General features: G+C 59.6%; 55 protein-coding genes and 1 pseudogene (2 of these 56 running past the window's edge). 27 read left to right on the top strand and 29 right to left on the bottom strand.

Annotation, left to right across the window (positions count from 1 at the left end; genetic code table 11):
• Both AB4Z13_RS00865 and AB4Z13_RS00860 read right to left on the bottom strand, forming a co-directional pair.
• Positions 1-2,240 carry the start of a DUF4082 domain-containing protein gene (locus tag AB4Z13_RS00865; protein WP_442205502.1) on the bottom strand. The gene continues 3,100 nt to the left of window position 1, outside the view, so the window shows 2,240 of its 5,340 coding nt (coding positions 1-2,240); its start codon is at positions 2,238-2,240; its stop codon lies beyond the left edge, outside the window.
• 443 nt (positions 2,241-2,683) lie between these two features.
• On the bottom strand, positions 2,684-3,214 hold the full coding sequence (locus AB4Z13_RS00860; RefSeq protein ID WP_442205501.1) for a dihydrofolate reductase family protein: 531 nt from the start codon (positions 3,212-3,214) through the stop codon (positions 2,684-2,686).
• 107 nt (positions 3,215-3,321) lie between these two features.
• On the opposite strand from AB4Z13_RS00860, the gene AB4Z13_RS00855 reads away from it, so the two are divergent.
• Positions 3,322-3,468: a hypothetical protein gene (locus AB4Z13_RS00855; protein ID WP_442205500.1), complete on the top strand. Its 147-nt coding sequence runs from the start codon at positions 3,322-3,324 to the stop codon at positions 3,466-3,468.
• A gap of 34 nt (positions 3,469-3,502) precedes the next feature.
• On the opposite strand, the gene AB4Z13_RS00850 is transcribed toward AB4Z13_RS00855, so the two are convergent.
• From AB4Z13_RS00850 to AB4Z13_RS00830, 5 genes are all read right to left on the bottom strand, one after another.
• A complete protein-coding gene (locus tag AB4Z13_RS00850; protein ID WP_113325709.1) occupies positions 3,503-3,733 on the bottom strand; it encodes a hypothetical protein in 231 nt (76 codons plus the stop codon).
• A 668-nt stretch (positions 3,734-4,401) separates the two neighbouring features.
• Positions 4,402-4,923, bottom strand: a complete 522-nt coding sequence (locus tag AB4Z13_RS00845) for a hypothetical protein (protein ID WP_442205895.1) — start codon at positions 4,921-4,923, stop codon at positions 4,402-4,404.
• A 100-nt stretch (positions 4,924-5,023) separates the two neighbouring features.
• On the bottom strand, positions 5,024-6,127 hold the full coding sequence (locus AB4Z13_RS00840; RefSeq protein ID WP_442205499.1) for an FRG domain-containing protein: 1,104 nt from the start codon (positions 6,125-6,127) through the stop codon (positions 5,024-5,026).
• A gap of 361 nt (positions 6,128-6,488) precedes the next feature.
• Positions 6,489-7,070, bottom strand: coding sequence for a dienelactone hydrolase family protein (locus AB4Z13_RS00835; RefSeq protein WP_442205498.1), 582 nt, complete (start codon positions 7,068-7,070; stop codon positions 6,489-6,491).
• Positions 7,071-7,194: 124 nt separating this feature from the next.
• Positions 7,195-8,328 carry an FAD-dependent oxidoreductase gene (locus tag AB4Z13_RS00830; protein ID WP_442205497.1) on the bottom strand — a complete coding sequence of 378 codons (1,134 nt, stop codon included), beginning with the start codon at positions 8,326-8,328 and terminating at the stop codon, positions 7,195-7,197.
• A gap of 82 nt (positions 8,329-8,410) precedes the next feature.
• Between AB4Z13_RS00830 and AB4Z13_RS00825 the strand changes: the two genes are divergently transcribed.
• Both AB4Z13_RS00825 and AB4Z13_RS00820 read left to right on the top strand, forming a co-directional pair.
• A complete protein-coding gene (locus AB4Z13_RS00825; protein WP_442205496.1) occupies positions 8,411-9,145 on the top strand; it encodes a TetR/AcrR family transcriptional regulator in 735 nt (244 codons plus the stop codon).
• Positions 9,146-9,271: 126 nt separating this feature from the next.
• Positions 9,272-9,865, top strand: a complete 594-nt coding sequence (locus AB4Z13_RS00820; RefSeq protein ID WP_442205495.1) for a hypothetical protein — start codon at positions 9,272-9,274, stop codon at positions 9,863-9,865.
• A 27-nt stretch (positions 9,866-9,892) separates the two neighbouring features.
• Here AB4Z13_RS00820 and AB4Z13_RS00815 read toward each other — a convergent pair whose 3' ends face one another.
• The 6 genes from AB4Z13_RS00815 to AB4Z13_RS00790 all read right to left on the bottom strand — a co-directional run bounded on the left by AB4Z13_RS00815 (position 9,893) and on the right by AB4Z13_RS00790 (position 19,727).
• Positions 9,893-13,372 carry a hypothetical protein gene (locus tag AB4Z13_RS00815; protein WP_442205494.1) on the bottom strand — a complete coding sequence of 1,160 codons (3,480 nt, stop codon included), beginning with the start codon at positions 13,370-13,372 and terminating at the stop codon, positions 9,893-9,895.
• Between the two features lie 901 nt (positions 13,373-14,273).
• The gene (locus AB4Z13_RS00810; protein WP_442205493.1) at positions 14,274-15,836 is read right to left on the bottom strand and encodes a M12 family metallopeptidase; all 1,563 of its coding nucleotides are present in this window, start codon (positions 15,834-15,836) and stop codon (positions 14,274-14,276) included.
• Positions 15,833-18,256 (bottom strand): S8 family peptidase, encoded by a 2,424-nt coding sequence (locus AB4Z13_RS00805; protein WP_442205492.1) that lies wholly within the window; start codon positions 18,254-18,256, stop codon positions 15,833-15,835. Before AB4Z13_RS00805 ends, AB4Z13_RS00810 begins: the two co-directional genes overlap by 4 nt.
• The gene (locus tag AB4Z13_RS00800; protein WP_310386277.1) at positions 18,253-18,735 is read right to left on the bottom strand and encodes a hypothetical protein; all 483 of its coding nucleotides are present in this window, start codon (positions 18,733-18,735) and stop codon (positions 18,253-18,255) included. The genes AB4Z13_RS00805 and AB4Z13_RS00800 overlap by 4 nt, the downstream gene beginning before the upstream one ends.
• A gap of 339 nt (positions 18,736-19,074) precedes the next feature.
• Positions 19,075-19,473 (bottom strand): KTSC domain-containing protein, encoded by a 399-nt coding sequence (locus AB4Z13_RS00795; protein WP_442205491.1) that lies wholly within the window; start codon positions 19,471-19,473, stop codon positions 19,075-19,077.
• Entirely contained in the window at positions 19,470-19,727 is a 258-nt protein-coding gene (locus AB4Z13_RS00790; RefSeq protein ID WP_113324987.1) for a KTSC domain-containing protein, read from the bottom strand. The genes AB4Z13_RS00795 and AB4Z13_RS00790 overlap by 4 nt, the downstream gene beginning before the upstream one ends.
• A 315-nt stretch (positions 19,728-20,042) precedes the next feature.
• Here AB4Z13_RS00790 and AB4Z13_RS00785 point away from each other — a divergent pair, with 315 nt between their 5' ends.
• Both AB4Z13_RS00785 and AB4Z13_RS00780 read left to right on the top strand, forming a co-directional pair.
• Entirely contained in the window at positions 20,043-20,597 is a 555-nt protein-coding gene (locus tag AB4Z13_RS00785; RefSeq protein ID WP_442205490.1) for a terminase small subunit, read from the top strand.
• A 4-nt stretch (positions 20,598-20,601) separates the two neighbouring features.
• Complete coding sequence (locus AB4Z13_RS00780) at positions 20,602-22,098, top strand: terminase (RefSeq protein ID WP_442205489.1); 1,497 nt, start codon at positions 20,602-20,604, stop codon at positions 22,096-22,098.
• A gap of 47 nt (positions 22,099-22,145) precedes the next feature.
• Here the strand turns inward: AB4Z13_RS00780 and AB4Z13_RS00775 are convergent, their stop codons facing one another.
• On the bottom strand, positions 22,146-22,559 hold the full coding sequence (locus AB4Z13_RS00775) for a winged helix-turn-helix transcriptional regulator (protein ID WP_007827481.1): 414 nt from the start codon (positions 22,557-22,559) through the stop codon (positions 22,146-22,148).
• Between the two features lie 89 nt (positions 22,560-22,648).
• Here AB4Z13_RS00775 and AB4Z13_RS00770 point away from each other — a divergent pair, with 89 nt between their 5' ends.
• Entirely contained in the window at positions 22,649-23,524 is an 876-nt protein-coding gene (locus AB4Z13_RS00770) for an NmrA/HSCARG family protein (RefSeq protein WP_442205488.1), read from the top strand.
• A gap of 536 nt (positions 23,525-24,060) precedes the next feature.
• Complete coding sequence (locus AB4Z13_RS00765; RefSeq protein ID WP_113324981.1) at positions 24,061-24,348, top strand: hypothetical protein; 288 nt, start codon at positions 24,061-24,063, stop codon at positions 24,346-24,348.
• Between the two features lie 236 nt (positions 24,349-24,584).
• On the opposite strand, the gene AB4Z13_RS00760 is transcribed toward AB4Z13_RS00765, so the two are convergent.
• On the bottom strand, positions 24,585-24,854 hold the full coding sequence (locus AB4Z13_RS00760) for a 4-oxalocrotonate tautomerase (protein WP_442205894.1): 270 nt from the start codon (positions 24,852-24,854) through the stop codon (positions 24,585-24,587).
• A gap of 60 nt (positions 24,855-24,914) precedes the next feature.
• Between AB4Z13_RS00760 and AB4Z13_RS00755 the strand changes: the two genes are divergently transcribed.
• The gene (locus tag AB4Z13_RS00755; protein WP_442205487.1) at positions 24,915-25,781 is read left to right on the top strand and encodes a LysR family transcriptional regulator; all 867 of its coding nucleotides are present in this window, start codon (positions 24,915-24,917) and stop codon (positions 25,779-25,781) included.
• A 182-nt stretch (positions 25,782-25,963) separates the two neighbouring features.
• Here AB4Z13_RS00755 and AB4Z13_RS00750 read toward each other — a convergent pair whose 3' ends face one another.
• Entirely contained in the window at positions 25,964-26,668 is a 705-nt protein-coding gene (locus AB4Z13_RS00750) for a response regulator transcription factor (RefSeq protein ID WP_439017240.1), read from the bottom strand.
• A 228-nt stretch (positions 26,669-26,896) separates the two neighbouring features.
• Between AB4Z13_RS00750 and AB4Z13_RS00745 the strand changes: the two genes are divergently transcribed.
• On the top strand, positions 26,897-27,163 hold the full coding sequence (locus AB4Z13_RS00745; protein ID WP_162748136.1) for a hypothetical protein: 267 nt from the start codon (positions 26,897-26,899) through the stop codon (positions 27,161-27,163).
• Positions 27,164-27,774: 611 nt separating this feature from the next.
• Here the strand turns inward: AB4Z13_RS00745 and AB4Z13_RS00740 are convergent.
• Entirely contained in the window at positions 27,775-28,860 is a 1,086-nt protein-coding gene (locus AB4Z13_RS00740; protein ID WP_442205486.1) for a hypothetical protein, read from the bottom strand.
• Between the two features lie 623 nt (positions 28,861-29,483).
• Here AB4Z13_RS00740 and AB4Z13_RS00735 point away from each other — a divergent pair.
• From AB4Z13_RS00735 to AB4Z13_RS00720, 4 genes are all read left to right on the top strand, one after another.
• The gene (locus AB4Z13_RS00735; RefSeq protein ID WP_439015511.1) at positions 29,484-30,056 is read left to right on the top strand and encodes a PE-PGRS family protein; all 573 of its coding nucleotides are present in this window, start codon (positions 29,484-29,486) and stop codon (positions 30,054-30,056) included.
• Positions 30,057-30,160: 104 nt separating this feature from the next.
• The gene (locus AB4Z13_RS00730; protein WP_439015512.1) at positions 30,161-31,876 is read left to right on the top strand and encodes a type I secretion system permease/ATPase; all 1,716 of its coding nucleotides are present in this window, start codon (positions 30,161-30,163) and stop codon (positions 31,874-31,876) included.
• A gap of 14 nt (positions 31,877-31,890) precedes the next feature.
• Positions 31,891-33,333 (top strand): HlyD family type I secretion periplasmic adaptor subunit, encoded by a 1,443-nt coding sequence (locus AB4Z13_RS00725; protein ID WP_113324975.1) that lies wholly within the window; start codon positions 31,891-31,893, stop codon positions 33,331-33,333.
• Positions 33,334-33,340: 7 nt separating this feature from the next.
• Positions 33,341-33,619, top strand: coding sequence for a transposase (locus tag AB4Z13_RS00720; protein WP_007827499.1), 279 nt, complete (start codon positions 33,341-33,343; stop codon positions 33,617-33,619).
• Positions 33,620-33,882: 263 nt separating this feature from the next.
• On the opposite strand, the gene AB4Z13_RS00715 is transcribed toward AB4Z13_RS00720, so the two are convergent.
• Both AB4Z13_RS00715 and AB4Z13_RS00710 read right to left on the bottom strand, forming a co-directional pair.
• The gene (locus AB4Z13_RS00715) at positions 33,883-34,563 is read right to left on the bottom strand and encodes an LssY C-terminal domain-containing protein (protein ID WP_442205485.1); all 681 of its coding nucleotides are present in this window, start codon (positions 34,561-34,563) and stop codon (positions 33,883-33,885) included.
• Between the two features lie 649 nt (positions 34,564-35,212).
• Positions 35,213-36,472 carry a hypothetical protein gene (locus AB4Z13_RS00710; protein ID WP_442205484.1) on the bottom strand — a complete coding sequence of 420 codons (1,260 nt, stop codon included), beginning with the start codon at positions 36,470-36,472 and terminating at the stop codon, positions 35,213-35,215.
• Between the two features lie 190 nt (positions 36,473-36,662).
• Between AB4Z13_RS00710 and AB4Z13_RS00705 the strand changes: the two genes are divergently transcribed.
• A complete protein-coding gene (locus AB4Z13_RS00705) occupies positions 36,663-37,250 on the top strand; it encodes a transglutaminase-like cysteine peptidase (RefSeq protein ID WP_113325673.1) in 588 nt (195 codons plus the stop codon).
• A gap of 404 nt (positions 37,251-37,654) precedes the next feature.
• Positions 37,655-38,164: a DUF2867 domain-containing protein gene (locus AB4Z13_RS00700; RefSeq protein ID WP_113324882.1), complete on the top strand. Its 510-nt coding sequence runs from the start codon at positions 37,655-37,657 to the stop codon at positions 38,162-38,164.
• Between the two features lie 447 nt (positions 38,165-38,611).
• On the opposite strand, the gene AB4Z13_RS00695 is transcribed toward AB4Z13_RS00700, so the two are convergent.
• The gene (locus tag AB4Z13_RS00695) at positions 38,612-39,484 is read right to left on the bottom strand and encodes an LssY C-terminal domain-containing protein (protein ID WP_439015516.1); all 873 of its coding nucleotides are present in this window, start codon (positions 39,482-39,484) and stop codon (positions 38,612-38,614) included.
• A 448-nt stretch (positions 39,485-39,932) separates the two neighbouring features.
• The gene (locus tag AB4Z13_RS00690) at positions 39,933-40,382 is read right to left on the bottom strand and encodes a GNAT family N-acetyltransferase (protein ID WP_442205483.1); all 450 of its coding nucleotides are present in this window, start codon (positions 40,380-40,382) and stop codon (positions 39,933-39,935) included.
• Positions 40,383-40,828: 446 nt separating this feature from the next.
• On the opposite strand from AB4Z13_RS00690, the gene AB4Z13_RS00685 reads away from it, so the two are divergent.
• Complete coding sequence (locus tag AB4Z13_RS00685) at positions 40,829-41,269, top strand: DUF3597 domain-containing protein (RefSeq protein WP_439015518.1); 441 nt, start codon at positions 40,829-40,831, stop codon at positions 41,267-41,269.
• A 115-nt stretch (positions 41,270-41,384) separates the two neighbouring features.
• On the opposite strand, the gene AB4Z13_RS00680 is transcribed toward AB4Z13_RS00685, so the two are convergent.
• The gene (locus AB4Z13_RS00680; protein ID WP_113325194.1) at positions 41,385-41,681 is read right to left on the bottom strand and encodes a YkgJ family cysteine cluster protein; all 297 of its coding nucleotides are present in this window, start codon (positions 41,679-41,681) and stop codon (positions 41,385-41,387) included.
• 518 nt (positions 41,682-42,199) lie between these two features.
• On the opposite strand from AB4Z13_RS00680, the gene AB4Z13_RS00675 reads away from it, so the two are divergent.
• Positions 42,200-43,468 carry a hypothetical protein gene (locus AB4Z13_RS00675; RefSeq protein ID WP_442205482.1) on the top strand — a complete coding sequence of 423 codons (1,269 nt, stop codon included), beginning with the start codon at positions 42,200-42,202 and terminating at the stop codon, positions 43,466-43,468.
• A 162-nt stretch (positions 43,469-43,630) separates the two neighbouring features.
• Here AB4Z13_RS00675 and AB4Z13_RS00670 read toward each other — a convergent pair whose 3' ends face one another.
• The gene (locus AB4Z13_RS00670) at positions 43,631-43,774 is read right to left on the bottom strand and encodes a hypothetical protein (protein WP_442205481.1); all 144 of its coding nucleotides are present in this window, start codon (positions 43,772-43,774) and stop codon (positions 43,631-43,633) included.
• A 112-nt stretch (positions 43,775-43,886) separates the two neighbouring features.
• On the opposite strand from AB4Z13_RS00670, the gene AB4Z13_RS00665 reads away from it, so the two are divergent.
• From AB4Z13_RS00665 to AB4Z13_RS00655, 3 genes are all read left to right on the top strand, one after another.
• The gene (locus AB4Z13_RS00665) at positions 43,887-44,150 is read left to right on the top strand and encodes a hypothetical protein (RefSeq protein ID WP_113325044.1); all 264 of its coding nucleotides are present in this window, start codon (positions 43,887-43,889) and stop codon (positions 44,148-44,150) included.
• Between the two features lie 135 nt (positions 44,151-44,285).
• A complete protein-coding gene (locus tag AB4Z13_RS00660; RefSeq protein WP_442205480.1) occupies positions 44,286-44,792 on the top strand; it encodes a hypothetical protein in 507 nt (168 codons plus the stop codon).
• A gap of 161 nt (positions 44,793-44,953) precedes the next feature.
• Complete coding sequence (locus tag AB4Z13_RS00655; protein ID WP_442205479.1) at positions 44,954-45,835, top strand: alanine--tRNA ligase-related protein; 882 nt, start codon at positions 44,954-44,956, stop codon at positions 45,833-45,835.
• A gap of 169 nt (positions 45,836-46,004) precedes the next feature.
• Here the strand turns inward: AB4Z13_RS00655 and AB4Z13_RS00650 are convergent, their stop codons facing one another.
• The 4 genes from AB4Z13_RS00650 to AB4Z13_RS00635 form a co-directional block, all read right to left on the bottom strand.
• Positions 46,005-46,223, bottom strand: coding sequence for a hypothetical protein (locus tag AB4Z13_RS00650; RefSeq protein WP_442205478.1), 219 nt, complete (start codon positions 46,221-46,223; stop codon positions 46,005-46,007).
• A complete protein-coding gene (locus AB4Z13_RS00645; RefSeq protein ID WP_442205477.1) occupies positions 46,220-46,972 on the bottom strand; it encodes a COG4280 domain-containing protein in 753 nt (250 codons plus the stop codon). The genes AB4Z13_RS00650 and AB4Z13_RS00645 overlap by 4 nt, the downstream gene beginning before the upstream one ends.
• 316 nt (positions 46,973-47,288) lie before the next feature.
• Positions 47,289-48,095, bottom strand: a complete 807-nt coding sequence (locus AB4Z13_RS00640; protein WP_442205476.1) for a COG4705 family protein — start codon at positions 48,093-48,095, stop codon at positions 47,289-47,291.
• A gap of 24 nt (positions 48,096-48,119) precedes the next feature.
• Positions 48,120-48,398: a hypothetical protein gene (locus AB4Z13_RS00635; RefSeq protein WP_442205475.1), complete on the bottom strand. Its 279-nt coding sequence runs from the start codon at positions 48,396-48,398 to the stop codon at positions 48,120-48,122.
• Between the two features lie 283 nt (positions 48,399-48,681).
• On the opposite strand from AB4Z13_RS00635, the gene AB4Z13_RS00630 reads away from it, so the two are divergent.
• The 4 genes and pseudogenes from AB4Z13_RS00630 to AB4Z13_RS00615 form a co-directional block, all read left to right on the top strand.
• The gene (locus tag AB4Z13_RS00630) at positions 48,682-49,359 is read left to right on the top strand and encodes a response regulator transcription factor (protein WP_037109214.1); all 678 of its coding nucleotides are present in this window, start codon (positions 48,682-48,684) and stop codon (positions 49,357-49,359) included.
• A 42-nt stretch (positions 49,360-49,401) separates the two neighbouring features.
• Complete coding sequence (locus tag AB4Z13_RS00625; RefSeq protein ID WP_439015528.1) at positions 49,402-50,850, top strand: ATP-binding protein; 1,449 nt, start codon at positions 49,402-49,404, stop codon at positions 50,848-50,850.
• A 68-nt stretch (positions 50,851-50,918) separates the two neighbouring features.
• Positions 50,919-51,503, top strand: coding sequence for a dual specificity protein phosphatase family protein (locus tag AB4Z13_RS00620; RefSeq protein WP_442205474.1), 585 nt, complete (start codon positions 50,919-50,921; stop codon positions 51,501-51,503).
• A gap of 115 nt (positions 51,504-51,618) precedes the next feature.
• Positions 51,619-51,890: pseudogene (locus AB4Z13_RS00615) on the top strand (dihydrofolate reductase family protein); the annotation flags it as partial.
• A 19-nt stretch (positions 51,891-51,909) separates the two neighbouring features.
• Here AB4Z13_RS00615 and AB4Z13_RS00610 read toward each other — a convergent pair.
• Both AB4Z13_RS00610 and AB4Z13_RS00605 read right to left on the bottom strand, forming a co-directional pair.
• On the bottom strand, positions 51,910-52,977 hold the full coding sequence (locus tag AB4Z13_RS00610; protein WP_439017243.1) for a cyclic nucleotide-gated ion channel: 1,068 nt from the start codon (positions 52,975-52,977) through the stop codon (positions 51,910-51,912).
• Positions 52,978-53,091: 114 nt separating this feature from the next.
• Positions 53,092-53,799 (bottom strand): phosphatase PAP2 family protein, encoded by a 708-nt coding sequence (locus AB4Z13_RS00605; protein ID WP_442205473.1) that lies wholly within the window; start codon positions 53,797-53,799, stop codon positions 53,092-53,094.
• Between the two features lie 484 nt (positions 53,800-54,283).
• Here AB4Z13_RS00605 and AB4Z13_RS00600 point away from each other — a divergent pair, with 484 nt between their 5' ends.
• The 3 genes from AB4Z13_RS00600 to AB4Z13_RS00590 all read left to right on the top strand — a co-directional run.
• Complete coding sequence (locus AB4Z13_RS00600) at positions 54,284-54,808, top strand: hypothetical protein (RefSeq protein WP_310386334.1); 525 nt, start codon at positions 54,284-54,286, stop codon at positions 54,806-54,808.
• 100 nt (positions 54,809-54,908) lie between these two features.
• Positions 54,909-55,301 carry a COG4315 family predicted lipoprotein gene (locus AB4Z13_RS00595; RefSeq protein ID WP_442205472.1) on the top strand — a complete coding sequence of 131 codons (393 nt, stop codon included), beginning with the start codon at positions 54,909-54,911 and terminating at the stop codon, positions 55,299-55,301.
• A 202-nt stretch (positions 55,302-55,503) separates the two neighbouring features.
• Positions 55,504-55,922: the 5' portion of a M20 family metallopeptidase gene (locus tag AB4Z13_RS00590; RefSeq protein ID WP_442205471.1), read on the top strand. It continues 988 nt past the right edge of the window; the window shows 419 of its 1,407 coding nt (coding positions 1-419); the start codon lies at positions 55,504-55,506; its stop codon lies off the right edge, out of view.

Below are 55,922 nucleotides of genomic sequence, written 5' to 3'. Positions count from 1 at the left end.
GACGAGATCGACGACGTCGGCTTCAGCACATCGGTCGATTGTGTCGCAAGGATCAGGCTCGCATCGAGCGTGGTCGGCTGGATGCCCATGTCCGCGAACATGTTGACCATAGCCTGCTGCACGTTGCGGTCGGTCGAGGTTGTCGGCCCCTGGTGATTGTCGCTGAGGCCCCAGGACCAGAAGACGGTGCCGGCGCCGAAGACGAGCGCGCCGCTTGCGGCCCGGTACATGGTGAGGCTGTGGGTGGCGACGGCGGAACCGACCGTCGCGCCGTAATCGCGCAGATAGGTTTCCACCGAGATGGACGAGAGCGACAGGTTGACGAGACCATCCGGCCGGAAGCCGTTCTCGACATCGGAATCCCACTCGTAGCCGAGCAGGTTCTGCACCAGATTGTAGGTATCGCCTTCATTCAGCTGGGAAACATCGGTATTGCGCCAGAAGCGCAGGTTCGAATAGTCGTAGGGGATGGAGATCGTGTCCTGACGGTAGCTGTCCACCTGGAACATCGTGCCCGTCAGCGAATTTTCCGGCTCCTGCCCGGGATCGGCATAGCGCGGATCGCGCCAGGTGCCGGTGCCGACACCGCTCGGATCCGAGCTCGTGCCCCAAGTTTCCTTGTAGCAGACCATGGTGCGGTAGGCTTGGCCGCTGCCGTCGATGCTGCTCTCCCAGCGAACCTTCCAGTAGCACTCGTTGCCGCTCCAGAAGGCGAGGTTGACGCCGGAGTCGCGCGCTGCCTCGACATTGGCGCGCTGTTCGGCAGACCAGTATTCGTCATGGCCGACGGAGAGATAGGCATCGTGGTTGAGCAGCAGCGCGCCGTTGCGCGTCGCATCGACGCCCGAGATATAGGAAACGTCGTAGCCGTTCTGCTCCAGCCACGAGATGGCGGAGGATTCGACGCCGAAAATGTAATCGTGCGAACCGCCGATCGGGCTCGTATTGGTGATGATCGGCCTGTTATAGCTGACCGCCGAGGCGCGGCCGATCGCCTGCAGGCCGCAGCTGCAGTTTGGCGGCAGGTAGCCGATCATGTCGGCGGGATCGACCGGCACTTCGCCATAATAGAGGCTGGCGCCGCCCCAGGCATTATAGGCCTGCCATGTCGTGTCCGAGGTCTGGAAGACGATATTGCTGGTCGAGGCATCGTCGCGCACGACGAACGGGATGATGCTTGCATCCTCGGTACCGTCCTCGCGCACCAGCTTGGCGAAATAAACGCCCGAGACGGCATCGCCAGGGATCTGCCAGCTGGCCGATACCGACCAGTTGCCGCAATCGATGAGACCGAGCGACATGTCGACGATCGGGTGCGGCTGGATCTGCGCCGTGGTCAGCGATTTCTCGATCGAGTCCACCTTGCGCGCGCCGGCCCCGCCATAATAGCCCATGCGATAGATATCGATGCGGTAATGGGTGGAATCCGTGGCGATCTTGAAATCGACCGTCTGGCCGATATTGGTGCTGATTTCGGTGGCAAAGCCCTGGATGCTGCCGTTGCCATCACCCTCCAGACCCCATTCGCTGATGGGGTTGCCCTGCTTCATGTTCTCGAGCGCGATCTTGTTGAGCGTCGGCGCCGCAGCAGCCGCAGCGGCCGGCGCTGCGAGCGCCACCGAGCCTACGGGGGTTTCGGCGGAAACGCTCTCGCTCGGCTGCACCGAGATGGAGGCTATCGAGGTCTGAAGGAGTAACGACGTAGTGCCGGAACCGGCGGCAGGATCGGTCGGAGACGTGGTAGGGCCTGCCGTGCCGGCATCACTGGTAATGCCCGTCAGCAGGGGCGCCGACGGCAGCGTCGCGGCTTCCTGGTACGGGTCCGGGCCGAGCACGGTCCGCTCTGTTGTCGTGGTCGTCGTCTGCAGCGCCGGGAGGATCGACGCCGTCTTGGTGGACGTATCCTGCGTGCCGCCGTCGCCCGAAGGCGCTGATATCGCCGTCGGCGGTATCGAGGCAGTCTGCACGCTGCCCGATGAGACCAGCGCGGCAGGCTGCATGATATTCCCGATAAAGGAAGACGGACTTGCGAAGGAGGACGGGACGGCGGCGCCGTCGGGAGTGGCGAAGCTGCGCTGACTGGCAAAGCTTAGGGAACCATCGGTACTCGCTGATGACACAACCGTCGCGGTTCCCAGCACTGCGCTCCAGGCTGAGGGTGCACGACAGATACTCAACGCTCCACCAAATGTACTCAGATACTCAAGGTTACTAACGCGAATTCTCCGCATAAGCGGCATCCCCCTTCCCGTCCACCCGCCTCCTGGACCTGCCCCTCAACCGGCCCCATGAAGCAGCATTTCAAGATATGCATTCTGGCAGCTTTCGCATGGGAACGAACGACAGCAATCAGGGGTATGCGGGTGGTGCCCCCTACGCCCATATGATGACCCCTCGGCATGGCGGGTTGGCATGGCAGCAGGTTTGCCTGTGAAGGTTGAGAGGAGGTACAGGTTCGGGAGGGCTGTTGCGCGGAATCGCTCGGGAACCGCATGCCCGTAGGCCCAGCGTGCCCCTGTGGCCGCCGCTACCGGCTCGCCCTTCCAGGGCCGCCGCCGACGCCATCGTCGCCCGGCCTTCCCCGGCGCCGGGCACCCTGCCCGCCAGCGCAAAGCGCCTCAGCGACAGGACGGGCTTTTCGATGACGTGCCAGGAGACTGCGGCGACAGGCGCGCGCCTAGCCTCAGGCCGGAACGTAGGTCAGCCTGATCACGTCCTCGTCGATACGATCGCTGGCCACCAGGCGAAGCCGCGGCCGGGGCGCTGTGAAGAATGGCGTGCCGTGGCCGAGCACGACGGGATGGAAGTAGAGCTGATATTCATCGATGAGACCAAGCTCCGTCAGGCTACGCGCCAGGTCCGATCCGCCAACGCCGATCTCCCCGGTAAGCGTGTCCTTCAGCCCGCGTATGACAGTTTCGAGGTCGCCCTCGACAAGCGTGGCATTGGGGCCGACCGATGTCAGCGAGCGCGATACAACCCACTTCTGCTGGCCCCGCCACGCCGCCGCGAACTCGCCTCCCGCCGGCTCCCAGTCCGCATGATCTTCGTCCCAATAGCGCATGAGTTCGTACATGCGGCGACCGTAGACGATGGCGGCCGCGCCGCGCACGCTCTCGATGAAGTGACGGAAGAGCACGGGACCGGGCATGAATGCGTCATGGTCTATGTAACCGTCCAGTGACACGTTCAATCCGAATACAAGCTTGGCCATTTCCTCTTCCTCCTCCTGAGCACCGCGCGCGTGCTTCTGGTTGCATCATGCATTCAGGGGGAGGATAGCTCGACCGGTTTTAATTCGCAATCAGTTTTGGAATGCGCATGGGCCGGCAACCACTTGTCGACGCCCACCATTGGCAGCAAGAGGTGTTCGAGCAACTGACGAATGACTGGAAGGCCGAGGAGCGCACTGTCTTTCACCATGCAATGCTTCGACTGCTGAAGCGCTCGCATGAACAGGAAGAGTAGAGTATTTCGGTGGCCGCAGAAAAACGGACTTGCCCTAGGTATCGGCAAGCCTGAGTTCGATCAGCTCACGCGCCAGCTCGTAGGTTCCATCCTCGTCGTCGCCGGAGGCTTCGTCGATCATCTCGGCGGCGGTGCGATAGACTTCCCGCTCTTCTTCGGGAGAAAGCAGGCCCTTATTGCCAAGCACGGAGATGAGCGAGTTCAGAACGGCAGCGGCCGATAGTGTCATTGCCTCGGATGTGAGACGCGTGGACTCTGAAGACATTTTTATTCCTCGATCGATAGAACAACGCTAAACAATACGTTGGGCCTTCAACAAGTTCCAAGTCGAGGTTACAGGTCCGGCCCACCCGCAGATCCGGTTGATATTATCGCGACAATAATGCCCGCACCACCCCTGATGATTGCAAGAATTGGGCTAAGCCGTTTTGGTAGATTTTATCTTGAGGATGCCATCATTCGGGCTATCCTGCCGGGGAGTTTCACTGGTATGCAACTTGACCTGCGCGGGAATGGCACAGTAGCTGATAGTGGATTTCAACCACCCTTGAATCAATCTCAACGGAGTTGCGGGATTGAGCCGGAAGCCAGTTCTGTAAGATCGAGTATCCACTTCACGATCCCGAAACCAATCCGCCTAAAAATGCCAGGGACCACGCTGGTAACGTCTGACGATAGATCGTCAACCATACGAGCGCCGCCTCTTCGCAGCCTTTGCTTCGGCGTGGGCGGCCCTCCTCCCCACCCTCATCCCTGTGCTTGTCACAGGGATCCAGCCTGCCCAAGTCATTGGGCAGAAAAGACTTTTTCTCTTATCGCATAAGATGAGTCATTCACCGCGCAGACGCGCGGTGGCTGGATTCCTGTGACAAGCACAGGAATGAGGGAGGTTGGCGTGCCGGTCCCCATCGAGAGGCCGGGCTAATCCACCCCTCATCCTCCACCCTGACCACCCGCCTGCCCGCTATCCAGCCCCCGCGCAAACGCCTCGAACCGCTTGTCATACGCCCCGAACGCCCCCTCCCCATCAAAAATCCCCCAATATTTCCGGAACGACGGCTTCTCGATCTGCCTTCTCAGAAACATCTCCCAGCCGGGCCAGAAATGCTCTGTTATTTCAGGCGTCTTGTGCCGTTCCAGATAGGCGCGCTCGAAGATCGAGATCATCATCTCGTAGAAAATGTCGCGCCTGACGAGGTCGTCGGGTGAGAGGTCGGCGGGTTCTTCCTGCCAGGGGAAGATGCCGAGGTGGGGATGTTCGACGGAGAGTTCGAGCAGCCGGTGATAGGCATCGCTGATCGTCAGATAGGAGCTGTTGAACTCCTGCTCCTTCTCCTTCACATGGGCACGGCGCGCCTTGATGAGCTCGACGACGCCGGCGACGATCGCGACGAAGGTGCCGACGGCCGTCAGTAGCGAAATGAGATCGGCATATTCGATCAGCGCGTCGTGCATGGGCACAGGCTACATCTTCGCCTTGGCAGGTCAATCGCTGCGTCGGGCAGTGACGCAACCGCCATCAATTAAAAGATGCTCAAATCAAGTAATCTAATACTCATGAATCAAACATTCTCATCTTCATATCTTCGCACGCACCATCGAGGCCGGGGAATAATGCACCAGAGGATATTCCCATAAGACGAAGATCGTCCAAGACGACTTTGCGCTCTGAGTATGGCAGGTCAAAAGCTCGCAAATATTTCTTTTTCCGAAGCCGCTCAAGACTCTCCACATAACCCTCAACGTCATCCACAGTCGCGATTCCGGAAAGCGCTTGCTGAGGAAGTGCACGTGGATTCTCAAGTGCCAGTGGCTCCATCAAAGATAGATGAGGCCTTATATTTTCCACCGACTGGAATTGCCTGAAATCCGCTTTCCATGCCCTTGCGTCGAACACGAAAATACGAACTTTTCGCTTTGGTTCGGGATCAGCAACTTTTTGGCGGAAAGCAAAATAGGCAGCAACGTAAGGCGAATGAGACCAATCCAGCAACGGGGTTGGGTATCCATGGTGTTGCGCAATGTGCCAGAACGACCCATTCTCATTCGGGTTAGACAGATTGAAAAAGTGCTTTGTATTCGCCGAAAGGACCCTGTGTAGTCTTGGAATGTCGTCGTTTACGTACCACCACAAAATCTTTCTGTTCGTCCTATGAAACGCGCTTCTCAATCTCTTTTGTACGGGCTGACCTCGGTAAATATATTGGTTGCTTTCGGCTCTTGCCACGTATGCTTTAAATTTCTTCCAGGAATTTACATTCCTGTCTGCAACAATATTACTCTTCTTACCGGAGTTCGACGGAGTAAATACATGGGTGTGAGAAAAAATACCTGCTTGCAGCTGAGTTGAAATTGTGACCTTCAGTCCCTTTCGCGTGATTTGAAGTTTGAGACGGGCCTTTAACGGAAATTCGCCGTCTGGAAATGCTTTCTTCAAATCTTCGATTGGAATTAAAGCGCTTCCCTCTTCCGCCTCATATCGCAGGTCGACACTAAGATCCTGGTTTGGTGATTTATCTAGCGTAACAAAGTTGCACACCGTCAGCCAACTGTAGTGGCCGAAGAGATGCCCGCGCCCCCTATAATATGATCCGCAATCATCAATCTCAATATTTACATAAGTTTCCTCGTCTACTTGGCCATGCCATTGCCCGTGCATATGCGCCTACCCGTTGAAGTCCTAAATGTTGCATAGCTCAAGCAATTGATTCATGCGATGCAACTTTTACAATAACTATATTGGTTAGGTGCAATTCCACAACTTCGGCGTTGTCGATCAGATAGAGAAGCGCAGATCTAAAACGAGAGTTCGAGCAGCCGGTGATAGGCCACGATCGCGACGAAGGTGCCGACAGCCGTCAGCAGCGAAATGAGATCGGCATATTCAATCAGCGCGTTGTGCATGGGCACAGGCTACATCTTCGCCTTGGCAGGTCAATCGCCGCCTGTTACCCGGACTGACACACACTCTCCCTGCCCATGCCCGCCGGTCGTTCCGCTTGCGGGGGCGCAGGAATGGATCAAACGCGATCCAGAAACGCGAGCACTCGCTTGGTGAGCAACGCGGTTGCATCCGCGTCATAGGATGGGAGCGAGCTGTCGGCGAAATAGTGCTGGTCGCCGGGATACAGGAAAAGCTCCGCGTCCTCGACCTTCGCCACGATCTCGCGGGCGGCATCGATATCGCCCTCGCCGACGAAGACCGGGTCCTTGTCCATACCGTGAATCTGCACCGGGACGCCGTCCGGCCAGGGCCCGAAGGCCCATGTGCCACTGATTGGCAGGCAGGAATAGAAAAGCAGGGCTCCGCGGGCTCCTGGCCGTGTCTGCGCGAGCTTCTGCGCCGGCAGCACGCCGAACGAGAACCCGGCATAGACGATCCCGGCAGGCAGTTTGTCGGCAAAGCGGACGCCGCGCTCCCGCATGTCGTCGAATCCGGTCTCACCAATATAGGCGAGACCCTGTTCGATGCTCTGGAACGTGCGTCCGTCGAAGAGGTCAGGCGCGTGCACGATGTGACCGGCGGCCCTGATGTCGTCGGCGAAGGCGCGCACGCCCGGGGTCAACCCCTGTGCGTGGTGGAACAACAAGACCTCGGCCATAGGGAGCCTCCGGGTGAGATGGTCTGACACACGTCCGGCCACTTTACAGAGTCATCGCTTCGCCGGGAAGAGTGCGGACGCGTTACGGAAGGAACGTCGGCCGGCAAGATCGAGGCTTGGCGCCTCATCCCTGCCCGAGCTTGCCGGTGAAGAAATCGACCAGCCCATAGGGCGCCCGGTCGCCGACGCAGAGATCCAGGATAAAGCGGGCGCCTTCCGCCTCCGTTGCACTGCGGGTAAACATTGGCTCTTCATAGGCGGCGAGTGCTGCTTCGATATTGTCGGGCTGCGCGGCGATTGCCTTTGCGAGCTCCGCGCCGTCGAACATGGCAAGGTTTGCGCCCTCGCCCGATGGCGCCATCAGGTGGGCGGCGTCGCCGATGAGCGTCACGCCGGGTAGACGCGGCCACCGGTGCGCATCCGGCAGCGCATGGATCAGGCGCGGGGCGAGCGCCGTATCGCTTTCGGTGATCAGTGCAGTGAGCGCCGGCGCCCAGCCTGCAAATTCCGTGGCGATCCTGGCCTTTGCCGCAGCGGCATCGGAAAAGTCGATGCCGGCGATCCACTCGGGCGAGCGGTTAATCTGGATATAGGCGTGCAGCACGCCGCCCGCCTCGCGATGGGCGACGATGCCCTTGCCCGGCGAAAGCGCAAACATCGCGCCGTTGCCGACCACTTCTGCCGCAGCCGTGTGGCGGACATCGGCATCATGGAGATAGGTTTCGATGAAGGCCGTGCCGACATAGGCGGGCTTGGCATTCGAAAGCAGCGGCCGCACCTTCGACCACGCACCATCTGCCCCGACAAGCAGATCGCTGACGACGCTGGTCCCGTCGGCAAAGCTCAGTTCGTGCCGGCCGGCGCCGAGTGCCGCAACGCCGGTGAGTTTCTTGCCCCACTGGATCGTGCCCGCAGGCAGGGAGCTTATGAGGATGCGGCGCAGATCGCCGCGCAACACCTCCGGGCGCGAGAGCGCGCCGTCATCGGCCTTCTCCAGCAGCACCGCGCCATGCTGGTCAAGCGCGCGTGCGGCCTGGGCGCCGTGATGGATGATGGCGCGGAACGCCTCGGTGAGGCCGGCATCCTCCAGCGCCCGCTGGCCGTTATGCGGGTGAATATCAAGCTGGCCACCCTGTGTGCGGGCCTCGGCCGAAGGCTCCGCCTCGTAGATCGTGGCCCCTATGCCGTTGACGGCGAGGACGCGGGCAAGCGTGAGGCCGCCGAGGCCTGCCCCGACGATCGCGACTGTTGCAGTCATTACATTCCCTTCCGAAGATGATTGGAACGGTGTTCCATAGATAGTAATTGGAACGTCGTTCCATTCATGTCAAGATGCGCCCATGAAAATCAGGAATCAGCAAATCAAGACTCGGCGGACCAGAACCCGCCCAAACAGGACCCAACGCAGCGAGCGGCGCACCGACGCCCTCTCAAAGGAAAGGATCGTCGAAGCGGCGATCGATATCCTCGATGCCGAGGGCGAAAATGCCCTGACCTTCCGCGCCCTCGCAGCACGTCTCTCGACGGGCAGCGGAGCGATCTACTGGCATGTCGCCGACAAGAACGAATTGCTGACCGCCGCCACCGACGCCATCATCGGCCGCGTCCTGACCGATGTCGCGCAAGATGCCGAACCGGGCCAGGCGATCCGCACCTTTGCCCTCGGCCTGTTTGACGCCATCGACGCCCACCCCTGGGTCGGCACCCATCTTTTTCGCGAGCCGTGGCAGGCGGCGATGCTGGAGATCTTCGAAGCCATCGGCGGAAGGCTGCAGGCGCTCGGCGTTCCCGAAGAGGCGCTGTTTAATGCCGGGTCGGCGCTCGTCAATTACATCCTCGGCGTTGCCGGACAGAATGCCGCCAATGCCCGCCTGCTGCCGCAGGGCACGGACAGGACGGCCGCCCTCGGCGCAATCGCCGCAAGCTGGACCGAGCTAGACCCGGCGCGATATCCCTTCGTGCATCATCTGGCGACGAAGCTCAGCGACCATGACGACCGCGAGCAATTCCTCGCCGGCATCGACCTGATCATCGCCGGTATCGGCACGATCGGGCGAACAGATCGAGGGAGCTGAGACCGCGGAACGGGCGGCTCTCGCCCTATCGAGGTCTCAGCCAGGGCCTTATGAATGGATTGTGGGCGGCAAGTTCGGATAAACAAGCGATCACGAATGACTGAATGCCGGCATTAGGGAGCTTTCATGCATAACAGCCGGTGGCGTCTGTTCCTTCTTGCGATCATCATCCTGCTTCCGGGTTCCGGCTTCAGCAAGGAAGCGCTGACATTTGAGCAGGCACTGGATAAATATACGGGGAGCGACGGCAAAGGGCTCTACAGATGCGCCACAACCGCCAGGATCGTCGGAACGAATACGGACGAATGCCGGATGGTCTTCTTCTGGATCCGCACTGCTGCCGGGTACTCAACTCCGCCCTTGGGCAAGATCGATGATGCCGCCGCATGGGCGATCATCGAAGACGTGCTAAGGGGAAAAAAGCCGACCCGCTTTATACCGCTCGGGCGCGAGAAGAGCTTGAGGGACATATCATCCGCGGTCGCAAGCATTCTCGACAACGGCCATCCCGACTTCTATATGATCAATTGCCTGTCGGCACTGGAATACCAAGGTGTCGAAGACAGTCTCAGCTGCAATTATGCCTATGCCAAAGTTCTGTTGCTCTTATCCTACGTTGCCGATCTCGGTGATTATAAGGTCAGCAGGGTAGAGTTCCCCTATGTCCTGCAGCAAAGCCTGGAACAGGCCTATTCGCGATCAAAAACCCCGCAGCCATGAACCGCATCACGCTACAGCGATGCTCATTCACTCCACGATCCCCGAGGCGCGCAGCACCGAAGACAGCATCGACCGTGCCCGGTCGCCCGCAGCCGCCAGCCAGGCTCCCGCCGCGGCAGGACCGGGCTTCTGTTTGGCCGCCTCGCCTGCGCAAGACCTGAGGTCGCCGGCCAGGCGGGACATCGCTGAAGGTGGGCCTGTTCCGTCGCTCTGCGCCTTTTTGGGCGCGCCGCAGGGAACGAGATAGCCCTGCTCCGGATCGACCGCGTTCAGAAGGAAAAGGTAGGCGAGCGCGGGAGACATGCTACGGTCGGGGAAATAGGAGGCAAAGAGCGCCGTTGCCGTCGAGCGGTGGGAAAAGATCTGGTAGACGCGCGTCTGCACGAATTGCACCAACGCCGGATCGCTTATGTTGACCAGCAGGGCATAGGGCTCATAGGTCAGATATTCGGCGCCGGTCGGCTGCTCCACGACGCATGGCGCATTCCTGGCGTTCCAGCTGCCGAGCTTGCCGAGGATAAGCTCCCGATCGCCCATGAAGATCGGCCGCACTCCGGGGTTCGGCGTGCAGAACCACTGGATGAGCTGCCCATAATCCTCCATGGGGCAGAAATGATATTCACGCCAGGACTTCTTGTCCTTGTCCTCCTCCCTGACCGCCTTCTTTTCAGCAGGCTTGGATGACGGACACAGGGGATCGGTAACGGCGGTTTCCAGCTTGGTCGGATCGGCCTTCAGCGCCTGTACCGCATCACACATGGCGGTCGGCAGGTCTGCCTGCTCGCCCTCCTTCTTCGGCACGGGGGGACAGACCTTCTCCATCGTATCCAATAAATTCCGCGCCATCTCCTGGGACGGCAGGGGGAGAAACGTTGCGGCCTCTGCCGTCGACTGGATGCGGAGGCTCGCGAGAAGCCTGGCGCTCTGCAGCGCTTTCTCGAGCGACGCCTCGGCGGAAGCACGCAGCCCAGGATTATCCGGAAGCATCTCGATCTTGCGCTTCACCGCAGCCGCCGCGTCGAGAAAACGGCATCGCTCATAGATCGCCTTTCGCTGGGTCGGCGCAAGCGCCTTGAAAAGGTCGACCTGGCAGCTCTTCAAGGCGACATCGGCGGCGGTCGTCGCCGAGACATAACCGATCGCGACATCGCCGCCGCGCGTCGTCGCATCCCGCGAGGAACGGTCGAGATAGGAGACGCCGGACGCAAAGACGATCGGCGAATAGATGCTGTTCCAGTTGCGCTCGGACCGACCCTCCACGCCGCCCGCATCGCCATTGGCGCTGAGTGACGACCCCGCAAAGCGCATCGTCACCGTATCGCAGAGAACCTCGACGGGTTTCTTGTCCCCGACCGCCTCCCCGTTCACCAGCTTGAAGCGCTCTGCGGCCGTGACCGACACTTCCTCGATCGTATATTCTCCGCCCGAAAATATCTCGTGGCACAGGTCCGCCAGGTAGCCGATATGATGCGGCTTTCCGTGCCCGTCGTCGACGAGATAGGAAAACGGCTCGACATCGTCGCGGAAGCCGACACGGACCTCCCTGGCGAAGACAGGCGTGCTGAGCGCAAAACTGGCCACCATTAGGACGGCGCAGGCGAGCTCCACCCTCCTCCGGTAGATCTGCCGGCGCGTCCGGCTGAAGCCGGGCTGTCCCAGATTCCAGCTCGCCAGGAAGGCCAGAACCGTCAGGATCACACGGCTGAGTGTGTCCGACCGCCGGCTGCATTCGGCGGTCGCAATCGTCGTCATCTTGAAACACGCGTCCGGCCAGCGCGGATCCCAGAACCAGCTGTGGGCGATGGACAGCACCAGCACCGAGGCAGCGCAGAGCAAGGCAAGGCCAAGCACAGGCCTGTCATGAGCCCGCGCATCGGCTGCCGCCAGGCATATCGGCACCATGGGAAGAACGGTGACGGCAAGTGTGGGATAATAGAGAATGAAGGGGCTCGATCCGCCGACCAGCAGGGCATTGAAATAATTCGCATTCTGGGCGACCGCGAAGGCGCGCAGCATCGCAACGCCGGTCAATCCGATTGCCGATGCGGCGAGCGCAAGCGCAAGACAGCCCATTATCTGCGACAGGCGCGAGGAGCTTCTATATTCCCGATCCTGCTGGGCGCCCACCCAATCCTTCGTATCCCACCGGTATTGACGCAGCGAAAATGCCGCCAGAAGCGGTAGCCAGGTGAGCGACGCGATCTTCAGTGTTTCAAGAAGCGCGGTCAGCAGCACGCCGGTCAGATTCGTCGTTTCGACATATTGGCCGACAAGCTCCTGCACGCCCTGCCAGGCGCTGGCGGCAAACAGGATGAAGACCGGAATGAGCGAGAGCAGAAGCCCCGCCTCCGGACCGCTGCCAACGGCATCCGGCCGGTCCGTTTCCAGCAGTAGATCGGCAAGCGCATCGATCGCGTGAGCCTGGCCGGGCTCGGGCGCCTTGTCAGGCCCGCGAAAATCCGGATCGCGCTCGAGGAAGATCGCAAGCAGCGTCACCAGTTCGAAACGAACGTCGGTCGCCTGCTTCATGGTCTGCGACAGGTAATCGTCAAACCGGGTTTCAATGGCATGACGATCAGGATTGGCGGGATCGGCGGCCGTGGGATCCGCGACTTCCTGCAACCTGCTCTGAAAGCCGTTCAGCAACGTATCCGCCCGATCAACGAACTTGTTTTCCGCCTCCCGCACGCGGGCTGAAACTTCCGCGCCCGGCCAACTGCCGCGGGTAGTCTTCGCCCAGGCGATCAACAGTTCCAGTTCTGACAGGAGGCCAAACAGCTCCCTCTTTCGGGAGGTCCGGTTTTCCAGGAGCCGCTTGACGCGCGGATTTGCTTCAATCTGGGCCTTCCAGTTCCTGCGGTGGCGCTGCAGCATCTCGGCAAGCGCGCCCTTGCACTTGTTGCGCCCATGTTCCTCGACCTCGCCGACGGGGTGGGCCGGCGGTTCCTCCAGCGTGGTGATGAGGCTGCGCGTGGTCTGCTCGATCCGCACCGGGATGCCGGCCGCCCGGTAGGCGCGGTTGCGCAGCCACTCCTCGGCAATGCGTACCGGCGGCAGCAGATCCGCCAGCCCCGCGAAGGCGAAGGCAAGGGTCAGCGGCCATTGCGGGCTGTCGAATTTCAGTTCGGCAATATCGACGGAGATGCCGGCAACGGGGATCATCTGCGTTGCCTGGAAGATCAGCTTGCCGAAAAAGGTGAGCGACACATAGAGGATGAGCATCGCGCCGGCATAGATGAAATAGGCCCTGTGCAGCGAATTCTGGCCGCCGAGATCAGTGGGATCGAAATCGCGCAGCGCTTCCGATGTGGCGTTGATGTTCCTCCCCTTGGCCTTGAACCGCGGCCAGGAGAAGAAGACAACGAACAGGCAGCCGAAGGCGAAGGCATACAGGAAAGACGGATCGAACCTGACGCCCATCATGGGAAGCTGCGGCATGTCGCTGAGGCTCAGCCCTTGGTACTTCCACAGCGACCACGGGATATCCGCCGGCCAAGGATTATCCATCCGCCCCTCCAGAAATCGTGGCGTTCGCAGGTTCTCAAGCGGAACCAGTCAGTGCCGGTGGATCCGGATTTCCTTGTTAGCAGCGGCTCACGTCGGGGTCGCACGGGCCCGCCACCGCAGCCGGCGGAACGACTGCCATGATCGATACGCTGAGGCCTATGGCGATGAGCAGAACGAAGATACGCATGTTACCCTCCCTAACTCACTTTATAGTAGCATATTTGAAATAACGGGGAAAGAGCGCCTGCTGTAAGCGACAGTCGAGCGCAAAGAAAGACGCTGTGAAATAAAGATTTACGACCTTGTTAGGTTGCTTTTTCACTTGGGTAGAATGCTATCTATCATTGAATTAGCAAATTCGTAACTATAGATATCTAGCAGTTCCGGCCTGGCCGGAGGGCGGATTCGGCGTCGCACAGAACCCCGGAAAGCGCCGCGACCAGCTCGCATTTCTCTTCTTTCCACCACTAACCAATTGATCCTGAAGAAGAATTTTGAAAAATGCGGCAAAAACGCCCAGAAATGCCGCTAAGTCATTGATCCTGAATAAGTGATCCACTTTCCTCCAAAAATACGCGTAAAGAGATTCAAATCAGGAGAGAGCTTCAAATGACGGAGAAAAATATAAAAGTTTTTTCGCTTTCCTGCGTCACTTATTCAGGATCAATGACTTAGCCAGCTTTGCAGCCATGCCGGCACGACGCGGCCTCATAACGAAGCCTTCCCGACAAGCCTTCGGACGCCAATCTCCCACCCAAACCGACAACTCGATGAGCAAAGCGCAGGCAGGGCTCGTCTACGAACATCCTATTGATCTCGATACGGAGCAGGTGGCCGTATGGCAAAGGCGCCGCACGAATGCCACCGACGGTTATTCAAATGCTCCTTTGAGGATGCGGGCTTATTGGCCGAAAAGAATCACGTCGCTCGGCCCCAAAACTTCATGCTCGCCCCCGGCTCTGTCGAACGAGTCATCGGGACGTATCCGAATTACCATGTCCTCTATTTGAGAAAGAGAAACGGTGGGGTCCGCTTCGAGCCTCGCTTGGATTGTCTCGAGATCTTTCTTGAAGGTAACATCATTGTACCGATCCTTCTCGACGAGCACCAAGTCGCTTCCGACCTTATTTACAGTCGAGAGCCCCTTGACGGCATCGTAAAGGCATAGAGGTCCGCAGCTTTCACCCGGGACCAGCCTTGTCCATCTCGGTCCTCCGAGATAGACGGCCGCATACATCAATTTGGCTTTGGGATCAGGCACGTTCAGTGAAATCATCGCGTTGTAGAACATGCGGTGAGTTTCACGCCAACTCCGAACGTGATTTTCTTTGTAGCAGTAGTGATCGTGTATTACCGCGGCTTTCAAGTATTCGTCGTTGAACGGTTCACCGACAATGAACTGCGCCCAATCCGGTATTGAGGCACCGTCCGTCTTCCCGGTTTCAATGCTTTCCGGCGAGCCCGGAATCCATTTGCCGGCACGCCAGCGAACACCGCGGGCATCGGTAAATGTCAGATCATTTTTCAGGAAGCATTCACCCTGCTCTTTGCATCCATCGGGTATCAGCTCAAGTTCGCCCTCGAATACTGGACTCGCCGGATCATCCGCGGCCAGACCGTATATCTTGCTGATTGTTTCGATATCGCAGGGTGCCAGCTTGACACGCTGGCCTATCGGAAGGTTCGCCGGGACAGTTTCGATGGTCTTCAACACACCCGGATTCTTAGAAAAAGCATACTTGCCATAGTGCGTGATCGAGTCATAGCAATAGGTGCCTATGTCTTTATAAGTCGTTGGATCGGTTTCAAAATTCCCCTCGGCCCCGTCTATGATATTATTTCCGTAGACAATTACATGCTGATTGCGGTCCCCCCTTGCCTGCTCATGATGAAGTCCAAGGACATGGCCGATCTCGTGAATGGTATTGCCGACAGTGCAATCGTTCGCGAGCCTGACGACTTGTCGCCCACCAACCATGCCAACGGCGGAACTGCAGCCGCCTCCGGCAACGAAATCGACAAAATTTCCCTTGGCAGTGGTTATCTGCTTGAACCGGATAGGGGTCGCCGCCTCCCATGCAGCGATGGCACTTTGAACACGCCCCGGAGCCGGTAAATCCTTGTTTATCCGATACAGGACTTCCCCATTTGGCCAGCGGGTGTCCTTATTGCGAATTGCAAGACCGAACAGGATCTCCGATCCCAGGTCCTGGAGTGCCACGTTGTCGGAATCGCGAAGCTTTTCAATAGGCCCCAGGATTATGTCGCCCTGGTAAAGCGCCTCTCCCTCATCCCCCTCATGGAAGCTGATGCGGTACCCGATACCACCGACAGTCAGCGAGATGGTATCGGTATCCTGACTGCCCCCCTCTTCGGGGCGCGCGGCCTGTTCATTGGCTGACTGGGCATGGCATGCGCCCCAGCCGATCAGCGCCATTGCCAAAGCTGCAAGGATTCTATTCATGGTTTTTTCACCTTCAGCACCATGTCGACAACGTCGTCGAGGTTGAGCACGACATCTTCCCCAGTCCCTGTCCTGAACGCCAGAAAGCCCGGCTTATGTTTGCAGGTTCTCGAATTGTCGAGAATTCCGTCCCGCATGATGTAAACGATGGAATCCTTCTCACCTGCCGGCGTCGGATCGCGCGCGAACTTCAGCAGCTGCACATCTCCCGCAGGCGTCCCAAGTTCTTCGCAAAGTTCGTTGATGGTCACGTTGCTCTGAAGGGAGCCTATCAGCAGCTGGCGCGATCCCGCCGTTTCTACCTCGACCACATCCTCATACAGCGAGACCGTCTTGATCGGATTGAGCAGCCGGCCGTCCTCGACACCAGTCACTTCCTTGGTAAGATCCGCGCCAGCCAATATCCGCGCCCGCACATATCGAGGCTCGGAGAATTGCTGCGGCATCAGCGCTTTCACGATCGCCGCGACGTGCGCTACGATCGGCGTCGAGAATGACGTGCCGGTAACCCGCCGTTCCTCGTATTTCGAGTTGTCGTCACTCGGAGCCCAGCTGGCGACCGCACATCCCGGGGCGGCGATCGACACGTAAAGATCCGAGTAATTCGAGAATGTTGCGAGCTTCTTCCCATCATAGGCGGCGACCGCAATCACGTTCGGTCCGCGGTCGTTGCCGCCGAGCCTCTGCGGATAGAGTTCCGTATTGTTGATATCGGCGCCTTTCACGTCGTCGTTCAGATTGTTGTTGCCGGCCGCGACGATGAATAACTTGCTGCTTGTCTTGCCGACATAATCCCGAAATGCGTCGGTCAGAGCCTGTTGTTTTCCGGCAAAACTGATGTTGAAAATATCGCCGCCCGTGCCGATGGCATTCTTGAGCCATTGCACTTGAAAAATGGGCGTCGCGACGTTGTTTTGCATGCGCACATCGAAGATGGTTGCAGGCGTGATCCTCACATCGAGCCCAAGCGCCGGGGCCATGCCCCACAGATCCGGTCCGCCCAATGCCAGGCCTGCAACGATCGTGCCGTGCGCCCGCTTGGGGCCGAGTGCTGTCGTCGGATTCTGCTCGTGCAGAAGTGAGCCCCCCTGCGTTAAGGCGCCGCGGAACGCGCCTTCTTCATTGGCACGCACGAAGCCGGAATCCACCACGACGATGGTCGCCTCAAATTTCTCGACACCCATACGAAAGGCAAGCCATCGGGTGCGCATCGCGGCTGCCGCAAACTCGCGCGCGAAGGCCTGCGTTCCCCAGTATCTGTAAGTGGCGCTATCGCAGGTGCCGGCCTTGATGTCGTCGATCGGCTGGGCATCCAGCAGCGTGACCTCCGCCTTGCTCTCAGAATCATCGTTAGTCGGGCTTGGCGGCGGATTGTTCTTCAGGAATTCCGCGGCCTCCGAAGGATTCGACATTGACAGTGAAGCGTAGTCGACAGGGATCTGCACGCTCTGCATGGTGGTGGTTGGTATCGCCACGATGTCGCCCGTTTTCAGGGCAGCCGGATCCTTCTTGGGCGATGGGCTGGGATCGAACCAGGTGACCTGCTTTGAAAAATCCGCGTTCTGATCGAAGCTGGTGTCCGCCAGAAGCGTCGTCCACTCATCCGACGAAAGCTGGTTTGCACCGCTCCATCGCTTTAAGGCCGCATCGACGCCCTCCTTGAGTTTTGGCGATGCCGTGTCGATAGAAGCGTATACCGTTTTCTTGATCTGATCGTCGTCGAAGCCTGCGCGCTTCAACGCGTTTGCCGCAAGAAACGCATCCCAGGCGACCTCACCCTGTTCTTTGCCGGAACTGCCCGGCTGCTTGAGATACCGCTCCGTGACATAGTAGCCGACATCCGTAGTTTCGCCCGTAAGCCCACCCTTCGCAATCTCATCCGCAATCGCGTCCGCAATCCCGTTCAACGCCGAGGAGAGGCCCTTGTCGGCCGCAACGGCCGTCGGCGACTGGGAATCGATGCCATCGATCTTGAAAGAAGGAGCGGTGCCGCTCTGTCTGTAATAGTCCCAGAACCTTTCGTCGCGCAGTACGACACGCGCGACAGTCGTCGTAGACGGGACCGGCAAACACGGCGGCAAGAGCAGCCTGCCGCCTTCCGCCTGCTGGACGCGATCGTTGCTGTCTACGACCACGCCCTGATCGGCAAGGCTTTGCTTGAACAATTGAATGTTCACGCTGGCGACATCGCTGCAGAGCATTTTCACGTAATCGCTGATCTTCGCATTCGGGTCATACTTGACGGGAGCCCTCGCCCCATACTTTGCAACCCAGCCCAGGAATTCCTGGCTGATAGTCCCACTTCGATAATCGAATGTGATCGCGGCTGCCTCGCCAGGTTCCTGCGCCTGGACCTCCGAACCGAAAAGAGATGGACCTATGAACCAAGCTACGGCAACAAAAATTCTCGTTCTGCTCATCGCTTCCTACCTCCAGAAGGTTCATCCAAGGTGGCTTTTACGCACGGCCCAACAGTCTCGTTGCCCGTGCATACGCGCGTTGGCTTGAAGTTCGATTTGCTCATGTCCGCCGTCGCAATATTCTTGAACTTGATCGTGACGGTGTTCCCGCGATTGCCCAGACTGACATTTTGAGTTTGGCCGTTGACGCCCAACGTTCCGCCGACGCCTGCCAACGCAACATTTGAGATCGTAAGTCCCGCCGTATTGGTGGTGGTTGATGTCGCCGCGACGTTAAAAACAACTGTGACTTCGTCTGCCAACAAGCCAGTCCGTCGCTCTAGCGGAACGCGATCCTGCACTTCGTTCAGAGCATCTGCGACCTCGAACACGGCTTCCTTTAGAGAGATATTCGAAGGCTCGGCAACCTGCCGCGGAGTGTATGTTCCACAGCCGGAAAGCAAAACTGAGAAAGTCGCAAAGATATATAGCAACCGCATTTGCCCCTCCACGAATGCGATTGTATTATTAAATCAGAATTCACGCAAAAGTCGAGTGAATAAGATTTATTCACAGCGAACACACCAGAATAACATTTCGAGAGACGCTCTCGATAGAAATTGCGCAGGAAACCCTATTCAGTCGGAAAGCATATAAAATTTGTATTCTACGAAAATTTCTTGATGCATATCAATGATATGTGAGATACGCACTACAATGTGGAGATTATCTCGGAAAGGATTTATTGAGGGAGTAATATGCGGCCGACCTCAATAACAGTCAAAGTTATGGAGGCTCCCCACACATATTTTGAACTTCAAAACCTAACCCCATCGACCTCAGTGATGATGGCCGCGGGAGCGCAGCCAAGGGAAGGAAAAGTGGCGATGGGGTTCGTCGTCGTCGCGGGGGAAGGCATCGCGGATGTGCTGCGTGTAATACCAGCCGGGCGATGGCGCGGTGATCAGGTTCAGGACAACGGCGGGAGGCACGTTGAAATAGCGGCGGCGCCGTTTCAGGCGGTGCTCAACCTCTAGGATCTGCGTCGCGGGATCATAGGTGATCTCCTTGATCAGTCGCGATGCGAGTTCCAGCGTCGCCACCCTCGGGCGGGTGCCGGCATCTCCGGAGATGTCTTGAGACTGCGCCCCGCGCTGGCCGGGCGCGGCAGCAGCACCTGCCGCGTAGTCATGCCGCCCCCCGTGCTCGCCCCCTTGCCCGTGATGGGTTCGGCTCATCTCCGCCCCGCACCTTCAGCTTCCAGCGGGCGGTTCGACGGCTCGATCTGGGATTCGTAGAAATCCAGCTTGTCCTCGGCAATGCGCAGGCCGACAATGTGCCCTTCGATGACATCGACATGGGTGTGCAAGCTGCCGTCGGAAAATTCGACGACGAGCCTCGAAGGCTCTTCGCTATAGCCAATTCTGCTGATTTCCCTGTCTCGGCGCGCCTTTTCAGATGCACCGATAGCATTCTTAAGTTTTTCAAGCATCAGCAAGCTCCTCTATTCTAATAAATCCCTAATCAATTCAATGCTTCGCGTAACGAATAGCTTTTCGTTCAAAAGATCAGGTCGTTAAGATTTGGATATGTGTGACGAGCGTATTCCACGGGGAATTTCTTGCTTTGAGGTAGGCAGATCGATCCATTTTCCTCCGGAATGGCGTGGCACGAAAAGCGGCTGAGGCACCAAACGCATAGGCTCCCGAAAAGGTTCCCGCCCGTCGTTCACAATTCTCCGTTGCCTTTCCGTTCGCCGCCCCAACCTTTTCCCGGCTATCTCCTTGGCAAACCGGGGTGTGATGGCATGAGCGAACTGACGGCGCGGCAGCAGCGCTTTGTGGAGGAATATCTCGTCGATCCCATCGGCGCGCAGGCGGCGATAAGGGCGGGTTATTCGGCGCGCGCAGCGGCGGTGACTGCCTATCAGCTGCTGAAGAAACCTGCCATCGCCGCAGCCATTGCAAAGGCGAAGGCCGAGCGCTCCGAACGCACGAGGATCGATGCGGACTGGCTGCTGACGCGGCTCGCGGCCGAAGCCGAGGCCGATCTCGGCGATCTCTATGACGAGAATGGCGATCTCAAGCCGATCCGGGAATGGCCTGCCATCTGGCGGCAGGGGCTGGTGACGGACGTCGAAATCTCCGCGCTCTACGAGGGCACGGGCAAGGAGCGCCGCGAAATCGGCCATGTGAAAAAGGTGAAATTCGCCGAGCGGCTGCGCCGGCTGGAGCTGATCGGCAAGCATATCCGCATCAATGCCTTCAAGGAGATCGTCGAGCATAAGGGCCTGAGCGCGCTTGCCGAGCGACTGGAGCGGGCGCAAAGGCGCAGTGAAGGCAATGATGGCGAGGCGGAATAGGCCCATGATGCCTCGAAAGCCCCTGCCCGCACCCAACGAGAACCGCGATCCCAATGACGAGATCATCGAGCTTGCCGCCGCCTGCCGCTTCAGCCCGAAGCGCTGGAGCCGGCTTGCCTGGGACTGGGGTGTGGGCGAACTCGCAGGTTACGATGGCCCGCGCCCCTGGCAGGACGAGATCAACGATCTGATCGGCGCCCATCTGACCGACCCCGAAACCCGCTACCAGCCGCTGCAGATATCAGTCGCCTCCGGCCACGGCATCGGCAAATCGGCGGAAATGGGCATGCTCTCCAACTGGGCCATGTCCTGCTTTGCCGATTGCAAGGTGGTCACGACAGCCAATACCGAGGGCCAGCTGCGCACCAAGACGGCGCCCGAGATCGGCAAGTGGTTTCGCCTCTCCATCACCGCCCACTGGTTCGATGTGCAGGCCATGTCGATCAAGTCGCGCGACCCGGAGCGCAGCGAAAGCTGGCGGCAGGATTTCATCTCCTGGAGCGAGCACAATACGGAAGCCTTTGCCGGCCTGCACAACAAGGGCAGGATCATCCTTCTGCTCTTCGACGAGGCCTCGAAGATCCATGACAAGGTCTGGGAAGTGGCCGAGGGCGCGCTGACGGATGAGGACACCGTCATCATCTGGATCGTCTTCGGCAACCCGACGAGAAACAGCGGCCGTTTTCGCGAATGTTTCCGCCGCTTCCGCCACCGCTGGGTGGGAAGGCAGATCGACAGCCGCTCGGTGCCGGGCACCAACAAGCAGTTCCTTCAACGTCTCGTGGACGATCACGGCGAGGATAGCGATATCGTCAAGGTGCGCGTGCGCGGCCAGTTTCCGAGCCAGTCCGCCATGCAGTTCATCTCCGCCGACGATGCAGACAGGGCGCGCAGCACCCATCTTCGCTCCGAGCAATATGCTTTCGCGCCTGTCATATTGGGCATCGACCCCGCCTGGACGGGCGATGATCCGACCGTGATCATGCTGCGCCAGGGCCTTTATTCGAAGCGGCTAGCGACCATTGCCCGCAACGACAATGATATCGAGGTCGCCAATCTCATCGCCCGGCTGGAGGATGAGTATGAGGCCGATGCGGTCTTCGTGGACGCCGGTTATGGCACCGGCATCGTCAGCGCCGGCACGGTCATGGGCCGCCCCTGGCAGCTGGTCTGGTTCGGCTCCACCAAGGTCCTGGACCCCGGCTATTACAATATGCGCGCCTATATCTGGGGCCAGATGAAACGCTGGCTGAAGGCCGGCGGCGCGATCGATCCCGCCAATGAGGTGCTCTATCAGGACCTGGTAGGCCCGGAGACCGTGGCGCGGCTGGAAGGCAAGATCCAGCTGGAAAGCAAGGAAGACATGAAGGACCGCGGCCTGCCCTCGCCCAACGAAGGCGATGCGCTGGCGCTGACATTCGCGCAACCGGTGGTCAAGAAGATTCGTCACCGGCCGGGGACCGGGGTGAAGGCGGCGGTGGATTATGACGTCTATGGCTAGGTGGCGCGGCGGAGTGGTTGCGCATTTTGCGCGACATACTCAAGAGATTACTTCAGGGCTTCGTCATAGGAGCGACGATGCTCTTCGATGACGGGCAGATTGTCCCGGACCCACAGGTTGAAGCTCTCAAGAGCGTGCAGAACGCCAGCGCCCATATCGGTCAGTTTATATTCGACGCGCGGCGGCACTTCTGGAAAATAATGACGCATCACCATGCCATCGCGCTCCAGGTTGCGCAGTGTCAGCGTCAGCATTCTCTGGGTGATCCCGTCGATCTCTTTCCTGAGCGCTGAAAAGCGCAGCCGTTGCTCATCTGCCAGAGACAGCCGCCATAGAACATGCACAGTCCACTTATCGCCCAGCCGTGTGCAAATCCCGTTTGACGGGATCGGCCTGAATTGTGGTTTGTCCTCTGGTCCCTGAAGGGAACCGGGCCCGATACCATTGTCCAAGCGTATCATCCTTGTGCCTGACGCTGAAAAATGTGCCGTCTTCCGGCGATTTTCTACTCGTATATATGGACGGTCGTTGTTCAACGCGAGGGTTCTCAATGACCAATGACAAACATCCAATTCTCGTTTTCGGCGCCACCGGTCGTCAGGGCGGATCGGTCGCCAAAGCCTTGCTGAAAGCGAAGCGGCCTGTACGCGCACTTGTATTGAATACCGGGGCCCCAGCCTCGATCGCCCTGCAGGACGCCGGCGTCGAAATCGTGCGCGGATCGTTCGAGGACGAGGATGCCATCCGAGCGGTGATGAAAGACGCATATGGCGTTTTCAGCGTGCTGCCGGCCAACCTGTCGGCAGAGGAGGAAGAACGCCGAGGGACTTCGATCGCCGACCTGGCCGTCGAAAGCGGCGTCACGCATCTCGTTTATTCCTCGGGCGCCAGCGTCGGCGACAAGCCGACGGGTGTGGCGCGTTTTGACGCCAAACCTCGCATAGAGGCGCATATCCGCAAATCGCCTATCACGGCCACGATCGTCAGGCCGATGATCTTCATGGAAATGCTGGTGCGGCCCGGATTCGGCCTGGACAAGGGGCAGTTGCTCTCGCTCATCAGGCCAGAGCATTCGATCCAGCTGACCGCTGTGGACGACATCGGGAAATTCGTTGCGGCCATGTTCGCCGATAAGGCCCGGTTCGGCGGCGTCACCTTGAAAATCGCAAGCGACAGGCTTACCGGCTACGAACTCGAAGCCGCCCTGAGCGAAATCGCCGGCCGCACGATCGCCTATGCGCGCTTTCCCGACGATGTTCTCGCAGCCAATGCCGACCTCGCGCACATGGCCAGGAGCCTGGAAGATGGTCCGCTGGCAGAACGTGTGGATCTGGATCTCATGCGCGAGATCAATCCGGAAATCCTCACTTTCCGCGCCTGGCTCGCCGGGATCGGCCGCAAGGCGCTCGACGAAGCCTTGGGGTAGAATGCGGCAGACGACGACTTCTGATGTCTGCAACGGGCCGACGGCGGCGTTGGTGGCATTTACTGGCCGGCCGCATCAATTCGCGCTTCGCGTCCTGCACCGATGGTAAAACACGTACGTCACCGGGCAGAGACTGGGGTGAAGGCAGCGGTGGATTACGATCCGTATGGGTAGTGTGGCGGTACCGGGAGAGGATTAGACCCGTGGTCGCGGCAGGCTAATCACAATGCACGGTTCCAATTTTATCCACAGGTTTATTCGCAAGCTCCAGGCGAAAAAAATCCCGCAGAAACTGGGATTTTCTGGCGCGAACCGCCGAGCTAATCCAACTGGTCGAATTGCTGCGCGTCATGCGCGGGCGTCTAATCGCATTGTCACGGTGAAGGGCGCAGATGAGACAAGCACCGGGGCTGGGGCTCGTCTTGGTGCTGGGTGGCGAGCCCCAATGTCTTCGCCAGTTATCTGACGAAACGACGTCAGAACAGACTGCCTCGGGGGACGCTTAAGGATGAACTCCATCTTCAGAAGGTCCGCCAATGCCGCCCCTGCTCGATGCCGACGACCCAAACAGCCTTGATATTGTATGCGATGTCATCCTGGTAGACTGGTACAACGCAGGTGTAGACACCTTCGATATCAGAGACTTTCGGGAAGAAATGGAGTCGCATTACAAGGAGATGGGCAGACCCGTCCCTGCAGAGATTGCGGATCCCCAAAAGCTCGTTCCAACCCTCCGGCTGCTGCAGGCGCGCATGCACATTGTCAAGCCGACGCGGATTACCGGTATCGAGTGGCAATTCGTGAGAAATGGCAACGGGGATTGAAGGCGCCAGGGCCACGCGCTGGCGGGTGCCCAAAGGACGGTCTGCCTCTTTGACGATCGCATCAGGCTGCCCGAAAATCGCCCGAAAATCGATTGCGATTTCCGGGCCGATGCTCGAGGCACCGCGGGCCGTCTCTAAAGCGCGTCGCGATCTTTCAGATTCGCTTATCGCACTTTAGATTCTTGTTTTCGCGTGTCGTTATCGCAAAACCGCTGCACACTTTTGCGCGACACGCTTTAGGCCTCGGACTTCAGCTTGCCGCCGACCGCCCAGGAATCCTTGCCGATCTCCGTTATCAGGATTTCCAGCGATTCAGGCGGGCACGCCAGGGTTTCGACGGCGGCCCTGGTGGCTTCGCGCACGAAGGCGCGTTTCTGATCGTCGGTGCGGCCGGGATGCATCTGCAGGTGAAGAATGGGCATGTTTTTTCCTTGGTCACGTTGGCAATGTCCCGTCGCCTTGGCTCGGGCATGACGACTATGTTGTAAATGCCGCGGTTGATAAATAAGCTGCAGGTATCGTCATTCGAAACCTACAGGTAGGTAATCACGGACAAGCTGGCTGGCATGGCAACGTTCGTCAGGGTTATCGAAGCCGGCAGTTTTGCGGCAGCGGCAGAGATCGCGCGCGTGTCGCCCGCCATGGTTGCCAAGCAAATCAAGACGATCGAGGCCCGGCTCGGGGCGAAGCTCATCCATCGCACCACGCGGCGCCATCAGCTGACGGAGATTGGTCAGCTCTACTACGAGCGCTGCAAGCGCGCGCTGGCCGAAGTGGCGCTAGCCGAGGCTTCGGCAAGCGAACTCCAATCGGCGCCGCGCGGCCGGCTTCGGCTGGTTGCGCCGGTGAGCTTCGGGACGCAGAACCTCGTGCCGGCGCTGATCGACTATCAGAACGCCTATCCCGACGTCAGCATCGAGCTATCGCTCGACAACAACGTCCATGACCTCGTCGGCGAGGGTTTCGAGCTCGGCATCCACATCGGCCCGCTATCTGACAGCAGCCTGGTCGCCCGCCCACTGACCCCCTATCGGCGGATTCTCGCGGCCTCGCCTGACTATCTCGCCCGCCATGGCCGGCCGGCCTCGCCGGAGGATCTCGCGAACCATCTCTGCCTCGGCCACTCCTATTGGCGCATGCAGGATCGCTGGCACCTGATCGGGCCGGGAGATGAAATGCGCGATGTGCTGATTTCCGGAAAATTCTCGACCAACCAGGGTGCGGCGCTGCGCATGGCAGCGCTCAGCGGCGCGGGAATCGCGCTTCAGCCGGAATTGCTGCTGGCCGCTGACATCGCCGAAGGGCGGCTCGAGCCGGTGCTTCCGGAATGGTCCTACCGGCCTGTCCCGATGTACCTTGTCTACGCGCCAAACCGGCGGCCGACGGCGATGTTGCGGACGGTGATCGATTTCCTGGTGGAACGGTTTGGCTAACGAGGCTCGGTCTTGGAGGCTCGGTCCTGGCCGGCATCGAAGATATCCGAAAAATCAATTCCTGAAGCGCGTCGCCTGGAACAGGTTTGATGCGACGTGCTTCAAGACTGCTTTGAGCCAAAACGCTCATGGGTGGCGCCTGCCTCTCACGTTGCGACAGCGCCCTTCCCTGGCGACCCTGCCTAACTCGGCGCGGCGTCATGCCCGGCGGCTCTTTGAACCAGGCGGGCAACCACTTCAGTACGGTTCTGCGCCTGCAGCTTGCGCATGATGTGCTGCAGATGCATCTTCACCGTATGCCCCGACAGATTGAGTTTTCCCGCAATCACCTTGTTTGAGCAGCCGCTTTGCAGCTCTGCCAGCACATCCGCTTCCCGCGGAGTGAATTCGGCAATCGCCAGGTACTGCATCCTGTCGTCCAGCCTTCTTTCGGCCTCGGTTCTGACGGGGATATGCTCGTTCGAGCCGTTTGTAACAGCTCCCATGAGCTGCGGGAAAAATGTTCCCCCTGCCAGAACAAGACGAAGACCGGCAAGGGCAATGTCAATGGGCAGTGAAGTCGTGAAAAAGCCGCGGATACCCATCGTGAGCGCCTGACGGGCTATGAAGGCGTCGTCAGTCCCTGAGAGCAACGTGATAGGAGCCTCAGGAAAACGTGCAGCAATGGCCGCAAGGTCATCACGCAGGTTAGTGCTCTCGATACTTCTGCCGGCCAAATCCAATGCAATCAAACGCACCTCAGCTCCAAGAGCTCGGTCGAGGCTCTCGGTCGAGATCAAATCGATAAAGTTCCAACCGGCGAGTTCATGCTCAAGAAGCTTCACCACGGTGGTGCGCGCCAGTGTAGAATGCTCGATTATGATCACAGTTGGTGCAGTGCGCCCCATTCGGCGCTTAGTCTTGGCACTGTCGGACACTTGCGTGCTCCCCAGAAGATTTGCAACCCAACAGCTATTCACAATATTCCTGTTCTCGCTTCATGTCATGATAAAAAATGAGTGTATTACGGGCATCAATAGTCTGATCTCTCATGATAATTCTTATAGTCTATAAGAATCCGGTGAGAGACAACTGTATCCGTAGAGCACTTTTGAAAGCTTATCTATGAGGCGCTGTTGAAGCGACTTGTCGCTGCAGACTTACCAGTCTTCGTCGAATTCACGTACGGCAAGCGCGTCAACAAAGCTTTCAAAGGCACTGAAAAGGCAGGCGATCTGCTACAGATCCTTTCTGGAGAGAGCCGTTTGATAGAACGCGCTGCCGATCGGCTCGGCTTTGTTCCCATAACTCAGTTCAAATCAGTCGCCGACCTCTCCAGCGAAACGACCAGCGCGAAAAGCGACAAAAGCCCGAGATCACCGGTAACCCTTTATGATTACTGAATAACTGGGGGCCATTGACGCATTGATACCGGCTATCAGGCGCTTTCACGCAGGCAGCACTGCGGCGGCACCGACAGACGCCGGCCGGAGGCAACGGCCTCCGGGGCCGAAATCGACGACAATGCGGATAGGGATCACGGTGGGATGTTCCGGTATCCCAGTGAGCCGGCTTCCGTGCCATCTCGGTCCAGGAGACGAAGCCGTGCGGAAGAAGCGATTCAACAAATGGCTTGAAAAATCGCACGAGGAACAGCCTGATGCAGTTGACCTCTGCAATGCTGGTGGGGGAGCCTATCCGCCGGAGCTTTTCCAGGAAAAGTGCGAAGCGGTTTTTCCGTCTGGGATGCCCCCTCGTCCGTCATGTCAGGGCTTGTCCCTGATATCTGCTACGGCGACGATAAAGCGCAAGATCGAAGACGGCGTTGTCAGGGGGCAATTCCAGCAAAGCCGGCCCGCCACTTCCCGCAGTACGCCTTGGATGGGTGTCGAACAATCGCAAATCTAGCAGATGTCAGGGCTTGTCCCTGATATCTGCCACGGTTTTGCGTCCGGAATTGCGTGGAAATAAAGAGATAGGGCATTTCCGTAATTCGAAGAAAAATGGAAATGCTCTAGCTATGCATGAAGCCCAGAATGTCGTCGACGAGAGCCGAATGGGCGTCTGTGAGGTTGCCCTCTCCGCTGTGCCCCCCGATACCGGCCATCTGGAGCGCATGCTGGTCATAGAGAACATGATCGACCTGTTGGGCGTCCGCCGTCCCACCGGCGGGAACGGCAATATTGATGGGATGGAAATAGGCGAAATTGACGTCGACCATGCTGCCGGTTGACGATCCCACCCCGCCACCGCCGCCCGCATGGTTGCCGGTGAAAATCGTGTCCGACGACAGGTTGAAGCCACCGCCATTGCCGCCGATGCCGGCGATCTGCACAGCGCCCTGATCGAAAATGACATTGTTTGTCTGATGCGCCTCAGCCGAGCCGCCCGCGGCGCCGATCGCGATGTTGATCGGTGAGAATATGGCAATACTCACGTCGACGATGCTGCCGACGAAATATCCATTGCCGCCGTGGCCCGCATAAAAGTCGCCGTTCAATGTAAGCGACGTCCCCTGGCTCAACGCGTCATGGCCCGCAGCATTATGGTCTCCGCCCGAGCCGCCCATGCCGCCGATCTGGGTTGCGCCCTGCAGGAACAGTGCGTTGTTCGTTTGCAGGGCGTGAGCCTCCGCGCCAGGGCCCACCGCCACGGCCGTATTGACGGGGACAAACACCGCGGTTTCGGTGCTGACGAGCCCACCGTAGAAGAGACCATTGCCGCCGCTGCCGGCATGACTGGCGCCCTCGCCGCTGCCGATGGCAACATTGCCGCTTCCACCATTCCCGCCTATCCCGGCCATTTCGGTGGGATGCTGATTGATGAACGCATCATTGCCCTGGACGGCGTCGGCGGCCGAATGCGGTCCTGCAATAGCGGCATTGGACGGCATGAAGACGGCCAATGCATTGCTGCTGATCACGCCGTCGCTTATTCCATCACCGCCGCTGCCGGCTGAGCTATAGCCTGGACCGGAAGCGACATCCAAGGGAAGCCAGGTCGGCACCAATGCCAGATGCCCCGCGGCCACGTTGGAAGCGAGGTGTTGATCGGAGCCTGACTTGGGCAGGTCTTCCGATGAGGGACGAGTTTCCGTCATTACCGTCTCCATTCCGCGGACAACCGCACGGCAACCGAGCGTGCAGCGGATGTAGGCTGAATTGTTCAGGCCCTGAATTGTTCAGGCATTGTGCATCTGAACGGACGAAAAGCGGAGCCTGCAATTCGTCTACATCCCCTTGGCTAGTTCTGTAGCCATTTGGCTGTCATGGCCGCAGCGCCCGTTATGCGCGTTTGCGAGCACTAAATCCGCCTTCGGGGGTGGAGGCCCTGCATCCTTTACCCCCCGTTCTCGCGGCGTGTCATGAGAGTCTTTCAGCCCTCCTCCGCCAGGCGCAGCCTGATCAGAACCCAGCAATAGAGCCGGTTCGCTTGGGCGGCCGAGCTTCGAAAAGCGGCGGCGCTTCGGTGAGGTCGCAGATATGTTCATGACAATGCCATCCGGCGCCAAATCATCAAAAACAAGCTCAAAACAACGCTCCGCCACTTTCAAGTATACATCCAAAAGAACGTCACCGAATATCTAGATGGTTCAAATATTAAATCGCAGGCAATATTCGGCCGCGGTTGTATTGGCTGGCGGTGGCATCCTGAATAATCACACCGTAGGGGGAAACACCGTAGAATAAACCCGGTAGAAACGAAGTAGAAGGAGCGACATCAATGCCTATTCCTCAAATGTCTGACACGATCTATCTCCACAACCCGGATGCAGGTGACGCGAATGCCGGCAACGGCGGCGATGGCATCAATCATGGCAACATCGACTACAACCCGGTTGCCTATGTAGATCCCGTGCAAACGGTCTACGGGGCAGATACCCATCTGCACAACGGCGATCACGTTTGGCAGGGGGCAGATTGGGACGCCGGCGGCGGTGGACCCGGTGGCTTCAGCCAGGCCCAGAACGGCTTCCTGGCATCGCTCACCAGCGGCGCCGGTGGCGCAGGGGGAGCGGCTACCTCCAACGGCAGTCAAGGAAACACGAGCGGCGGCGACACGGCTACGGTGAATGCGGCTACGACCGCAACACAGTATACGCAACTTGTGGCTGACCAGCATGCCACCATCCTCGCAGGCGTCGGCGGCAACGGCGGCAACGGGAACAACGCCCTGGGCGGCGACATCTCGTCAGCAGTGGTTCACACAAATCCCGAAACGACGACGGTGAACAATGCTCTCGATCATTTCATAAACGCCTTCGGCCATATCGACGTAAGCCATCTTGGCTCCTGAACTCAAGGCTCTGAGGGTCGCCGGCTTCTGCTGGCGACCCTCCTGTATTGCTGAACCAGCAAGCGCTCTCTTCGTGTCAGTATCAAATGCAGCGAGATCTGATAATGGCAACGATTTCCGTAAAACCATCGCACCCGCAGACCCACCTCGTTGTTGCGCTCCGAGCTTGCGCCGGCGCCTTCGGGTTAGTCTTTCTCTATAGCTGCGGCTACAATCTCTTTCTTCTGGCGCCTTCCATCTATCTCCTGCAGATCTATGACAGGGTCCTGTCGAGCCGAAGCGCCGACACGCTCCTGATGCTGACCTTGATCATCGCCATCGCCGTGCTGGTCGGGTCCATGCTGGATATCGTGCGCAGGGCAGCTCTTTCGCGCATCGGCAGCTGGCTGGACCACAGGCTGCGGCCCATGGTGCTCACGGCATCATTCGAATATGCCACTCTTGCCAATGCGGGAGCCGCCACGGAGTGCTACAGGGACCTGGCTGCATTGCGCCAGTTTCTCGATTCACCGGCCAGCTCTCTCTTTTTTGACGTTCCCTGGGCGCCGGTATTCCTGCTCCTGCTCTTTCTCGTTCATCCGCTGCTCGGGGCCATCGGTCTTCTGAGCGCAGTTGCACTTCTGCTGTTTGCGGTCATGACGGAGCTGGCGACGAAAGAGCCGCTTACCCAGGCCAATTTTGCCCTTTCGAGCAGCTATCTGCGATTTGCGATCGCCCTCAAGAACATCGAGGTGATCAGGGCGATGGGCATGCAGGATGGCGCAGCGCAGATCGTCTATCGCGATGCGGAAATGGCAAGAAAGGCGCAGGACGTCGCGATGCATCGCACGGAGATCATTATTGGTTTCTCCAAATCGATCCGCACGCTCGCGCAAATCCTGATGATGGGATCGGCCACATGGTTGGTGCTCGTAAACAGCGGCAGTCCCGGCATCATCTTCGTTGCGAGCCTGCTGCTCGGGCGCGGGCTTGCACCAATCGAGGGCGCAATAGGCGCATGGCGCTCCTTCACGTTTGCGCGCAATGCCTTCAATCGCCTGAATAGAATGCTGATAACAGTTGCATCGGAACAAGACGGCCGAGTAGTGCCGATACCGGAACCCAATGGCCTCATTCTCGATAATGTCAGCTATGTCAGGCCATTCGCCGATCGGCCGATATTGACTGATATCACCTTGCGCCTCGCGCCAGGCGATTGCGTAGCGCTGATCGGTCCGTCGGGATCGGGAAAATCGACACTCGGTCGCGTCATAGCCGGCGTTGTGCAGGCAACGAGCGGATGTGTTCTCCTTGGCGGCGTCGATATCTCGGCGCTCCGCCTTTGCGGGGGAACCCGCCATGTCGGATACCTGCCGCAGGACATCGAACTCTTCGGCGGAGCGATCAAGGATGTGATCGGCCGGCTGGACGGAGGAGATCCCGGCAAGGCGATCGACGCCGCGAAGCTGGTGGGATTGCACGAAGCGATCATGCGGCTGCCCCGGGGCTATGAGACCGATATCGGCGAAGGGGGAAACCTGCTCCTTCGGGCTCAGCGCCAACAGCTGGGACTGGCGCGCGCAGCCTATGGAAATCCATCTCTCATCGTCCTCGACGATCCGAATTCGAGCCTGGATTATGACGGCGAACGCATGTTGTTCACGGCAATCGAGCGCATGAAATCCAGGGGGATGACCGTCGTCATCATAACGCACCGGATGGGGATCCTGCCGGTCACCAACAAGATTGCCATCATGCGTAACGGGACGGTGACTGCCTTCGGCGACAGTGACCGGATTTACGACACCTATCTTCAGCCACCGTCTCGAACAGGAACATAGGGAGGGACGCCGCCGTGACCCTTGTTCAATTGAACGTAGCGCTGGCGAAATTTTCAGATCTCTCAAGGACGGGTCTGCGGTTGGCTCGACGATCGACAGCGCCAGCCGTGCAACAGACAACCTATCTTCCGGTCATCGATCCCCAGCGCGGCCCCGCCCCTCCTTCGCCCATGCCGGGGCTCAGAGGCGTTGTCTGGACGGGCAACCTGTTGATCCTGGTCTTCATCGTCGGATTGGGGACCTGGTCGGCCCTGGCGCCGCTGAAAAGCGCCGCGGTCGCATCGGGCATTATCGAACCGGAAACCAGCCGCAAGACCATTCAGCATCTGGAAGGTGGGATCGTGCGGCGGATCCTCGTCAAAAACGGCGATGCGGTCATGGGCGGGCAGATCGTGATAGAGCTCGACGATACGAAGTCCCGCTCGGAGCGCGACAGCATTCAAGGGCAGCTTTGGGACGCCGAAGGAAGCCGCGCCCGCCTGCTTGCGGAGCAGACGGGCAGCGACCATATCGCCTATCCTGACGACCTGAGGGCAGCCATGGACCGATATCCTTCGGTCAGCGAGATTCTGACCGGGCAACAGAAAATCTTCGAAGCCCGTCGCCGGGTCATGCAGGCGGAAATTGGCATCATCAATGAAAAAATCGCGCAGGTGCGGCAGGAGATCGTCGGACTTGGCGCACAGAAGGCATCACTGGCCGACAGGACCACGATCTCGGGCCAGGAAATGGATCAGGTTACTGCCCTCAACGCCAAAGGACTGGAAAAGAAGAGCAGACTTCTCAACCTCCAGCGGGAAAAAGCAGACCTTGATGGCCGGCAGGGTGAAGTAGAGGCACAGATCTCCCGCGCCTATCAGGTGATCAGCGAGTCACAGGCCGATCTCGCAAAGCTTGAGAGCGACCGGTTGAGCGAAGTCGCCCAGGGCATGCGCGATACGGAAAGCCGGATCATGCAGCTGCGCGAGCGCTTGCGGGCGATCGACGACCAGGTTTCGAGGACCGATATCCGTGCTCCCGAAGATGGAACGATCATGAACCTGCGCATCCACACAATCGGTGGGGTCATCGGCGCGGGTGAACCGCTCGTCGATCTCTTGCCACGCGCCGATCGCCTTATCGTGTCCGCCCATGTCAGGCCTGAGGACATCAATCTCGTCCGTGCAGGGCTCGAGGCACAGGTTCACCTCCTTCCATACAATCAGCGGCGCGTTCCACTCCTGAAAGGTCGTGTCGAATATGTTTCAGCGGACCGTCTCATCGATCAGCAGAGCGGCCAGCCCTACTATGCCGCGACAATCCGTGTCACGGACGAGCGGCTGGCGAAAATGAGAAATGTCGAACTGGTCGCGGGCATGCCCGCGCAGACACTGATCGAAACCGGCCAAAGCAGCGTGGCGCTCTATGCCATCAGACCACTCCTCGACAGTTTCAACAGAGCATTTCGCGAGGACTGAGACTGTGATGGGCAAGAGAAAATTCGACGACGACCAGATTACGGGCATCCTGAAGGAGCACCAGGCCGGGGTGACGGTGGCAGATGTTTGCCACAGGTACGGCATCAGCGAGCCGACCTTCTATCGGTGGCAATCCCTGCAGTTCGGAAGCGGCGGTCTCTCCGCCAAAAGGGTGAGAGCACTGGAGGAAGAAAACCAAAAGCTCAAGAAGCTTTTGGCCGAAGCCATGCTCTCGGCGGCAACGCTGAGCGAGATGCTGGCGAAGACATCGAAAGGGCGAAACTGACCTCCAGACAGAGGGTTGCTGGCCCCTAAATCCGATCCGGAATTATGTAGCAAATGCCACCAACGGCCGCTTTCGGCCCAAAGTGGTCCTTCGAAGACAGACACCGATAGGCGCAAAGCGGTCGATTGCGGATTGCTGCATTGCTACCGAGCTCCCGATTTTCCCAAATCCGTAACCGCCCGCCTCACGATTGAACGAGCCCGGTGAGCGGCCCTCAACGCGAGAGCTCTTCCGGCTGCCGAAGACATTGAATATCCGGCCTGCTACTGGTTTCGAAGCACGCCGACGAGAGCCTTTCCGTCGGTGAAATAGGGATCGCCGCCTCCGTTGCGGCCGTCTTTGGTCGCTCCGATGCCATTGATCTCATAGCTCGACAAAAGTTGCCCGGCCTTGAGAAGATCGCTGATGACAAGGTCTCGCTCTGCGTCGACATCAGGGCCGATATGATGCGTGATTTGACCGGTATCGTGGCTGAAGCCGACGCCCCGATCAAAACTTGCCGAGCCCAGCCAGTGCGGGCGATCATTTGGGCCGGTTTGTTCGGTCAGCCAAAAACGAACATGGTTGCGTTCGTCGGCGCTTTTGCCCACGGGCTTTTCGAAAGCCAGATCCTGTTTTCTGCCCTCAAAAAGCAGTGGGCTGACCGGCGCATCGAGATCAGGCCGATCAAGCACCACGCTCAGTCCGATATCGATCGATGTGCGCAAGGTAATCTTATCGGCAGGATCCCATCCGGCAGCCGCGAACGCCCGGATGACCTCTTCCTTCGAACCGACAAGACCGACATTGATGGGGTCGCCGGGAATACCCTGCTCGGTGGTCGTGACCATGTTGCCAACCTTGGCAACGCGGTCGGCATCGTGAAAAATCCAGATTTCGGGAATGACGAAATAGGCAAGCAGCAAATATGTGAACAGCAGGGCAGCCACGGTGCTCGTCGCCATGCGGATTTTCGTGCGATGAAGCATTGGAAATCCCCCGATTGCCAGGGAGGATCATACGCCGAACATGCGGCGGCGACATTCATAATTTGCAGTTGGCTTCGGCAGCAACTGCCACCGACCGCTTGTGGCGCAAAGCGGTCAACGCCGCATCGTTATCGGTTGGTGGCATTTGCCCCACAATCCCGATCCGATCTGACCGGCTGATCCGGTTGCAGGATCAGATCGGGATGGGTGGAGGATACCCCTTCGAGGACTCCGCGCAACAAAAAGGGGGCACCTCACGGCACCCCCTTTCTGCCCCCCAAAGCCGGCATCCCCTCCGCGGATACCGGCCCCCTCACAAACACCCCTCTCCTCCCTCACCTCTGTGTTCCCGGCCCAGTCCGAGTTATCTCACAGAGATTCGCGCCGCCCCTTTAGGGCGCAATGACATCTACGCGGCACATATGCACCATCACCGCGCAGAGGCGACGCCTGAATTCCTGTGACTTCCTTTGCGCCAGCACGCGGGCACAGGAATGAGGGAGGAAAGGGAATGCGCCTGGCAGATGGTGACGAGAAGACACCGTCGCCGGGGCCGCATTTCCGATACCGCTATTGAAAGAAGGGCTTCGTCCCTGAAGCCCCTCCTCCGGTTCAAGATGCTGGATTAGCCGGGGTTGTGTTCGCCATTGCCCTGGCCGTCATGACCGCCCTCGCCATGACCGCCCTCGTCGGAGCCGCCCTTGTCGGAGCCACCCTTGTCCGAACCACCCTTGTCAGAGCCGCCCCTGTCGGAGCCGCCCTTGTCAGAGCCGCCCTTGTCGGAACCACCCCTGTCGGAGCCGCCCTTGTCGGAACCACCCTTGTCAGAGCCGCCCTTGTCGGAGCCGCCCTTGTCGGAACCACCCTTGTCAGAGCCACCCCTGTCGGAGCCGCCCTTGTCGGAGCCGCCCTTGTCAGAGCCGCCCTTGTCGGAGCCGCCCTTGTCAGAGCCGCCCTTGTCGGAACCACCCTTGTCAGAGCCGCCCTTGTCAGAGCCACCCTTGTCAGAGCCGCCCTTGTCGGAACCACCCTTGTCGGAACCACCCTTGTCGGAACCACCCTTGTCAGAGCCGCCCTTGTCAGAGCCGCCCTTGTCAGAGCCGCCCTTGTCAGAGCCGCCCTTGTCAGAGCCACCCTTGTCGTTGCGGTCGTTGCCGCCCTTGTCATTGCGGTCCTTGCCACCATCGTGGTCGCGGTCCTTGCCACCATCGTGGTCGCGATCCTTGCCGCCGTCATGGTCGCGGTCCTTGCCACCATCGTGGTCGCGGTCCTTGCCACCATCGTGGTCGCGGTCCTTGCCACCATCGTGGTCGCGGTCCTTGCCACCATCGTGGTCGCGGTCCTTGCCACCATCGTGGTCATGATCCTTGCCACCATCGTGGTCGTGGTCCTTGCCGCCGTGGTGGTCACGATCCTTGCCGCCGTGGTGGTCGCGGTCCTTGCCGCCGTGGTGGTCACGATCCTTGCCACCGTGGTGGTCATGATCCTTGCCGCCGTGGTGATCGTGGTCCTTGCCGCCGTGATGACCGCCGTGATCGCCAGGGCCGTCGCCGTCGCCATCACCAGGGTCGGAGCCGCCGGTGTTGCCGTTGCCGTCATCGCCGCCGTTGTTCTGATCGCCGGAAGAGGTCTGGTTCGACGCCTGTTTGCCAGAGTCGGAGCTGCCGCCGGAACGGTTGCCGAAGCGATTGCCGCTGCTGTCGTCATTGACCGTGCGGCTGTCATCGTCGGTGCGGATGGATTTCGTTGGCAGGCACAGCCTGGCCTCAATCGTACCCGGCGCTGCCTTGGCGCAGTTGACAACTGCCGGCGCGGCCATCGTGAGGCTGCTGCTTGCCAGAAGGTAAGCAACGGCGACGCTATACTTCGCTGCTTTGCGGATCATCTTTTCTCTCCCAAAGTTAACAAACCGTTAACTGGGAGAATTCCTATATTAGCGAACCGTTAATTCCAAGAATAAACTGTGGATAATGGCACAGCGCATTAATCTATAGTTAATTACGCAAGTAATAAATTTTATTAAAGTTTTAGTATAAACCATGTTACCTTCCCCGCGCACAATAAAGAGGTGATTCATGCGATGGCTTTTTTGTTTTGTTTCCCTCGTGTTTTTTCCTACGCAATTTCAAGCATTTGCCGGACAGCCTCTGCCGGTTGGCAGGAATATCGGCGCGCCGGTGGGGTTCGCCTCTGCTTGCGCCAGCTATCGCTGGCTTTGCCATCGGACATCCGCTCAGGGCGGCGGCCGGGCACCGGTTGAGCAGGCGGGCATGCCGCTTCTGCGCAAGGTCACCCGCGCCGTGAACCTCGCCGTCCGCTCGACGGAGGATCGCTCCTCTTCCGGAAACGGCGATGTCTGGACCCTGCCCATCGGCGGCCGGGGCGACTGCGAGGATTACGCTCTGCAGAAGATGAAGGACCTGATCGACGCCGGATTTCCGGCAAACCGCCTGGCGCTCTCAGTGGTGATCGGCCCGCATGACGAGAACCACGTCGTGCTAATCGCCCGCATGGACGATGGCGACTACGTGCTCGACAATCTCAACAACGTGGTCAAACCCTGGAGAGCCACGCCCTATACATTTCTTGCGACGCAGGATTTCCGGGCAAAATCAACCTGGCGCGTGACGCTTGCCGGGCCGCGGGCGAATGAGTTTTCGTGATCGGACCCTCCCTCCGACACACCATGACTTGTCGACCACCAATTCGGTTCATTCCGGGGGGATCAACCCGGTCTGTCCTCTGATTAAAACCCCTCCCCAACCCCTCCCCACAAGAGGGAGGGACTAAGACGCGGCACCGCCTCGCTCCCCCGAAACGTCGAGGATCCGTTATTATGTAGCAAATGCCACCAACTCGGTGGTAGGCAATTGAGCCGCTGGTTGATGACTCCAATCGGCCCGCAGTGATGATGACCGCTGTCGGCCCACAGCGGACAGGCCGAGCCCTGAGGCGATTTGTCTTCACGCCCGTAATTGACGGTCCCTTGAGCAGATGACATCATCATGACCATGGGTTTTCACCGCAACACGCCCGCAGTTGGCGGCCATGATTAGGTGACATCATCATGAGTGTGGGTTCGCACCGCAAACCGCAGATACGCCGGGCGACGCCGCCGTCGGAAAGTGTCGTTGCAAGCTGGTACGAGAACGCTAGTTTACTCGATAGCTACAGCATTGACTTGACTGCATCGGAGCAGTCGAGCATGCGCGAGTTGGCGACTCGGACACTCGTCAATCCACCCGCGTGGCAAAAGGCGTTAATCGCGCTGCGCGACGCCATGGTTACGCCCTTTGGCATCAAAACCTCCGATACGGTTAGGACGAGCCCAGACAGCCATGAACGGGTGGACTTCTTCCCGGTCCACTGGGAGGGCAAGGACGAAATCGTGCTCGGTACTGATGACCGACACTTGGACTTCCGGCTATCTCTTCTCCGACGCCGTTCTCCGATAGGCACGTTGCTCATCGCGACAACCGTTGTGCATACCCACAATGTCTTGGGCTTCACTTATCTTAACGCGATCAGACCTTTTCATTACCTGGTGGTCAGGGCCAACCTGGCACGCTCTACATAAACACAGCTACAGTAGAGCAGCAGGGCGCGAAGCTGCCACTCGAAAGCCGAAATCAACCGCGCGGTAGACTACAGTATCAAACGTTCCTTCTATGAAAATTTCGGCCCTCACCTTGAGCGTATCGATATGCAAATCGGGTATTTATCCCGAGCCCGGCACCATGCCGGGCCAATTCCCTAAAGCCCGAGCTTCCGGTAGTCTAGGATCGAAAGTTCGGCATAATTTGAACGCGTTGGAAGACCGAGTTCAGCCCATTGCAGACGTGCACCCGCTGCTGTGGAAAGCGCAAAATGCGGACCATGGAGAATTTGCCACAAACCGTCGCGAGCGATTTAGCTCGGCGCGTTGCACGCCGGCTGTCAGGGCCCCCTAGACTGGCGGGAACTCGGTCTTTCTCTTGATCAAGGGCGCTCGGCACTTTGAACTCATTCGGTCTGGTTTGTCGGATCAGGGTGTATCCGGCCCCACAACGGCACCGGCGTGACCGGCACCCGTGGCACTGACAGTCAAGCTGGCAAACGCGATCTCACCATCGGTAACGTAATGGTTGACCTTTCCGGTGTTCAAACGTGAGCCAGATTGGTGCCGCGCGACCTCCCCGATTACTTGCTTTGCCCTCAGTTCATTGACTATGTAGTCGCGCTCGGCGTTCGTATCGGAATCGGTCTTATGTGTGACTTGGAATGTTAGCCAAGTCAGAGAAAGTCCGGTATCTCTCGTGCCCGCCCCAACCCATAGGACGCGCTCCTCGGGCGATGGCCTGTCGGTATTCAACCAGAAGCTCGCCGCGCTCATGTCGTCCTCGGAATGGGCAAGGCTAAGGGCCCAGAAACGGATGTGATGGCGCTTGCGGGGGCTATCGTCGATGGGCTCCTGGAATCCTATGTCCTGCCGTCGTCCAAAGAGATAGAAGGTGCTGAAAGGTGCGGTGGGATAGGCAGAGTTCATCAGGAAAGCGCGCATCATTCGCAACGAGCTTGCGATCCCCAAATTGTCGGCCGTGGACCAGCCCGCCGTTGCAAAGGCCTCCCGGAGTTGTTGAAGATTGCCGATGAGGGCGAAATTTATAGGATCGCCGGGCAGGCCATCGGCCGTGATCGTGTATCTGGGGATCAGCCCCCGATGAAGAACCTTCAGGGACAGTCGGACCACGCTCGGAAGAATGACGTAAGCAGCCAGGCCATATGTGAGGCACACCGCAGCGAGCCATGGAAACCTGTGGTCCGCAGTATCGAAAACTACGAAGACGATCAGCCAAACGCTGAGTACACCCAGACAGAAAACCAGAAACCTCCGGAAAAGGCGCGTCAGCAATCTCAAGACACAGTCTCCTAGTCTGGCGTCTGATGGGCTGGCAGTCGCCCTCGCTGTTCGTCACCGGGATTTTAGCACCCGAGAGTATGCAAATGATAGCGCCGCCGTCGCTCCTTGTCGGCCATATCGAGCGAGCCCCCACTACACGCTAGCGGAACCATGTGGCACTTGCTCCATAACGCCGCGATTTTGCCGCAAAACTTAGGATTCCTGCGACACGGCATTGCCCAATGTCGGAGACGGCCGGTGAAAAACATGGATCGCGGAGACGGCGTCGGCAATCAGTGCGACGATGCCGAAGGCCTCGGGCAGCGTGGGCCAACGCCCATAGGCCCTGCGGGTGTTGGGATTGCGAATATTGGCGGTGAAGAATTCGAAGAAGCGATACGAGACATGGTCACCAGCGGCGGCAACAATCGCAGGGGCGTGCTGCGCGGCGATGACCGCAGCTGGTTCATGACGCTACGTCTCCGGGCGTCTCAAATCGCTTCCGCAGAAAGATGAAGCTGTGTCCCGGTGGAAAATCATCCATGATCCCGAAGGCCTCATACCCAAGCCGTTCGTAAAACCCGCGCGCCTGGAAGCTATGGGTCGTGAGCCACGCGCCTCGGCAGCCGCGATCTATCGCCTCTTGCTCAGCGAGCGCCATGAGACGACGGCCAATACCGCCATGGCGAAGCGCTTCCGGCACTACCAGTAGATCGACATGCAGGTGGTCATGAATCGTGCTGCCCCAAAGCCCACCAATGATATTTCCCGTTTCGGGCTCAGTGACAGTTAAGGCCAGCAGTTTATCTTCGGTCTGACGCCCGATACGAGACGCGTTGAACTCAATCAGCGACGCGGCAATGGCGGACCGCTCATGTGAACCCGGATCTCTGACGAGCTGGATCGTTACCTGCATGAGCATCCTCGCGAAAATCCCGATAAAAGCGACACTTGTTTTCCTAACTTGTGCCACGGCGCATGGTACGGAGTTCTGCGATAACCGCAATGTCCGCTTGTGGCGCAAAGCTGCCAACGCCGCATCGTTATCGGTTGGTGGCATTTGCTCCATAATCCCGCGAGGATCCGGAAAGCGGGTGCAGCAGGTTAAGCCCCTCCCACCTGTGGGGGTCCGAAGGACGGGTCGAGACCCGTGGCTCGACCCCGGCATCCGACAGGATGGGTTTGGGGCGGGGTCTTCCTTCAGCGCCGCAGCGGATACAGCAAGGCCCACCACGAACCATGATTCCCGTCAGCGGCCTTTGCGGATCGCCTCACCACCCTACTTCTCTCCCGGTGAGCGTTTGGCAACCCCGGCTCCGTCCGGGCATTTCCCTATAGCAACCACAAGAGGAGGGTTTCCCCGTGGGCGTCTTCGACCGCATCAAGAACGCGATTTTTGGCAAAGCGCAGGCAGCACCCGTGCCAGAGCCGGCATCCGCAGCTCCCCCTGCCGCTCAGCCCACGGCAGCCACCAAGTCCCCACCGGTAACCGAACCCGCCACCGGCGCGCCGCCACCGGCTCAACCGAGCCCCGCCCAAGCCAGCAGTGCCGATATCGAGCAGATCCTGAACGCCGCCGTGAAGAAGTCCGGCCAGAAGCTCGATTGGCGCCATTCGATCGTCGACCTCATGAAGGCGCTCGGAATGGATGCGAGCCTTGCCGAACGCAAGGAACTGGCCGGCGAGCTCGGCTACACCGGCGATACGAACGACAGCGCGAAGATGAATATCTTCCTCCACAAGGCACTCATGAAGAAACTGTCGGAAAACGGCGGCAAGGTGCCGGCCGATCTTCTGGATTGAGTGGCAGTTGGTAGAAACGACGAGAGCACAGCAAAACTGCGCAGCGGTCTTGCGTCCGGAATTGCGTGAAGCAAAGAGACGGGGCATTTCCGTGATTTGAAGAAACGGAGATGCTCTAAGTCAGCCCGAAAGCCTTGCGCGCCGTCGAACAGGCGTCGTCTCCGGGAAGGCATGTGCGGCAGACGTCCGGCCTGAGGCCGTAGATCACGCATGATACTTTCGAACCGATTGTGCCCGAGAGCGCAGAGCAACGCTCACCATCGCAGCGCATGCCTGATTGATCCGCCGAGACGAACTGAGCCGGCAGCAAATCGAGGTCGGCGTCGCTCTCGGTGGAGAATCTCGGCCATTCGCTCGAATAGGAACAGCACGCGCCGCAGGCCTGACAGTCTAGCTCTGTTGATAGGGTCATGGGCAGCTCTTAACACTTTACCTGCCAAGGATGCAAAACCACCCGTGCCTCCACGTCGGAGATTTCGTCAGCATCCGTCGGCCGCATGGCCGAGGTGAGCGCTTCTGGCGGATGACGCTGACGTATAAGTGCACCAATGCTAAAGTAAAAAGGCTCTTCAGCATCCAATTGGGCAGTATGCCCCGGCACCCCCCCTCTGTCCTGCCGGACATCTCCCCCACAAGGAGGGAGATTGGCTGGGGCACCGGTTCCCCAAACAATGAACGTTGCAGCGGGCAAAACGGTAGAGGGACGAGAAGGTCAGGCCGCTTGTCGATCTCCACCCTTGTGGGGGAGATGTCCGGCAGGACAGAGGGGGTATCCCACGACACAACCCCTCATGAAAAGAGGTTAGCGCAGGCGAACCTCCTCCCCCAAAAGACCTTCATCAAAATGCACGCCATCAGCCTATATCCTCGCCCTTGCGGGCCATATGCCGCCGTGGTTTCATCCATCACATTCTCAGGGGACGATATTTCATGACGGGATTTTCGAAGGCTCTGATGGTTTCGACCGATGTTGCCCATATCGTGCTCTTCCACCCCGATGATCTTGCCCATGCCGGCGACTGGCCGATCGCCTGGTATTCCGAGCCCTTCGTCTACCCGCTCGAAAGTGCCGCGGGCCGGCTGATTGCCTGGTCGACGCGCAGCGACGGCAGTTTTGCCCTGCGCCTTACCGATGGCGCGATGACCGAGCGGGAACAGTCCTATGCCGGGCCGAGCTGGACCTTTCCCTATAGCGTGCGGCATGGAAGGGTATTTCTCGACAATACCGATACCCTGCCGGGCAAGGAGCAGATGACGCAGACAACAGATGCTGAGGAATATTGGATCGACATCGCGAATGGAGACTATGCCGTCACCGTGACCGCGCTTGAGTGGAGCGCCGAGCCAAGCGCGAGGGAGGATGGCGCGGGAGACATGGACGCGAGCGATAAAGGCGCCAACAAGCTGCCCGATTATGTTGTGCAATTTCAGCCCGCATCCGGCGAGCCGATCAAGCCGGCAAGACGCCCGCCCGATCTCGTCTGCCTGATGGAGGCGGTCGCAACCGACAAGATCTACCCCCATAGCCCGAAACCGCCGGAGCCGATCGATTTCTCCCGTCCCTACCCGGCCTTCGCCTCGGCCAATGTGACCCGACCCGGCGGGAATTTCTCAAGCCAGGGCGAAGCGCCGATCGAGGCGGCTGTGCCTGCCGATGGCGACAAGTTCGCGATCTTCGACACGCCCTTTGTCGTGGCAGCCGAGCTCGTCCCCGGCGCTCCCGCCGTGATTGCCGAATGCCATGGCAGCGGCGGCAGCCCCGGCAAGGCGATACGCTTTTCCTTCCGCGCCAGGCAGGCTGTGCAGATTGCGGAGGTTTCCGGCATGTTCGCCAATGGCCGTTTTGAAAAATCAGGCACGATAGGCTTCTTCCGCCGCCAACTGAGGCCGGTGCCGCCGGAGGCGCTTGCGGCCGTGCGGATCGCCCCGCTGCCGGAAGTCACCGGCAAAGTGGAGGTTTCGGCGCTGCGGGCAAGGATGGTCGGCGATCTCAGGGGCGCCGGCGCGCTTGGGCGGCAGCTCGGCGGCCTCTCGGAATATGAGGCGCGCAAGCTTGAAGCCTCCGACGATGCCGCCATGCTGATGGACTGGCTGATCGATCATCTGCCGCTTCATGCGCGGGAGCGGCTGCGGATTGCCACGCTGGCGCCGGATGCGCAGTGCGAGGCGCTGAGTGCGGCTTATGATGGGCTTGGGTAAGAGAGCTGCCTTTGGGTGTTGTGGGTGTTTGCCCACCAAGATCGAAGCGCTTGGTTCGAGTCCACCGCCGCCACGCATCCTTCACCCGCCCAAGCATCCTCTTCACCATCTCGAGCGTTTCAATCCCGCTAGCATCGGTTTCGGAAAGGACACCCGGCAGCCTCACTTCGCTTTCAGTGGCACCGGAAAGTCGTTCATCAGGTCGAGCATGCAGAGGGAAAAATCGAGCTCCGTTTCCTTCGCGCGCACCCGTTCCCCGTTTGGCTTGATATTCGTCACGTCGAGTTCGATCGGAACGGTGATCATCCTGTCCCCGTAAAACTAGATGCGCCCACCCATGCGGGTGATATCTATGCGATTACCCGAGGCGTAAAGTTTTCTCCGGCTCTGATGTCCAGAGCAGTAAGAGGAGGACGCAATGCCGACCATCCTGGCTCATCATGACGTCAAGGACGTCAAACACTGGCTCGCCTCGCCCCGTCGCAAGGAAATTTTCGAACCGATCGGCTGCACGAACATTCGCACCTTCGTCGATCCGCAATCGTCCAACAAGGTTGGCCTCGTCATGGACGTCGCCGACATGGGCCGCCTGGCGGAATTCATGAAGACCAGGCAAGCGGCCGATGCGATGGAATATGACGGCGTATTGCCCGAGACCTTGGTGATCCTCGTTCAATCCTAGCCAAGCAGCTGAGTTCAATCTGTCAGGGATCAACCCGTTCTGTCGGCATACCGCGCCGGCAATCAATCCCCGCCGCCCATGCATCCTTTTTCCGCCTCGAACGTTTGAACTCCGTCAGCGAATGAGGAGACCGCAATGGCGAGCACGACAGGCAAGGACGCCATCGAAGGCATGGAAGAGCTCAGAGACGCGAGCGAGCCCACGCCAGCCCCCGAACGCGAAAAAAACCCCGAACAGGAAAAGGCCGATCAGCACGCGAAGGCCGAGGGTTTTGCGAGTGAGGCGGCCTATCAAGACTATCTGCATGCGGTCGCCGAGGATGCGCCGATAGAGGAGATCGTCGTCGATATCGAGCGCGAGGAGCTCGAGCGGCAGATCGAGGATGTGCGTGCGCAGATCAATAATCTGCGCGCCCGGCTGCACATCATCCGCCATCAGGCGGGCAGCGTGGTGGAAGAAAATATTCGCTGGGCGGATGCGAGCGCCCATGCGCAGCTTGGCGCTTATCCCTGGCTGAAACTGTCAGGCGCCATGGTGGCGGCCTTCCTCGTGGGCAAGGCCTTGCAGCGGCTGCCCTTCGGCTCGCTGGTGACGGCAGCCGCACCGCTGGTCATCGCGGCGGCGCGCGAAAGAGGCCGGTAGGAGCGCCCTCCCTCCAATACCCTTTTTCCCGATGCTTGCCGTCACCCTGCCTTGACCGCCACAGCTTCGCTCGTTGCCGCGCACGACCGCCGGCGGCGCAAAGCCGGCAAGGCGGTCTTCTTGCAATCACGGCCCGCTTTTTCTATCTTTGATGCAGGCATTTGAACCAAAAGGAGGTTGCCTATGACACCGCGGGACGCCTGATCCAGAACTATCGTGACTACTGCCTTTCCAAAGGCATCGACTACGCATGCATTCAGTCCGTACGGCCGCACGACGATACCACGCTCTTCTGCAGCGCCGGTATGCAGCAGTACAAGCCTCTCTTCTCCGATCAGTCCCACAACGGAACCGTCGCAAACAGCCAGGCTTGCCTGCGCATGGGCGACCTCGATGAGATCGGCGACGGCACGCATTTCCTGCACTTCACCATGCTCGGATTGTTCTCCTTCCGTCAGATGACGGTCGGCGAAGCAATCGATTTCTGGCTGGATTTCCTTGGGCTGCTCGGGCTCACGCCTGACCATGTCACCATCCATCCCGACAGGCTGAAGGAATGGACGCCGCTCTATCGCGGCCGCGTGCCCATCATTCCCGATCCCGAATGCATATGGAGCGACGGCAGCATCAGTGGATACTGCACGGAGTTCTACAAGGACGGGATCGAGATCGGCAATATCGTCAATCCGTTGGGAACTTGCATCGACGTCGGCTTCGGCGCCGAGCGGCTGGATATGATCGTCAACGGCACGCCCCCCGGGACCGCCGTCGAAAGGCTCAAAACCGCGATCATGACGATCATCGATAGCGGCTACCGTCCCGGCAGCAAGGAGCAAGGTTATGTTCTGCGCAAGCTCCTGCGGCACCTGCATGCCGTTGGCGGAATGCTCGACCATCCCTTCTTCCATGAGGAGGTGGAGCGGCAAAGCCGGCTTATCGAAAAGTACGAGCGGCTTCGCCACAAGCACCCCGACAAATCGCCGGAATGGTGGTTCGACACGCATGGCGTGGATGTCGAGACCATTCCGTCTTCGGGGAAGTGATGCCCGGCGCTTGATCGGGGCGGCGCAGGAGAGAGGAAGGTAGCGAACGGGCTGTTCCTACCCTCCCTCAATCAGCCAGTCTGCAACTGACTTGATGAGGGAGGTTGGGGGTGGCGGCTTCATCAAAAAGGGAAGCGTGGTGGCCCAAAGGGGGGCAACCACCCACCCGTTACCGCCGAAACTTCCGCCGCGCCGCCCGCATCACGCTTTCTGCGAGGATCACAAGACAGCCAGCCACGAGCAGCACCGCCCCTGCGATCGGGCCGATGAGCGTGGTTTCCACCGCGAGGCCGACCACGAGCACCAGCAGCAGGCTCAACAGCGCCAGTGCCCCGTCATCGATGAACATGCCGATGAGTTCCTTGAAGGCGATCTTGAGAATGTTCATCGGGCGAGCTCCGCATGCGTATCGTGATATTGCCGCAGCCACCGGACTGCGATGAAGGAGAAGGCGGCGAGCAGGGCGAAGATTGCGATGAGCGAGAGGTCTTCGCCCGGCCACGGCGTGCCGATGCCCTCGCCGATCCAGAAGATGCCGAAAGCCGTCAGCAGCAGCCCGACGATGAATTTCAGCGTATTTTCCGGCACTGATGACAGCGGCTTGTGGACGAGAAGCCCGATGACGAGCACGGCGATGCAGGCAATCAGCGCTCCGAGACTTGCATAGGGCAGCATGCCGGGCCGCGCACCTGTCGCGATCACGATGAACACCACCTCGACGCCCTCGAGCAGCACGGCCTTGAAGGCGGCCGTGCCGGCCAGAAAATCGGCCCGCCGGTCAGCCGACTGGCGGGCAAGCGCATCCGTTTCCGAGGCAAAGGCCTTCTCTTCGTCATGCAGCGCAATGAAGCCCGCGGCCCTGAGGATCGCCTTTCTCAGCCACCGCATGCCGAACAGGATCAGCAGCGTACCGATGGTAAATCGCAGGATGTCGATCGGGACAAGGCCGAGCAAAGGCCCGAAGACCAGCACCAGCACCGCCAGCACGAAAAGCGCCAGCCCCGTGCCGATAAAGGCCGGCCGCCAGCTCTGTGTCACGCCGACGGCAAGGATGATCGTAAAGGCCTCCACGACTTCCACGAAGGAGCCGAGGAAGGAGGCCGTCATTGTCGAGGTTATGCTTGTGATCGTCGTCATCTTCTACTCGGTTTTCTTGGCTTCGATCCGGACAGGCAGGCGAGAAGGACCGGGCATCGCTGCCTCGGCAGGGAGAATGCCAGCAGCGAACCCGGCATGTCCATCACCCTCATGGATCAGCCGGCAGACGCCGGCTCTGTCGGGTGGGAGGATTGCCGTGCGGGATGGATTGGCATGTGGCGGGCGGAGGTCGTGTCACCGGCTGTAGGTCAAAGACCTGTCCTGCCCTTTTCCGCGATCTTACAAATCCGTAAGCGCTCGCCTCGCCCCTCATGGCTGACCCATGACAGAGCGAGGCGAGCACGTCAGGCAGCCCTTAACGCAATGGCTCTTCCGGGCTGCCTTCGATCTCAGGTTCGTAGTTGAAGCTCATGTAGATGACGATGAAGGCGATGATCGCGAGGAACATCAGGCTCGTATAGATCGTGCCGAGCCCGAGGCCGCCATAGTCCGATGGCTGCGAGAGATAGTCGCCAAGCGAGGCGCCGAGCGGCCGGGTGAAGATATAGGCGAGCCAGAAGGACAGGATGCCATCGAGCCTGAGCGCAAAATGCGCAAAGGCGATGACGGCAATGATGGCGCCGAAGATCAGGCCCGTCGTGATGTAGCCGAAGCCGAAGACCTCGGAGATCAGGTCGCCGACGGCAGTTCCGAGCGCGAAGGTGAAGAGCACCACCAGCCAGTAGAAGGCTTCCCGTCGTGTCGTGAAGATCGAGTGGATCGACAGCGTCCCCTCCTTCGCCTTCCAGAGGATGAAGGTGAGGATCAGCGCGATCGAGAATGCGATGGTCGAGGTCAGAAGCGGCACGCCGAAATTATCGGTGAGATTATCCGTCACCAGCGTGCCGACGACGCTGATCAGCACCACCGCCAGCCAGTAGACCCAGGGAACGTAACGCCTCTGGGTAAACTGCAGCACGATTGCGCCGATGAGGATCGCCGTCATGATGATGGAGGTTACCGTCAGGCCGAGGCCCATATTGACCGCCAGATAATCGGCCGCCGTCTCGCCCATCGTCACCGCCATCAGCTTGATCAGCCAGAAATCGACGGTGACGCGCGGCACGCGGTTGATGTCATCAGCCGGCATGTTCGCCGGCCCGTCTGATGATCTTTCTGCCATTGGATCTCTCCTCGCTTGCTGCAATCACTTGCCCATCAGCGCCATGGCTTCGGTCAGGAACTTGTCCGAGCGGGCATCGTCATCGGCATTGCAGCGCTCGACGGCTTTCGCTTCGAGATCGTTGACCTTGGCCATGTCGGCATCGCTGAGCTTGGCCTTCGCCTTGGCGGCGCGCATATCCTTCAGCATGTCTTCGCAGGGCACGGTGGCGGCATGGGCGGGCATGGCAACGGCGATGACGCCGGCCATGACGAGGGCATTGAGCAGGCCTGCGCCAACTAGTGTCGTTGGGAATGTCTTCATGGGATATCTCCTTGAATGCGGCGCCCCGGCGCCGGCGTTTGAACAGCGGTGGCGTTCGTGTTTCCGCCACCCCTGTCTCTGCTTCTAGCCGCCGGTCCATACACAGCCTTTGCCGGGAAGATACGCTTTCGTAAGAAAGGTCCGGTTGCAGGAAGAGCCGGGATCGGACCGGTTCCGCCGACTTACGAATCCGTAAGAATTCGACAAGGCGGAGGACACAATTTTGCGCGAATTGTGCCGCGTGAGAGTAATCTTCCGATCAGGTGAAGGGTTTGGACCGGCCATGCGCATTCTTGTCGTCGAGGACGATAAAAAGACGGCCGATTTTGTCGCTCGCGGCATGATCGAGGCGGGCCACGTCTGCGACGTCATCGACGACGGGCGCGACGCGCTTTTCCAGGCGACACGTGAGCAATATGACGTGCTGGTCGTCGACAGGATGGTGCCCGGCCTGGACGGACTGTCGCTGATCAAGGCGGTGCGCGCCGCAAGGATCGGCACGCCGGCAATTTTCCTCACCTCGGTCAGCGGCGTCGACGACCGCGTCGAAGGGCTGGAGGCCGGCGGCGACGATTACCTCACCAAGCCCTTCGCCTTTTCCGAGCTGCTCGCCCGCGTCAATGCGCTGGCGCGCCGCCCGCCCGTGCAGGACCAGAAGACGGTGCTGCGTGTGGCTGATCTCGAACTCGACCTTGTGCGCCGGCAGGTGACGCGACAGGGCCAGACGATCGAACTGCAGCCGCGCGAATTCACCCTGCTCGAAGTGCTGATGCGTGGCGAAGGCCGGGTGCTGACCCGCACCATGCTGCTCGAACGCGTCTGGGATTTTCACTTCGACCCGAAGACCAGCGTCGTCGAAACCCATGTCAGCCGCCTGCGCGCCAAGATCGACCGGCCTTTCGACATCCCGCTGCTTCATACCGTGCGCAACACCGGATACAGCCTGCATGCGCCGCGCTAGAGCATCGGACCGAAAAGTGTGTAGCGGTTTTCGGATAATCCGATGCTTGAGCAAAAGACCATCGGACCGAAAAGTGCGCAGCGGTTTTCGGGTAATCCGATGCTGATGGAAAAAGCCGCTTCCAGGAAAAGCTCCAGGCTGCTGCGCAGCACGCCCTTCCGGCTGGCGCTGGCCTTCGGCCTGCTTTTCATCCTGGCCTTTCTGGTGGCCGGCATCATCACCTACCAGCTCCTGAAACGCGATCTGGCCGAGGCGCTGGACGATTCCGTGCGCGAGACCTATTCGGTCGTCGCCTCCACCTATTCACCGGCCGACATCGAAGACCTCGTTGCCGCTGTCGCAGCCTATGCCCGCCTCAACAATGCCGAAGACAGCATTTTCCTGCTTTCGGGCGAAAAGGGTAAGCGGCTTGCCGGCAATGTCTCGCCGTTTGCGGCAGAAGACGGCCTTTCGACCATCGAGGCCGGCGACATCGGACAGAAGGGCGACGACCGCATCCGCATTCTGGCAGGCACCGTTGGCGGCAACCGGCTGATCGTCGGCGAGAGCTTTGCCGAAACCGAGGATCTGGAACATATCGCGCTGATGAGCTTCGGCTGGGCCACCGGCGGCATCATCATTCTCGCCTGCGGCGGCGGCGCTTTTCTCGCCGCCCGCGCCCAGCGCCGGCTCGACGGCATCGAGCGGGCGATGAGCGATGTTTCGGGCGGCGATCTGGCGCGGCGCATTCCGCTCGAAGGCAATGGCGATGATATCGATGTCGTCGCAACCCATATGAACCAGGCGCTGGACCGGCTTTCGGCCCTCGTCGAAGGCATGCGGCAGGTGAGCGCCGATATCGCCCATGACCTGAAGACACCGCTCAACCGCCTGAAGATGACCGTCGAGCAGGCAATCGAACAGGGCGGGCGCGGTGAGGATGTCCAGACCCTGCTGATCGACGCCCGCGAGGAAAGCGACCGTATCAACGCCACGTTCGAGGCGCTGTTGCGCATCTCGCAGATCGAGGCCGGCGCCCGCAAGGCGCGCTTCCGGCCGGTCGATATCAGCGACATCATGGGTTCGGTTGCGGAAATCTACAGCAGCGTTGCAGAGGATAGCGGCCAGTCGCTCAATTTCACCACCAGGCCCGCCTCCCCCTGCATGGTCAATGGCGACCGCGAACTGCTGACCCAGCTCTTCGTCAACCTCGTGGAAAATGCCATCAACCATTGCCCGCCGATGACCAGGATCACGCTTGCGCTGCGGGCCGAGGATGACGGCTTTTCGGCCAGTATTTCCGACGACGGCCCCGGCATTCCCGAAGCGGAGCGCGAACTCGTCTTCCGCCGCCTCTACCGCCTCGACAAGAGCCGCACGACATCAGGCAGCGGCCTGGGCCTCAGCCTCGTCAAGGCAATCGCCGATCTGCATGCCGCCCACATCACGCTCACCGACCGGCATCCCGGCCTCGGCATCACCCTCCTCTTTCCCGCCCAATACCAAGGATAAAAATGAAAAGACCTTGGAGAAGTCTGGAGCAATTCCAGCAAAAGTGTGTAGCGGTTTTGCGTCCGGAATTGCGCAAAGAGACAAAGCGAAAGCATGTCCGCATCTACGGACGTGCTTTTGCCGCTTTCGGCGTCGCCGCCCTGTTGTTCGGCGGCTACCTCGGCGGGCTGCAACTGCTTGGCAATTTCCATGAAGTGCTGCCGGGCGAACTCTACCGCTCCGCCCAGCCCTCAGGCGCCGATATCGACACCTACGTCGCCCGCTACGGCATCAAGACCATCCTCAACCTGCGCGGCGAAAACACCGCCAACTGGTACATGCAGGAAACCGAGGCAGCGAAGAAAGACGGCATCACCCATATCGACTACGGGCTTTCCGCCTCCACGGAGGTGACGGCCGAGCAGGCGCACGAACTGCTGACCCTGCTGCGCAACGCCCCAAAGCCGATCCTCATCCACTGCCAGGCCGGCGCCGACCGCACCGGCCTCGTCTCCGTCCTCTACCTGCAACAGATCGCCGGCCTCGACGAGGAAAGCGCCGAGAGGCAGCTTTCGGTCCGCTACGGCCATATCGGCATCCCCTATCTCTCGGCGGCCTTCGCCATGGATGTGAGCTGGGAAAAGCTCGAGAAGGTTTTCGGGATCGATAGCTAGGGCTTGCTCTCTTGGGTGGAGTGCCAACAAGCCCGGGCCTGAAAAGGACGACCATGCGGCGGGACAGCTATTCAAATTTCCGGACACGCGGGAGTTTTCGGGGACGCATTACGTCTTCAACAACACCCGCGTCGTGAGTAAACCTGTCTCGGAACTCAAGAAGCTAAAACCGGCAAGACGATCTTCATTTTCGGCAGCGCGGAACTGGCGGATTCACTTCTGAGGGAAGACCTAGTGGACGAAATCCGAATCTGCCTTGTGGCCGTCATCCTCGGCGGCGGCAACCCGCATTTCAAACCGGCGGGCCGGCAGCTTCCACTGAAGCTACTCGACAGCACGACGACCGCAGCCGGCGCAGTTATCCTGCGCTATGAGCCGGTCAAGGCGTACCCCCCGCCGGCTTGGATTATTCCTTCGGCGGCCCGCCCCGCCGCTCCAGCGCCGTCTTGCGGATGGTCTCCGCGATGTCAGGACTACTGCTCGACAACATCTGGAAATCCACGACGTAGAGCGACAGCAGCGATACCTCGGTTGCTGCGCTGACCGTCGCTGAGCGCGGTTCGCCGCTGATCAGCGCCATCTCGCCAAAGAAGTTTCCGGCACCGAGTTCCACTGGATGGTCGGGTGTCGCCACGGTGACCCGCCCCTCGACAATGAAGAACATCTGATCGCCAACATCGCCCTTGCGGCAGATCACGGCACCTGCGGGGACAATGCGCGGCCGCAACGCCCGAACGATCTCGATCAGTGCAGCGGAACCAAGCTTCTGGAACAGGGGTACGGCAGCGATCAATTGCCAGTTGCGAACGAAGTCTTGGCGGCGAACCTCTTCGTAGAAGCCGGTGGCGAGGATGCCGGCCCAAAGTGCAAAAATACCGATCCCGCTCATCATCACCAATCCGGCCAGAACTCGACCTGCAAGGCTCTGCGGGATCTCGTCACCGTAGCCGGTCGTCGACAGCGTCACGACCGCCCACCACATCGCCTGCGGAATGCTGCCGAACGTATCGGGCTGGACGTCTCGCTCGATGATATAACCGGCCAACGCAGCACCAAAAAGAACGATGCCGAACACCGATGTCACGCCAAGCAGATTGCGCGATTCATTCGCGACCACCTTTGCCAGCAGCCTGAAAAAGGTCGAGTCGCGCAACGGCTTGAGAAGCCAAATGGCGCAATAGAGGTTTCGATCACGGGACCCAACGAACAAGAATGCAGCAGCCGGAACCAGAACCGCGAGCAAATCGATCACGAGGGCCGGCATCCCGCCCGACAAGCGGTGTCGCCGTGAAAGCAATGTGCCGCTCAATTGGAGGACATAAGCAAGCCAAATTGCCGCAAGTAGCAGCTCAAAGACAAGCCTCTCCTGACCAGTAAGGCCCTGCGTCGTCAGTGCGGCAACGACCAAGAGACCGATTGTAGCGAACAGCGCGTTGAGCGGCGTCGAAATCTTTGAGAATGGCACTGCCGACATTAGATACCCCCAACCGCCCGGCATTCGTCGACAATAGATACCTTCGGACCACACGCAAGGGAGGTTGGGTGGCGCCTCGTTCAAAAGCAGCCTACCAGGCCTCCATAAGAACCCTCACGCCCCCCCGCCCTGCCCCTCTCCATCCGCCCGCACAATGAAACGCTTCGACACCAGCCAGCACAGCAGCGCCCAGAGCGAACCCGCCCCCCAGCCGGCCAGCACATCCGTCGGGTAATGCACGCCGAGATAGATGCGGCTGAGGCCGATGATGACGGCGAGGAAGATGCCTGCCCCCATGACGAAGATGCGCGTGGCGCGGAAGCGCTGCGTGCGGGCGAGAAGCGCCCCGAGCGTGAGGTAGGTGACGGCAGAGACCATCGCATGGCCGCTCGGGAAGCTCAGATCGTTGACATCGACGAGATGCGGAACAACGTCAGGCCTTGCGCGCGCAATGATGATCTTGAGACCCGTGCTCGCCAGCCAGCCCGAGAGAACCGAGAGGAACAGGAAGACGGCGATAGCAGTCTTGCGGTCGAGCAACAGATAGGCGGTCGCAAGCAATGTCAGCAGCGTCAGAACGGTGACACCGCCGAGGCTGGTAATGTCGCCCATCGCATGAACGAGCCATTGCGGGCCGATGGGCCGGCCGAGATCGCCGGGCTGGCGCAGCCAGAGCAGGATCGTCTGGTCGAAACCGAGCGTCTCTCCCTCCAGCACCTCGCTCGTCAGCCGCTGCAGCAGAAAGAGGCCGCCGGCAATGCAGGCAAAGGTGATGAGCGTCATCGGCTCATACTGGTTCAGCCAGGTCTTGATACGCTGCATTCTGCTCCCATCAGACGATATCGCGCGCCGGGAAAGTACCGGCGCAGGAACCCATCAACTGTGTTCAGCCGATTGATTTTGCAAGGGGTGGCTGATCCCAGATCGCGCACGCCGCGGCCGAGCCGTCGGTGATAGCAGCGGTCCGTCACGACGGCAGGCCGGCACGGTCACATCAGGCTCACGGAACTTTGTACTCACCCCTTCATCTACCGCTTTCTCTACCTTCGTATAGTTACAAATCCCGGCTAACCCGGTGATCCTGAAGGGGCTGAAAACAGTCACTCTTGGACAACGAAGAGGTGGTCATGGAACGGAGCACGCCCTGCCAGGCGATGAGGCCGCTCGCTTATGCTGACGATCCGCCCGTGCGCGTCACGCGTCCGCCTCGCTCGCCGGACGCGCAGTGAATACCAGTTCAAGCAAGCCCATAAGATCATGTCCGTCCTAACGACCCCGCCGTCAAATCCGCAAAGGCAACAATGACATGCATAAGACATTATGGGCCGCGGCCTTCGCCCTGGCCGTTTCCGCCGCGCCCTCGCTTGCTGCTTCCGCCAACGAGAAACCACTGAACGCTCAGACCACGAACAGGATCAAATCAGAGTTCGCCAGGCTGATGGAACTCGCCAACCGGCACGACTTCGATGGTCTTCACGGGATGTTCTGGCAATCTCCCTCAGCCCTCCTCGTTGCCAAGAGCGCCGTTCCCGCCGAGGGAAACTGGGCAGGTTTCTGGGGCAACGAAGCGATCGACCGGAAGCTGCACGATATCGGCACATCCGGCCCGGTCGTGCTTGAGCCTGATTACACCAAACTCAAGATCGTCGGCTTGACGCCTGACGTGGCGGAATCCTACGCGCCGATGAACATCACCGTCTCCTATGCCGGCCAGGACGGGACGCCCAAACCGTTCCTGATGATCATCGACTGGCTTCATATCGGAAAGGACTGGAAGGTTGCTTCAGAAATCATTCTGCCGGTGCCGCCGGCACCCGCTGCCAAGGGTTAGCTACCCGCAAACTGATCCCACCAACACCTGAACCAAACGCCGCCTGTGGCCGGCAGGAACCCCTCCTGTGGCACAGGGTTGCGGCAGAAAGGACCCCAAAATGTCCGGTACCACGAAAAGCCTGGTAATCTCGCTTGGCCTCGCCCTGATCTCACTCTCGGCTGCAGAGGCAAAGACCGCGTCACCTGCCACGGTCGTTACGAGCGGACAGCAAAAGCTGTTGGCGGACGCTGACGGTCAATCGCTCTACACCTTCGACAAGGACCAGCCCGGCAAGTCATCCTGCACCCTGCTGTGTGCCCTCGCCTGGCCTCCCTTCGTGGCACCAGCCGGCGCCAAGGCATCCGGTCCCTGGAGCGTTGTCACGCGACCGACCGGGGTAACCCAGTGGGCCTACAACGGCTCGCCGCTATACACCTATCACTTCGATTCCATGCGCGGAGATATCCACGGTGACGGGGCCGAAGGCGTTTGGCATCTCGCCAAGCCGTAACGCCATGCTGCCAGATGCGGCACCGGCAAGATCACATCCATCATGACGAACCATTGTCGCACCCCGCGAACAACCGCGGTGTGCGACGAAACCTCGGCATCATGTAGCAAATGTCACCAAACCCGCTCACGGCCCAACGCGATCGTTGCCGCATTCCGCTTTGACCATTCCGGCCAATTCCCTCTCGTGTTAGGTTGCAGGTATGAGCCGAGACGCCGCTATTGCCAGAGCAGAGTCTTACTTCGCTTCCGGCGATTTTCGGAAGGATCTGGCGCGACGTGTCGCGATGCCGACCGAGAGCCAGAACCCTGATCGTGCACCGGTTCTCGATCAGTATCTCGATAGTGAGATGACACCCGCCTTTGAAGCCCTTGGCTTTCAATGTCGCAAGCTTTCCCAAAACGGCTGGCCTTTCCTTTACGTCGAGCGCCACGAGGACGCCCTTCGGCCGACGGTGCTGGGTTATGGCCACGGTGACGTCATACGGGGGCTCGATAATGAATGGGCCGACGGCCTTTCTCCCTGGCAACTCATCGAGCGGGACGGCAGGTGGTACGGTCGCGGTGTCGCCGACAATAAAGGTCAGCATACCATCAACATCGGCGCGCTCCGGGCTGTATT

This window comes from Rhizobium sp. YAF28 (genome assembly GCF_052113285.1).
Taxonomy (GTDB): Bacteria; Pseudomonadota; Alphaproteobacteria; order Rhizobiales; family Rhizobiaceae; genus Rhizobium.
The sequence above is the reverse complement of the archived record's forward strand: the minus strand, read 5'-3'. Positions and strand labels throughout refer to the sequence as shown.

Excerpts from the sequence above, each read along its gene's own strand:
- AB4Z13_RS00835 (WP_442205498.1), bottom strand. The coding sequence starts at position 7,070 with ATGGCCGAGGTCTTGTTGTTCCACCACGCACAGGGGTTGACCCCGGGC.
- AB4Z13_RS00720 (WP_007827499.1), top strand. The coding sequence starts at position 33,341 with ATGGGCAAGAGAAAATTCGACGACGACCAGATTACGGGCATCCTGAAG.
- AB4Z13_RS00825 (WP_442205496.1), top strand. The coding sequence starts at position 8,411 with ATGAAAATCAGGAATCAGCAAATCAAGACTCGGCGGACCAGAACCCGC.
- AB4Z13_RS00650 (WP_442205478.1), bottom strand. The coding sequence starts at position 46,223 with ATGAACATTCTCAAGATCGCCTTCAAGGAACTCATCGGCATGTTCATC.
- AB4Z13_RS00670 (WP_442205481.1), bottom strand. The coding sequence starts at position 43,774 with ATGATCACCGTTCCGATCGAACTCGACGTGACGAATATCAAGCCAAAC.
- AB4Z13_RS00660 (WP_442205480.1), top strand. The coding sequence starts at position 44,286 with ATGGCGAGCACGACAGGCAAGGACGCCATCGAAGGCATGGAAGAGCTC.
- AB4Z13_RS00690 (WP_442205483.1), bottom strand. The coding sequence starts at position 40,382 with ATGCAGGTAACGATCCAGCTCGTCAGAGATCCGGGTTCACATGAGCGG.
- AB4Z13_RS00600 (WP_310386334.1), top strand. The coding sequence starts at position 54,284 with ATGCATAAGACATTATGGGCCGCGGCCTTCGCCCTGGCCGTTTCCGCC.
- AB4Z13_RS00855 (WP_442205500.1), top strand. The coding sequence starts at position 3,322 with ATGGGCCGGCAACCACTTGTCGACGCCCACCATTGGCAGCAAGAGGTG.
- AB4Z13_RS00815 (WP_442205494.1), bottom strand. The coding sequence starts at position 13,372 with ATGGATAATCCTTGGCCGGCGGATATCCCGTGGTCGCTGTGGAAGTAC.
- AB4Z13_RS00710 (WP_442205484.1), bottom strand. The coding sequence starts at position 36,472 with ATGATCCGCAAAGCAGCGAAGTATAGCGTCGCCGTTGCTTACCTTCTG.
- AB4Z13_RS00755 (WP_442205487.1), top strand. The coding sequence starts at position 24,915 with ATGGCAACGTTCGTCAGGGTTATCGAAGCCGGCAGTTTTGCGGCAGCG.
- AB4Z13_RS00740 (WP_442205486.1), bottom strand. The coding sequence starts at position 28,860 with ATGACGGAAACTCGTCCCTCATCGGAAGACCTGCCCAAGTCAGGCTCC.
- AB4Z13_RS00840 (WP_442205499.1), bottom strand. The coding sequence starts at position 6,127 with ATGCACGGGCAATGGCATGGCCAAGTAGACGAGGAAACTTATGTAAAT.
- AB4Z13_RS00645 (WP_442205477.1), bottom strand. The coding sequence starts at position 46,972 with ATGACGACGATCACAAGCATAACCTCGACAATGACGGCCTCCTTCCTC.
- AB4Z13_RS00700 (WP_113324882.1), top strand. The coding sequence starts at position 37,655 with ATGAGTGTGGGTTCGCACCGCAAACCGCAGATACGCCGGGCGACGCCG.
- AB4Z13_RS00715 (WP_442205485.1), bottom strand. The coding sequence starts at position 34,563 with ATGGCGACGAGCACCGTGGCTGCCCTGCTGTTCACATATTTGCTGCTT.
- AB4Z13_RS00800 (WP_310386277.1), bottom strand. The coding sequence starts at position 18,735 with ATGCGGTTGCTATATATCTTTGCGACTTTCTCAGTTTTGCTTTCCGGC.
- AB4Z13_RS00610 (WP_439017243.1), bottom strand. The coding sequence starts at position 52,977 with ATGTCGGCAGTGCCATTCTCAAAGATTTCGACGCCGCTCAACGCGCTG.
- AB4Z13_RS00630 (WP_037109214.1), top strand. The coding sequence starts at position 48,682 with ATGCGCATTCTTGTCGTCGAGGACGATAAAAAGACGGCCGATTTTGTC.
- AB4Z13_RS00730 (WP_439015512.1), top strand. The coding sequence starts at position 30,161 with ATGGCAACGATTTCCGTAAAACCATCGCACCCGCAGACCCACCTCGTT.
- AB4Z13_RS00830 (WP_442205497.1), bottom strand. The coding sequence starts at position 8,328 with ATGACTGCAACAGTCGCGATCGTCGGGGCAGGCCTCGGCGGCCTCACG.
- AB4Z13_RS00820 (WP_442205495.1), top strand. The coding sequence starts at position 9,272 with ATGCATAACAGCCGGTGGCGTCTGTTCCTTCTTGCGATCATCATCCTG.
- AB4Z13_RS00860 (WP_442205501.1), bottom strand. The coding sequence starts at position 3,214 with ATGGCCAAGCTTGTATTCGGATTGAACGTGTCACTGGACGGTTACATA.
- AB4Z13_RS00810 (WP_442205493.1), bottom strand. The coding sequence starts at position 15,836 with ATGAATAGAATCCTTGCAGCTTTGGCAATGGCGCTGATCGGCTGGGGC.
- AB4Z13_RS00680 (WP_113325194.1), bottom strand. The coding sequence starts at position 41,681 with ATGACCCTATCAACAGAGCTAGACTGTCAGGCCTGCGGCGCGTGCTGT.
- AB4Z13_RS00795 (WP_442205491.1), bottom strand. The coding sequence starts at position 19,473 with ATGAGCCGAACCCATCACGGGCAAGGGGGCGAGCACGGGGGGCGGCAT.
- AB4Z13_RS00765 (WP_113324981.1), top strand. The coding sequence starts at position 24,061 with ATGCCGCCCCTGCTCGATGCCGACGACCCAAACAGCCTTGATATTGTA.
- AB4Z13_RS00735 (WP_439015511.1), top strand. The coding sequence starts at position 29,484 with ATGCCTATTCCTCAAATGTCTGACACGATCTATCTCCACAACCCGGAT.
- AB4Z13_RS00665 (WP_113325044.1), top strand. The coding sequence starts at position 43,887 with ATGCCGACCATCCTGGCTCATCATGACGTCAAGGACGTCAAACACTGG.
- AB4Z13_RS00675 (WP_442205482.1), top strand. The coding sequence starts at position 42,200 with ATGACGGGATTTTCGAAGGCTCTGATGGTTTCGACCGATGTTGCCCAT.
- AB4Z13_RS00625 (WP_439015528.1), top strand. The coding sequence starts at position 49,402 with ATGCTTGAGCAAAAGACCATCGGACCGAAAAGTGCGCAGCGGTTTTCG.
- AB4Z13_RS00705 (WP_113325673.1), top strand. The coding sequence starts at position 36,663 with ATGCGATGGCTTTTTTGTTTTGTTTCCCTCGTGTTTTTTCCTACGCAA.
- AB4Z13_RS00850 (WP_113325709.1), bottom strand. The coding sequence starts at position 3,733 with ATGTCTTCAGAGTCCACGCGTCTCACATCCGAGGCAATGACACTATCG.
- AB4Z13_RS00770 (WP_442205488.1), top strand. The coding sequence starts at position 22,649 with ATGACCAATGACAAACATCCAATTCTCGTTTTCGGCGCCACCGGTCGT.
- AB4Z13_RS00790 (WP_113324987.1), bottom strand. The coding sequence starts at position 19,727 with ATGCTTGAAAAACTTAAGAATGCTATCGGTGCATCTGAAAAGGCGCGC.
- AB4Z13_RS00780 (WP_442205489.1), top strand. The coding sequence starts at position 20,602 with ATGATGCCTCGAAAGCCCCTGCCCGCACCCAACGAGAACCGCGATCCC.
- AB4Z13_RS00805 (WP_442205492.1), bottom strand. The coding sequence starts at position 18,256 with ATGAGCAGAACGAGAATTTTTGTTGCCGTAGCTTGGTTCATAGGTCCA.
- AB4Z13_RS00635 (WP_442205475.1), bottom strand. The coding sequence starts at position 48,398 with ATGAAGACATTCCCAACGACACTAGTTGGCGCAGGCCTGCTCAATGCC.
- AB4Z13_RS00640 (WP_442205476.1), bottom strand. The coding sequence starts at position 48,095 with ATGGCAGAAAGATCATCAGACGGGCCGGCGAACATGCCGGCTGATGAC.
- AB4Z13_RS00750 (WP_439017240.1), bottom strand. The coding sequence starts at position 26,668 with ATGGGGCGCACTGCACCAACTGTGATCATAATCGAGCATTCTACACTG.
- AB4Z13_RS00595 (WP_442205472.1), top strand. The coding sequence starts at position 54,909 with ATGTCCGGTACCACGAAAAGCCTGGTAATCTCGCTTGGCCTCGCCCTG.
- AB4Z13_RS00605 (WP_442205473.1), bottom strand. The coding sequence starts at position 53,799 with ATGCAGCGTATCAAGACCTGGCTGAACCAGTATGAGCCGATGACGCTC.
- AB4Z13_RS00845 (WP_442205895.1), bottom strand. The coding sequence starts at position 4,923 with ATGCACGACGCGCTGATCGAATATGCCGATCTCATTTCGCTACTGACG.
- AB4Z13_RS00775 (WP_007827481.1), bottom strand. The coding sequence starts at position 22,559 with ATGATACGCTTGGACAATGGTATCGGGCCCGGTTCCCTTCAGGGACCA.
- AB4Z13_RS00785 (WP_442205490.1), top strand. The coding sequence starts at position 20,043 with ATGAGCGAACTGACGGCGCGGCAGCAGCGCTTTGTGGAGGAATATCTC.